The sequence below is a fragment of the Arthrobacter sp. zg-Y179 genome (assembly GCF_020907345.1).
In the GTDB taxonomy this organism is placed as follows: Bacteria; Actinomycetota; Actinomycetes; order Actinomycetales; family Micrococcaceae; genus Arthrobacter_B; species Arthrobacter_B jinronghuae.
On the sequence record NZ_JAJJOB010000012.1, the window covers coordinates 1 to 56,978 of the forward strand.

Genomic DNA, 56,978 nt, shown 5'->3' on the forward strand with positions numbered 1-56,978 from the left:
CTAAATTCGAAACCGGCTAAAAAAACCGTCCCATACCCACGGGGTGGGCGGAAACGGCCTGTTCAACCAATCAAAATAAATTGGTATCAATAAACTTGGCACACTATTGAGTTCTCAAACAACAGACTGCTTCCGGCACCGGCAGGCGATCCTCAAGGGATCTAAGCTCTGCGTCGCTCCGGAGCAACTTTTCCATCTTAGCCACGCTGGCCGGTGGGTGTCAAACCAGCCGTGGATCCTTCCGGCGAACCGGCGGGAAGCTAGTTCCCGGACTCACGGCTGAAGGTTGTAACCCGCGGGATCCGGTCTCCTGGTTCAATGTCCAGAATTGCGTTTCCCTCGATCAGCGCGGGTATTAACTCTAGCACGGTCTTGCGGGGCTGCGTACCCGGTGCAGGCCCGGCCTCTTTCAGGAAGGCCGGGCCGCGCCGGAGATACTTACGGCTTGGGGACCAGGTACAGCACACCAAGCGGAGGAACGGTCAGCGTGGCGGATGCCGGCTGGTCGTTGCAGGCACCTTCAACCGCGTGCACTACGCCCATGTTCCCTACGCCGGAACCGCCGAACTCAGCGGCGTCGGTATTGAGTGCTTCCACCCATTCCCCGGCCCACGGCATTCCCAGCCGGAAGTCCTGGTGCGGGGCGCCGGCAAAGTTAGCCACGCAGACCACCGGATTTCCCTGGTGGTCCCAGCGGATGAACGAAAGGACATTGCGGGCGCCGTCGTTCTCGTTAATCCACTGGAAGCCTGCGGGCTCGTTGTCCCGGGCGGAGAGCGCGGGGGTGTTGCGGTAGATCTCGTTGAGCTGCCGAACCATCAGCTGGACACCCTTATGCTGCGGGGTGTCGGTCAGGTACCAGTCCAGCCCGTACTGCTCCGACCATTCCGCTTCCTGGCCGAATTCGGTCCCCATGAAGATCAGCTGCTTGCCGGGGTGCGCCCACTGGAACGCCAGGTAAGCACGCAGATTGGCCAGCTGCTGCCAGCGGTCACCGGGCATCTTGCGCAGCAGTGAGCCCTTGCCGTGCACCACTTCGTCATGGCTGATGGGCAGCAGGAAGTTCTCCGTGTACGCGTAGACCAGGGAGAAGGTCAGCTGGGCGTGGTGGTAAACGCGGTTGATCGGGTCTTCGGACATGTACTGGAGGGTGTCGTGCATCCAGCCCATGTTCCACTTGAGCCCAAAGCCGAGTCCGCCGCTGCTGGTGGGACGCGTAACGCCGGGGAACGCGGTGGATTCCTCGGCGATCATCACGATGCCCGGCACCCGCTTGTACGCAGTCGCGTTGACTTCCTGCAGGAAGGAGATCGCCTCGAGGTTCTCCCGGCCACCGTGGATGTTGGGGCTCCACTGGCCTTCCGGCCGTGAGTAGTCCAGGTACAGCATGGATGCCACGGCATCCACCCGGAGTCCGTCTACATGGAACTCTTCGAGCCAGTAGATCGCGTTGGCCACAAGGAAGTTGCGTACTTCGCGGCGGCCGAAATCGAAGACAAGCGTTCCCCAGTCCAGCTGCTCGCCGCGGAACGGGTCGCCGTGCTCGTAGAGCGTCTGGCCGTCGAACTTTGCCAGCGCCCAGGGGTCCTTGGGGAAGTGGGCCGGAACCCAGTCCAGAATGACGCCGATGCCGGCCTGGTGCAGCCGGTCCACGAGGTAGCGGAATTCGTCCGGATGCCCGAACCGTGCGGTAGGGGCGAAGTAGGAGGTCACCTGGTAACCCCAGGAGCCGCCGAACGGGTGCTCGGCCACGGGCATCAGTTCCACATGGGTGAAGCCCTGCCACTGCACGTACTCGGCCAGCTGGTCTGCCATTTCCCGGTAGTTCAGTCCCAGGCGCCAGGAACCCAGGTGCACCTCGTACACGCTCATGGGCGAATTGTGCGGATCCCGGGCGGCCCGGGCCTCCATCCATTCGGCATCGCCGAACTCATAGGTGGACTCGACCACGCGTGAACCGGTCAGCGGCGGCACCTCGGTGCCTTTGGCCATGGGGTCGGCCTTTTCCCGCCAGACGCCGTCGCTGCCCAGGATTTCGTACTTGTAACGGGCACCCGGTTCCACGCCGGGCAGGAAGATTTCCCAGACACCGGAGCTGCCGAGGGAACGCATCGCGTTGATGGTGCCGTCCCAGCCGTTGAAATCACCCTTGACCCGAACGGAGCGGGCGTTAGGGGCCCAGACTGCGAAGCTGACGCCGGAGATATCGCCCAGCACGGAATCGTAATGGCGCAGGTTGGCGCCGAGGACGGTCCACAGGTTTTCGTGCCGGCCTTCACCAATCAGGTGCAGGTCAATGTCGCCCAACGACGGGAGGAACCGGTACGGATCGTCGAACAGCTGGGGCTCCTCGCCGTCGTACGTCACCTCCACCCGGTAATCCGGAACGGTGCCCGGCGTCGGAGCCGGAAGGGTTCCAACCCAGATGCCGTTGTACTCGTGCTGGAGCGGCACCCGGCTTTCAGGGGTCACGACCACGACTTCGCGCGCCAGCGGGCGCAGGGTTCGAATGGTAGCGACGGTTCCGGAGTCATCCAGATGTGCGCCGAGGACTGCATGCGGCTGGTAGTAGCGGCCTTCGGAAACGGCCTGCAGCACGTCCTCGTTTACGGGGATCGGATCGGTGGAGACGGGCACTTCGGGCACCTGGGGCTCTACGGCGGCGGATGCGGACCGCGACTTGCGTGGCTTATTCACTGTGCTCTCTTCCTTGCGTGCTGCGTCGTCGGCCTTCATGAGAATGGCCCGGGCGGCGGCAGCGGGCACGCTGATCCAGCGCGGACGGTTTCTCATCTCGTAGACAACTTCGTACAGCGCCTTGTCCAGCCACAGGGCCAGGAACAGCGGGTCACTGCGGTTGATGGTGGTGCCTGTTTCCTTCTCATACCCCCGCAGGAAGGCATCGGCCGCGGCAGCTGCCCACCGGCGTGCCGATTCGCTTCGCTGCTGGACGGCTTCTTTCGACTCTGCTTCGCCTTCCGCACCGTCGATCAGCGCGACGCCGGCGGCGTAGTCGATCGAGCGCAGCATGCCGACGACGTCGCGCAGCGGCGCATCAGGGACACTGCGTTCGGCGGCGGGCCGAAGCGGCTCGCCTTCGAAGTCAAGGACGATCCAGCCCCGATCCGGAACACGCAGGACCTGCCCGAGGTGGTAGTCGGCGTGGATGCGCTGCAGGTTGGGCAGTGTGTGGAGGTTGCCAACCTGCTCCAGCAGGTACTCCACGGCCTCATCGAACGGCCCGACGACGTCGTGTGCTTCCGCCCACGCCCACCGGATCCGGGAGCTGAGGGACTCAAGGAACTCTGTGCGTTCCGCCGCGCTGGGAGGCCTGCTGCCAAAGGCCGCTGCCAGCTGCTGGTGGATGCGGCCGGTGGCGGCACCCAGTTCCTCGGCCTCGGCGGTGAAATCCCGGCCGGCAAGGGCGGCCGAGGACGCGGTCCGCCAGGCGTCTTCGCTGCCGGGGAAGAATTCCCGGAGTACGGACAGGTGCCCGGTCAGCAGTTTCTCTCCGGCCTCGTCCGCCGGGTCCGTCCAGGAGCCGGTCACCCAGCCGTAGGTGGCCGGAACGTCCACCGACCCGACTTCGGTCAGCCGTGCGCTGACCTCGACGTCGGGACTCTCGCCGGCGGCCACCACACGGTAGAACTTCACGATCAGCGGTGCAACAGGTGCCTGCACAATAACGGAGGTGTTGGACTGTTCACCCGTCAGGACCTTGGTGGGCAGCGGCTCCCGGAACGGCTCCCATTCGGCGAAGCCGTCCAGGGCAAAACCGTGTGTGTGCCCGTCCAGGGACGATGCCTGAGACCGCATCAGTTCCAGCCAGGCGGTGACGAAGACCGGGTCGGCGGTCGCGTCGTAAAGCCACCGCTCCCCCAGGTCTTCCTGGTGCGCCCGGCCCAGCAGTGCGGCTTCCAGCTCGGGCGCCGGTGCGGTCCGGTAGCTTACCGGCACGCTGATGACGTCGCGGCGGTCCCCGGAGACGACGGCGATGAGGTGGACTTCCAGCCCGACCTCGCCGGCGGGATCCTCGAGCCGGATCCCGCCGACCCTTTCCAGCAGGACTTCGCGGCCCTTAGCGGGGAACCAGCGTTGTCCAGGGAGCCAGGAGGCCAGGATTTCGGGCAGGGACGGCGTCAACAGGCTCATCTCCGTGCTGCCTCCGAAATCGGAATCATGGGAATGGCTTCGGTCTGGGGCGACGAAGTGTCAGACTTCGCCGACCGCAGGCGCAGCCAGTAGAAGTCGTGGCTGCCCAGGGTCAGCGTCAGGGCGCCGTCTTCTCCGATGGTGGGGAAGAGCGTGCCGCCGAAGGCGTCCCGCAGTCCGCGGTTGGCGAACTCCGGCAGCTTCATCGACGCGGAAATGGGGTGCTGGGAGAGGTTGAAGATACACAGCACTGTTTCACCCACCTCGCCCTCCGGGTTGTTGTCCGGCAGTTCGCGTACAAAGGCCAGGGCTGCTTCGGCGTCGGTCGGCACGTTGCGGTAGGAACCCAGTCCGAAGGCCGGGTGCGCGCGGCGGACCATGATCATCTGCCGGATCCAGTGCAGCAGCGAACTCGAGCTGGCCAGCTGCGCTTCCACGTTGACGTGGTTGTAGTGGTAAACCAGCGACTGCACCACCGGCAGGTACAGCTTGCCGGGATCGGCGGTGGAGAATCCGGCGTTGCGGTCCGGGTTCCACTGCATGGGCGTGCGGGAGGAATCGCGGTCTTCCAGCCAGATGTTGTCCCCCATGCCCAGCTCATCGCCGTAGTACAGGAACGGGCTGCCCGGCAGGGCCAGCAGCATCGCGTGGATCAGCTCGATCTCCGACCGGGAATTGTCCAACAGCGGAGCCAGCCGGCGTCGGATGCCGATGTTGGCCCGCATGCGGGAATCCGGGGCGTACCAGCCGAGCATCGCCTGGCGCTCCTCATTGGTGACCATTTCCAGCGTCAGCTCGTCATGGTTGCGCAGGAAGGTTCCCCACTGGGCGCCGGCCGGAATCTCCGGGGTCTCTTCCATGGTCTGGATGATCGGTGCGGCCTTCTGGTCCCGCAGCGCGTAGAACAGGCGCGGCATGATCGGGAAGTGGAAGCACATGTGGCATTCGTCGCCGGTTTCGTCCCCGAAGTACTCCACCACTTCGTGCGGCATCTGGTTTGCCTCGGCGATGATGACGCGGCCCGGGTAGTTCTCGTCGACCATGGTGCGCAGGTCCTTGAGGAACCGGTGCGTGGCCGGGAGGTTTTCGCAGTTCGTGCCGTCCTCTTCAAAGAGGTACGGGATGGCGTCGGCCCGGAATCCGTCGATGCCCTGGTCCAGCCAGAAGCGGACGACGTCGAAAATCGCCTCGATAACCTTAGGGTTCTCGAAGTTCAGGTCGGGCTGGTGGCTGAAGAACCGGTGCCAGAAGAACTGGCGGCGGACCGGGTCGAAGGTCCAGTTCGATTCCTCGGTGTCCACGAAGATGATCCGGGCGTCTTCGTACTTCTGGTCGGTGTCCGACCAGACGTAGAAGTCCCCGTACGGGCCGTCCGGATCGCTGCGGGACTCCTCGAACCACGGGTGCTTGTCCGAGGTGTGGTTCAGCGGAAGGTCGATGATGACGCGCAGGCCGCGGGCGTGTGCTTCTGCAACCAGGCGCTTGAAGTCGCTGATGGTGCCGAATTCGTCCAGGACATCGTAGTAGTCGGAGATGTCATAGCCGCCGTCACGGAGCGGCGACTTGAAGAACGGCGGCAGCCACAGGCAGTCGATGCCCAGCCACTGCAGATAGTCCAGCTTTTCGATCAGGCCGCTGAAGTCACCTGATCCGTCCCCATTGGCGTCCGCGAAGCCGCGGACGAGTACCTCATAGAAAACGGCCTTGCGGTACCAATGAGGATCATTGGTCAAGCCGGGTGCGTGCAGTTGAAACGGGTTGGGCACTAGGAGTTCCTCCGAACTGACAGGATGTGCGCGGGTTCAAAGTGGGCGTCCAGGCGGACGTAGTTGTGGGCTCCCCAGCGCCAGCTCTGGCCGCTGATCAGGTCATCCACCCAGAAGGTGCCGTCTTCGTTCAGATCCTGCGGGGCGAGGTGAAGCGCATCGAGGTCGAGCGTGACGGTGGATTCGCGGGCGCTGTGGGGGTCCACGTTAACCACAATAATGAGTGTGTCCCGGCTGGACGGATCGCCGGGAAGGGTCTCTTTGTGCTTGGAGTAGACCACGGTGCAGTCGTCGGTGCTGGAGTGCACCGTGAGGTTCTCGAGGTCCCCCAAAGCGGGATGGGTGCGGCGGATTTCGTTCAGCCGGGTGATGTACGGGGCGAGGCTGCGGCCTTCGGCTTCCGCTGCGGCGAAGTCCCGCTGCTTGTACTCGAACTTTTCGTTGTCGATGTACTCCTCGGCCCCGGGCCGGGCGACGTGCTCAAACAGCTCGTAGCCGGCGTAGACACCCCACAGCGGGCTGCCGGTGGCAGCCAGTACGGCGCGGATCTTGAAGGCTCCGGGACCGCCGAACTGCAGGAATTCGGTGAGGATGTCCGGGGTGTTCACGAAGAAGTTGGGCCGGAAGAAGGCCGAAGACTCCCTCGACACCTCGGTGAAGTACTCCTCGATCTCCTCGCGGGTGTTCCGCCAGGTGAAGTAGCTGTAGGACTGCTGGAACCCGGCCTTGGCCAGTGCATGCATCATGGGCGGGCGGGTGAATGCCTCGGCCAGGAAAATCACGCCCGGGTACTCTGCGTTCACCGTGCCGATCAGCCATTCCCAGAACCGCAGCGGCTTGGTGTGCGGGTTGTCCACCCGGAAGATCTGCACGCCGTGGCTGATCCACAGCCGCACGATGCGCAGGATCTCCTGCGAGAGGCCCTCGTAGTCATTGTCGAAGTTCAGGGGGTAGATGTCCTGGTACTTCTTCGGAGGGTTCTCGGCGTAGGCAATCGAACCGTCCACGCGGGTGGTGAACCATTCCGGATGGCTGGTCACCCAGGGGTGGTCCGGGGAGGCCTGGAGTGCGAGGTCGATGGCTACCTCGAGACCCAGTTCCCGGGCGCTGTCCACGAACGCGTCGAAGTCCTCGAACGTCCCCAGATCGGGGTGGATGGCATCGTGGCCGCCCTCGGGGGCGCCGATGGCCCAGGGCGAGCCGGGATCCTGCGGGCCGGCAACCAGTGTGTTGTTCGGCCCCTTGCGGTGCGTGGTGCCGATCGGATGGATGGGGGGCAGGTAAATGACGTCGAACTGCATGTCCGCCACGCGCTGCAGGCTGCGTGCCGCGGTGCGGAACGTCCCCGAGGTCCACTCGCGGGTGGCCGGATCCCACTGGGCCCCTTCGGAGCGGGGGAAGAATTCGTACCAGGCGCCGCGGCCGGCGAGCTCCCGCTCCACCAGAAGGGGGAAGCGGTCCGAGCTGGTGACCAGATCGCGGATCGGATCGCGGTCGAGAATGGCGGTGACGGCTTCGGTTCCGGCGGCGGCAAGGCGTTCCTCGACAGGCAGCCCGGTGTCTGCGAGCGCTGCCGCGGCAGCACGGAAGACCTCGGCGTCGGCGCCGCTGCGCTCGGCGGCAGCGGAGGTGAACAGTTGGTGGCCTTCGGTGAGCATCAGTTCGACGTCGACGCCGGCGGCGATTTTCACCTCGGCGTTGTGGTGCCAGGTGGCGTAGACATCCGCCCAACCCTCCACGGCGAAGCTCCAGTGGCCCGTGCCGACCGGGCGCAGCATGCCCTCCCAGCGGTCAAGGCCCAGGCCCACCGGATGCATCCGGCTGCGGGCTACGACGGTGCCCTCGGGGTCATAAAGGACGGCACTGGCGCCTACCAGGTCATGTCCCTCGCGGAACACGGTTGCCCCTATGACGAGGTCCTCTCCGGGCACGGCTTTGGCGGGGAATCTCCCGTACTCCACTACGGGAGCCACATTGGTGATTGGAATCCGGCCAAACCGGAGATCCTTCGAGGGCAGGTCTTCTGGTGTCAACGCGCTGGATGTGCTCACAGACTAGACGTTATCGAGAATTTGGGCAGAATGCTAAGGCAACGTACTTTTACGGATTCACGGCAGGTCGGCCACGGTTTGGCTGCGTTTTCAAGTCGCCGTGTATTTACACGAACATTTGTACGTCATTTCCGGCTACCCGCAGCGTTAGTGCGCTAGCGTGACCCGGGTGAAGGCAATACGCAGATTTACCGTCCGAACTGTCCTGCCGTCCAGCATCGCCCCTTTGGGCCGACTGGCCTCGAACCTTCGGTGGTCCTGGCACCAGCCGACTCTCAAGTTGTTTGAAAGCATCGATCCCGCGGCCTGGCGCTCCAGCGGCGAAGACCCCGTGAAGCTGCTCGCGACCGTAAGCCGGGACAAGCTCGAGCGCATCGCGCAGGATGAGCATCTGGTCTCTGTAATCGCGGACCTCGGTGCAGACCTGGACAGGTACCTCAATGAACCCCGCTGGTACCAGGGTCTGGGCGACGACGCCCCGGCGTCGATTGCGTACTTCTCGCCCGAGTACGGCATCAGCGCCGTACTCCCCCAGTACTCCGGCGGCCTGGGGATCCTGGCCGGCGACCATTTGAAGGCCGCCTCCGACCTCGGAGTGCCCTTGGTTGCGGTGGGACTGCTCTACAAGGCCGGGTATTTCAAGCAGGCACTTTCCCGGGACGGCTGGCAGCTGGAGACCTATCCCGTGCTGGACCCCAATGCCCTCCCGTTGACCCTGCTCCGCGAGGAAGACGGCACCCCGGCGAAAATCACCCTGCCGCTGCCGGACAACCGCCAGCTTCTGGCACAGATCTGGCGCGCCGACGTCGGGCGCGTACCCCTGCTGCTGCTGGACTCGGACGTCATCGGGAACGACGACGCCGCCCGCGGCATCACGGACCGCCTGTACGGCGGGGGCGGAGACCACCGGCTGCAGCAGGAACTGCTGCTGGGCATGGGCGGCGTGAAAGCCCTGCGGGTACACCAGCGGCTTACCGGCGCCCCTCCCGCAGAGGTCTTCCACAGCAACGAAGGCCATGCCGGCTTCCTGGGCGTAGAGCGCATCCGTGAACTGATGGACCAGGGCATGACCTGGGAGGAAGCGCTGACCGTTTCCCGCGCCTCCACGGTGTTCACCACTCACACCCCGGTCCCGGCCGGCATCGACCGGTTCGAGCAAACCCAGATCCGCCACTTCTTCACCGCGGGCCTGGCGCAGTCGGTCCCCACCGACAAGATCCTGGCCCTGGGAGCTGAAAACTACGAGGGTGGAGACCCGGGCAAATTCAACATGGCAGTCATGGGCCTGCGGCTGGCCCAGCGGGCCAACGGCGTGGCCAAGCTGCACGGCGAAGTTTCCCGGGAAATGTTCTCCGGCCTGTGGCCGGGCTTTGACGTATCCGAAGTGCCCATCACTTCGGTGACCAACGGCGTGCACGTCCCTACCTGGATCGATCCGGAGGTCACGGCACTCGCCAGCGAGAAGTTCGGCGTCGCCACCGTGCATGACCGCGACTGGGGCCGGGCCTACGAGCTTGACGACAAGGACCTGTGGGACCTGCGGCGGAAGCTGCGCAGCAACCTGGTCCATGACGTCCGGCGCCGCGTCAAGCGCGCCTGGCGCCGGCGCGGTGCCTCTGACGCGGAGCTGGCCTGGACGCAGAACGTGCTGGACCCGGACGTGCTGACCATTGGCTTTGCCCGCCGGGTGCCCACCTATAAGCGCCTGACCCTGATGCTGCGGGACCCGGACCGCCTCAAGGCACTGCTGCTGCATCCCACCCACCCCATCCAGGTGGTAGTGGCCGGCAAGTCCCACCCTGCCGATGAGCAGGGCAAGAAAATGATCCAGGACCTGGTGCGCTTCACCGATGACCCTGAGGTCCGGCACCGGATTGTTTTCCTGCCCAACTACGACATTGCGATGGCTCAGACGCTGTTCCCCGGGTGCGACGTGTGGCTGAACAATCCGCTGCGCCCGTTGGAAGCCTCCGGCACCTCCGGCATGAAGTCCGCCATCAACGGCGGCCTGAACCTCTCCATCCTCGACGGATGGTGGGACGAGATGTTCGACGGCAACAACGGTTGGGCCATCCCCTCCGCCAATCCCAGCAAGGGAACGCGGACCCGTGAGGTCTACACCGCGGACCAGCGGGACGACATTGAAGCGGCCGCCCTTTATGACCTGCTCGAGAACTCAGTGGGACCCATGTTCTACGGAACGGAGCCGCCGGCCGCTGCGGGGGCGGCCGGGCCCTCGGATCCGCCTAAGGATTCGCTGCCGCATGAGTGGCTGGAAATGGTCAAGCACACCCTGGCAGACCTGGGGCCCAATGTTTCCGCCTCAAGGATGCTCAAGGACTACGTCAACCGGCTGTACCGGCCGGCCAGTTCTTCCGGACGGTTCATGGCGGCGGACGGCTATACCGCTGCGAAGGAACTCGCCCTGTGGATCACGCGGGTACGTGACGGGTGGTCCACTGTGCAGGTGGAGAACGTGGATTCCGTGGGCGTCAGCGAAAACCCGCAGATCGGCGACGCCCTGACGGTCCAGGCCTATGTTTCCCTCGGCTCCCTTCGGCCGGAGGACGTCAGCGTGGAAGCCGCTTACGGCATGGTGACCGAGAATGACCGGATCAGCGAGCACCGCATCCAAGAGCTTGCGCCGACAGAAGACCTCGGATCGGGGCGCCATCTGTTCACGGGCACCATCCGCATCGAGCAGGCCGGACCGTTCGGCTACACCGTCCGGGTGCTGCCGACGCATTCCGGGCTGGCGTCGAAGGCTGAGCTCGGGTTGGTCGTCAACGCTTAGCGCGCCTTGGTGTCCGCGCCGGCGCGCTAAGCGTTCCGGGGCCGCGCCGGGCGTTCCGGAACGGCGGCAACGAAAATCCCCGCTCGCAGAGCTCGCGGGGATTATTAAAGCCGCCTAACCCGGAACGTCCGGAGCGTATCGTGGCGTTCGCACCTGACGGGGACTCCCGGACGGTTCAGTACCCGCGTCACCGACGCGGGGGTCGTCCGGCCCGTGCGCGGTGCTGGTGTTCCTCAGGCGCGGTAAAGGCTGATCGAGTTGGCAGGAACGAGATCGGTGTTGCCGGCCGGACGGATCTGGCCCCGGTGCTCCCCCGGATCCGAAGCGGTGGAGAAGACGAGTTCGTATCCGGAGGATTCGCCAGGGACAGAACTGTCCTCGAATCCGTTCTCCGTTTCGGAGGCGGCACTGCGGACGGTCGGCGCGTCCGGAAGTCGGACGTCGACGTCGGACAGCGTGCCGTTCAGGACGATCAGCCCGTTCAGGGAACCGTCTCCGGAGCCGATCAGGACCTGCACCACCCGGGTGGCGGGATCGACCCACTGTTCCGGCGTCATGGGTTTGCCTTCCTGATCAAACCAGAGCAGGAAGGACTGCCGCCGGTCGGCCGGGAAGCGGTAGGGCTGGCTGGCAAGATATTCGCGGCGCAGGCGCAGCAGCTCACTCGTGGTCGAGAGCATCCGGCGGGCGGCGTCATCGAGGTCCCAGTGCAGCCAGGAGAGTTCGTTGTCCTGGCAGTACGCATTGTTGTTTCCGCGCTGGCTCCGGCCGATCTCGTCTCCGGCCGTGAGCATGGGCACACCAAGGGACATGGTGAGCGTGGCCATCAGGTTCCGGGCAGTCAGGCTCCGGGCAGCGTTGATCCGCTCATCGTCCGTGGGCCCCTCGATGCCGTGGTTGTAGCTGCGGTTTTCTCCCGTGCCGTCCCGGTTTTCTTCACCATTGGCTTCGTTGTGCTTACGCTCGAACATGGTCAGGTCGGAGAGCGTGAACCCGTCGTGGGCAGTGATGAAGTTGATCGAGGCCAGCGGTGTCCGGCCGGACTCAACGAACAGTTCGGCGGAACCGGCCAATGCCCCCGCCAGCCGCGCCAGGGAACCTCCGTCCCGCCCCGCGGCGACGTCCGCTTGGCCGCGGAGCCAAAAGTCCCTGACGATGTCGCGGAAGTGGTCATTCCAATCGGCCCAGCCCTGCGGGAACCGGCCGGTCTGCCAGCCGTCCGGACCCACGTCCCACGGCTCGGAGATCAGTTTTACGTCCTGGAGGACGGAGTCGGCGGCTACTGCGACGAGAAAAGGGTGCCTCGGATCGAACCGGCCGTCTGCGCCGCGGCAGAGCGTGGGTGCCAGGTCGAAGCGGAAACCGTCCACGTGGTACTCCTGCACCCAGTACCGCAGCGAGTCCAGTGCCAGCTGGATGATCCGGGGTTCACTGAAGTCGAGCGTGTTCCCGCAGCCGGTGGTGTCGACGTATGCGCCGTCCGGACCGTGACGGTAATAGGTTCCATCTCCCAGTCCGCGCCAGCCCAACGTGGGGTGGTCGGCCTTGCCCTCGGCCGTGTGGTTGTACACCACGTCCAGCAGGACTTCGATGCCGGCCTCGTGAAGGGACTTCACCATGCCCTTGAGTTCATCCTGCACTGCCTGGGCGCCGGCTTCGCGGGCAGCCCGGGTGGCGTAGGCGTCATGCGGGGCGAAGAACCCGAGGGTGTTGTAACCCCAGTAATTCGCCAGCCCCAGTTCCTGCAGGTGCAGCTCATCGGCATGGAAATGCACCGGCAGCAGTTCCACCGCAGTGATGCCAAGGTCCTGAAGGTACTGGACCATCACCGGATGCCCCATGCCGGCGTAGGTTCCCCGAAGTTCTTCGGGAATCCCGGGATGCAGCATGGTCTGGCCCCGCACATGGGCTTCATAGATGACGGTGTCCCGCCAAGGGGTATGGGGACGGCGGACGTTGCCCCAGTCAAAGCCCCCGGCGGTGTACACCGAGTAATAGATTTGGTTCCCCTGCACCGGTTCCGCTTCGATGCCGCGCCCGTAGGGGTCCAGCAGCAACTGGAAGCTGCCCGGCTCTGCTGGAAGGGGCCGGCTCCGCGGCCAGAAGCCGTAGCGGTTCCCGGGCCGCAGGCCGAACACCCGGCCGTGGTGGATCCCGAGGACAGTGTCCGTCAGCGGGGCCATCGACCAGTGGCCGGGAGCCGTCTCGTAGTACACATCGACGGCGGGCAGGCCCGGGGCATAAACGGACACGTTGACGGCACCAGGGACGTCAGGCACACCTGAAACGGTGTGCCTGACGCCAAGCGGCAAGGGCCGCGAGTCCCGCTTCGAGGCGTTGCCAGCGGCGGTTCCGCCGATCACGTGTGCCATGTACGCCCTTTGCTGCCGGTGGCCCCGGCCCGGATTAGGAGGAGCGCTGCCGGGAGATTTCGTACAGGGTGATGCCGACGGCCATGGAAGCGTTGAGTGATTCCATGGCGGAGTCGATGGGGATGGAGACAATCTGGTCGCAGTTCTCCCGGACCAGGCGGGACAGGCCCTTGCCCTCGGAACCCACCACGATGCAGATCGGTTCCTTGGCCAGCACGATGGAGGGAAGCGATACATCGCCGTCGCCGTCCAGGCCCAGGACAAAAATGCCCATCTTCTTGAACGTCTTGAGGGTGTTGTTCAGGTTGCCGGCCCGTGCCACGGGGACGCGGACGGCAGCGCCGGCGCTGGTCTTCCATGCCGAGGCAGTGACGCCCACGGCCCGGCGTTCCGGAACGACGACGCCGTGTGCGCTGAAGGCCGAGGCAGACCGGATGATCGCGCCGAGGTTGCGCGGATCGGTGATGCCGTCGAGGGCGACGAAGAGCGGCGCGTTGCGGATGTGGCCCTTCTTCCAGGCCTCAAGGGTCTCCGAGGCAAGGTCGGTGGGGTCCGCGTACTCGTACGGCGGGATCTGCAGGACGAGGCCCTGGTGCACGGCCTCGTTGGTCATGCGGTCCAGCTCGGGCTTGTGCGTTTCCATCACCGGCAGGCCGCGTTCGGCCGCCATCTTCAGGGATTCCCGGACCCGGTCATCCATGTCGATGCGGACGGCAACGTGCAGGGCCTTGGCCGGGATGCCGGCGCGCAGCGCTTCCACTACGGAGTTGCGGCCGGTGACAACTTCCTCAGCCACCTTGCCGCGGACGTTGGTGCCGCTGCGGCCGCCGGCGCGGGCATCGCCGCGCTTGGCGTCGCCGTGCTTGGCGGCGGACCGCTCAGCGAGCTTCTTGTTCTTGAACGCCTTGTGGTACGGGCGCTCTTCAGCCTTGGGTGTGGGGCCCTTGCCCTCGAGGGCCTTGCGGCCGAGCCCGCCGGTACCGCCGCTGGGGCCCTTCTTGGCTTTGCGCATTGCGCCGGGACGTCCATTGTTGGCCATCGGTTACACCTTTACTAGAAGAAAGCATTCCTTTCCAGTTTACGCAGTCCGCGGCCGGGTTGGCGGACACCGCTGCTGGAGTCAGGCCACGCTCCATGTAACGCCGTCGGCGCCGTCCTCCACGGTGATGCCGGCAGCAGCCAGCGAATCGCGGATGGCGTCGGCCCGGGCCCAGTCCTTTGCGGCTCGGGCGGCGTTCCGTTCGGCGAGTCGGTCCTGCACCAGGGCGTCCAGCGCGGCGTCGGCGGGACCTGTCTGTGACGCTGCGTCCTTCGCGTCGTCCAGGCCCAGGACTGAGGTCATGGCCCGCACCTGTCCCAGCGCGCGCTGAACGGTTTCATTGTCACCGGCGGCGAGGGCCGTGTTACCGGCACGCACGGTTTCATGCAGCACTGCCAGGGCCTGGGGAACATTCAGGTCATCGTCCATGGCTGCGGCGAAGGCATCCGGAACCGCGGCGGGCGCGGCGTCGACCTTCGCAGCGGACTTGGCCGCGGCCTTGGCGAGGAAGCCGTCAATACGCTCAACGGCGGACGCAGCCTCCTGCAGGGACGTCGGCCGGTAGTCCAGCACCGAACGGTAGTGGGCCTGGCCCAGGTAATACCGGACCACGCGCGGGCTGGCCTGCTCCAGCATTTGAGTCGGGCTGATGGTGTTGCCGATGGACTTGGACATCTTCTCGCCCTCGAAGGTGACCATGCCGTTGTGCATCCAGAAGTTCGCGAAGCCGTGGCCTGCGGCCTGGGACTGCGCCATCTCGTTCTCGTGGTGCGGGAAGCGCAGGTCCAGCCCGCCGCCGTGGATGTCGAACTCGGTGCCGAGGTATTTGGTGACCATGGCGGAGCATTCCAGGTGCCAGCCCGGGCGCCCGCGGCCCCAGGGGCTGTCCCAGGACGCGCTCTCCGGCTCGCCCTCCTTATGCCCCTTCCACAGCGCGAAATCCCGCGAATCGCGCTTGCCGCGCGGGCCGGCGTCGGGCGCTGCCTGCATGTCGTCGATGTTCTGGCGGGTCAGCGAACCGTACTTCTGCCAGGAGCGCACGTCGAAGTACACGTCGCCGGAAGCGTCGAGGGCAGGGTAAGCGTGTCCGCGCTCGATCAGGGCCGCAATGAGCGCATGCATCTCCGGGATGTGTCCCGTGGCGCGCGGTTCGTAGGTGGGTCGCTGGACGCCGAGGGTGTCGTAGGCCTTGGCGAACTCCTGCTCGAACCGGTAGGCCAGCGCCCACCACGGTTCGTCCGGGACGACGCCGGGAGCCGGCTCGGCGCCCACGGAATCGGCTGCCTTAGCCAGGATCTTGTCGTCAATATCCGTCACATTGCGGACCACGGTGACCTGCAGCCCGCGGTAACGCAGCCAGCGGGTGAGCTGGTCAAAGGCGATGGCGGAGCGGATGTGCCCTACGTGCGGGAGTCCCTGCACGGTGGCGCCGCAGTAGTAGAGGCTGGCCTTGCCTTCGACCAGGGGAACGAAGTCCCGGACCTGCGCTGTTGCGGTGTCATAGAATCTCAAGCTCACTGCTCTAGGCTAGCCGAAACCGCGTGCCCTCAGTCAGCGGCCGCCGCAGCGGCGGCGACGACGGCGGTGGCGACCGCGGCGATCCCCTCACCGCGGCCGGTGAAGCCCAGGTGGTCGGTGGTGGTGGCCGAAACGCTGACCGGCGCGCCGGCGGCGGTGCTCAGGACTGCTTCGGCCTCGGCCCGGCGGGGACTGAACTTGGGCCGGTTGCCGATCAGTTGCACGGCGATGTTGCCGATCTCGAAACCGGCGGCCCGCACAATGCGGGCAGCCTCGCCGAGAAGTACCGTCCCGGCGGCACCGGCGTATTCCGGCCGGTCGGTGCCGAAGTGGGTACCCAGATCCCCCAGCCCTGCAGCCGAGAACAGTGCGTCTGCGGCGGCATGGGCCACCGGGTCGCCGTCGGAATGCCCGGCCAGGCCCCGCTCGCCTTCCCAGTGAAGCCCGGCCACCCAGAGCGGCCGCGGCGCGTCGTCGGGCGCGAAGGCGTGTACATCGACGCCTATTCCGGTGCGTGGCAGAGCCATTTCAGTCCTCCTGGCGGTGGTGCCCGCCGGCCAGGATCGCTTCCGCGAGCACCAGGTCCAGCGGAGTGGTGATTTTCAGGGACAGCTGTGAACCTTCGACCACGTAGACCTCGGTCCCCAGGGATTCCACGAGCATGGCGTCGTCGGTGACGGCCGCTGCCGTGTCCTTGTCGAAGGAGAGGGCCGCCTCGTGTGCCCGGCGGAGCAGGGCAGCGTCGAAGCCCTGCGGGGTCTGCACGGCACGCAGCCGGGAACGGTCCGGCGTCCCGGTGACCAGGCGCCCGGCGACGGCGGGCTCGGCGGACTCCGGCACGGGAGCCGTGTCCTTGACGGTATCCACCACCGGTATGGCAGGAATGACCGCCCGGGCGCCTGCGGCCAGCGCTGCGGCCACGCGGTGGAACACTTCCGGCGGCGTCAGCGCACGGGCTGCATCGTGGACCAGCACCGCGTCCAGGTCTGCCGGCAGCGCCCTCAGCGCAGCCCGCACGGATTCGGGCCGGGTGGCACCGCCGTCGACGGCGGAGACAGTCGCCGGGAACCGGTCACAGATGCTGCGCATCAGGGTGTCGCCGGCCGGCACGGCAACGGCAATGGCTGCGGCGATATCGGCGGCCTGGACGGCACGGAGCGCGTGGACGAGCATGGGCTCCCCGGCAAGCGGGACCTGGGCCTTGGGCATGCCGTAGCCGAGGCGCTGGCCGGATCCTCCGGCTACGACGACGACGCCGATCCGCGGCGGGCGGGAAGGGGTAGTGGACACCGTTCCACCCTAATGCCAGCAGGCGGACGCTTAAACATCGATTGCCGGTCCCGAAGGACCGGCAATCGATGAAATCGGCTTGGCTGCCTAGCTCGCGAGAACCTCGTCGAGCACGGCTGCTGCCTGGTCTTCATCCGTCTTTTCAGCAAGTGCCAGTTCCGAAATCAGGATCTGGCGTGCCTTGGCGAGCATTCGCTTTTCGCCGGCGGACAGCCCGCGGTCATGGTCGCGGCGCCAGAGGTCGCGGACAACTTCCGCTACCTTGACGACGTCGCCCGACGCGAGCTTTTCCAAGTTTGCCTTGTAGCGGCGCGACCAGTTAGTGGGCTCTTCAGTGAGCTCGGCGCGCAGGACGTCAAAGACGTGCTCCAGGCCTTCCTTGCCCACTACATCGCGCACCCCAACGAGGTCGACGTTCTCAGCCGGTACTTCTATGGTCAGATCACCCTGGGCCACCTTAAGCTTGAGATACATTTTCTCTTCGCCCTTGATGGTTCGCATCTTGATCTCTTCGATCTTCGCGGCACCGTGGTGAGGATAAACAACTGTTTCGCCAACCTCAAAAACCATGTGGTCTTTCCCCTTTCCCGGGGCTCAGTTTATCAGAGATGCGACACGCCGAGTAGAGTTTTCGCAGGTCAGGTACTGCATGGGCTCCCGTGTAGGTAGTATTCCGCTTTTCACGGGTACGCCACGAGCATCTCCACCGCACAGCAGGCGCCGTCCCTACCCGCCCAAGAATCCAGTTTTTCGCCGATTTGCCGATAGGCTAGGCAGCAAAGATAGCCTCAGGTCGCTAGACCGCAATACTTCAGGAGTTTGTGCTGTGAGATTCACACCCAAGAACCGGGTCCGGCGCACCGCTGCGGCCGGTGTCATCGCGCTTGCCATGCTGGGAACGGCCGGCTGCAGCGCTGTGAACGAGCAGGCAACCACCATTGAGTACTCGCCTTCGGACGGCATTGCGGAGAACGTCGCCGACCTGCAGCTGCGCAACATCCTCGTGGTCAGCAACGGCTTCGGGGAACCCGGCCGGCTGCTCGGCACCGTAGTCAACGACTCCAACCAGGCACAGCGGTTCTCCCTGGACTTTGGCGGCACGCCCCTGTCCTGGACGCTGCCGGCCGGCGGCAAGGTCGTCTTCGAGGACGAGGACGAGGAAAACGTCACTGTCGCCGAAGTCCAGGAGGAGCCGGGCACCGGCATCGACGCCGAGCTGGTCCTCAACGACGAAACCAAGGACCTGAACATTCCGGTGGTCAACGGTGACCAGGCAGATTACCGTCCGTACCTGCCCACAGGGTCCGAGTACACTCCGCGCCCGGTTGAAACCACCGAGGCCGCGACCTCCGGCGAGGGTCACTAGCCAGACCGCATTACCGATCCCGAAAGGGCCGGCGCTGCTGCGCCGGCCCTTTCGCATATCCTGCCCCGGATCAGGCCTCGAACTTATAGCCCAGTCCGCGTACGGTCACCAGATGCCTGGGTGCGGAGGAATCGGCCTCGATTTTCGCCCGCAGCCGTTTGACGTGCACGTCAAGGGTCTTGGTGTCACCCACATAGTCCGCTCCCCAGACACGTTCGATCAGTTGCCCCCGGGTCAGAACCCGGCCGGAGTTCCGCAGGAGCAGCTCCAGCAGCTCGAACTCCTTCAGCGGGAAGGGCACGCTGGTGCCGTTGACCTGCACCACGTGCCGGTCAACGTCCATGCGCACCGGCCCTGATTCCAGCGCAGCACCGGCGAAGTCCGTTCCTGCACCCTCCCCCCGGCGCCGCAGCACCGCGCGCACCCGTGCCAGCAGCTCCCGCGAGGAATACGGCTTGGTGACATAGTCATCGGCGCCGATCTCGAGGCCGACCACCTTGTCGATTTCCGCATCGCGTGCGGTCAGCATGATGACCGGGACATCCGAACGTTGCCGGATCCGGCGGCAGACCTCCGTGCCGGAGAGCCCGGGCAGCATCAGGTCCAGCAGGATCAGGTCCGCGCCCGACTGTTCAAAGGCCGCGACGGCGTCGGCACCGTTGTCCACGACGTCAACGTCGAATCCTTCCCGCCCCAGCAGGTACGAGAGGGGATCGCTGAAGGACTCCTCATCTTCGACAATCAGAATCCGGGTCAAGCGGTAGCTCCCTGTTTCGATTCGCGGATATCTGCGGCGTCCATTTCGGGCAGCCGCACGGTGAAGGTTGATCCGTGCCCGGGACGTGACCACAGGTCCACCTCGCCGCCGTGGTTGGCAACCACGTGCTTGACGATGCTCAACCCCAGGCCGGTTCCCCCCGTGTGCCTCGAACGGGCGGAATCGATCCGGTAGAACCGCTCAAACACCCGTTCCTGTTCCTCGGGAGCAATACCGGGCCCCTGGTCCGTCACCGCCACCTGGGCCATGCCGTTGCGGGACTGCAGCCCGATCCCCACTCTGCTGCCCTCGGGCGAATAGCGGATGGCATTGTCGATCAGGTTCCGGAAAGCGGTGGTCAGCATGGGGGCGTCGCCGTAGACCGCAGCTTCCGACCTGCCGCCCAGGAGTACCTCGATGTTCTTGCTCTCGGCGTTCAGCCGGTTGGCTTCGACGGCGTCCTCGAGAATCCGGTTCACGTCCACCGGCTTGGCGCGGTCCACGATGTCAGTGCTCTGCAGCCGGGACAGTTCAATGATGTCCTGCACCAGTGCGGTGAGGCGGGCGGATTCCCGGTGCATCCGTTTGGCGAACCGGCGGACCGCTTCTTCATCACCTGCGGCGTCGTCCAGCGCTTCGGAGAGCAGCGAGATGGCCCCCACCGGCGTCTTGAGTTCGTGGGAAACATTCGCAACGAAGTCGTGGCGGACCTCCTCGGTGCGGGTGATCTCCGTCCGGTCATCGGCAAGGATCAGCACATACTCCTCCCCCACTGTCGCCACCCGGACCTGCAGAATGAGCGACCCTTCGCCGAGCGGGCCCCGGGGGAGCTCCAGCCGCGCCTCCTCGATGACGCCGTCGCGGCGTACCCGGCCGCACAGGTCCAGCAGCCGGTCGTTGACGATCGTGTGCCCGCGTACCAGACCGAACGCGTAGGCACCGGGACTTGCCCGGACAACGCCGTCAATGGCATCGGCAACAATGTAGGCGCGCCCGATGACGCCGAGCACCTCGGCGGCACCCTCGGGGACCGTCGGCTCGGAGATGTCGGCCAGCTCCCGCCGCTGGCGCTGGCTGGCCCCGTACGCGAGGACACCGAAGGCACCGACAGCCAGGCCGAGGACGCCGGCCAGCAAGGCCAGCAGTACAGGATTCACTCTCATAGCTTAGGCCGGACGCCGCCACCGGGAAGGAAAGCCGGTGGCTTTGGCCCATTAGTTAAACTAACGTTCATCTAAGGGGCCAGTGTGGTTCACCCCCAGCTGGCATCCTGCAGGAGCGGCCGTAGGCGCAGGAAGTGCCGGGCCGCACCCGTCCCGCAGACCCCATACGATCCACCCGCTTTTGAGAGGACCCTTCAGTGCGCAAGGTTTTCCAGGCCGAGCTTCATCAAATCGGTGAAGAACTGACCCAGATATCCCAGCTGGTAACGGAGGCGATGCGCAAAGCCACGCTCGCCTTTGAAGGCGCCGATATCGAACTCGCGCAGGACGTCATCGCTGCCGACGCGCGGATCGACTTCCTGCAGAATGACCTGGATGAGCGTGCCATCGACGTTCTCGCCCTGCAGGGCCCGGTGGCCAGCGACCTGCGCATGATCGTGGGATCGCTGCGCATGAGCGCCTCGCTGGAACGCATGGGGGATCTGGCCCGGCACATAGCGCAGCTCGCACGCCTGCGGTACCCGGCCAACGTGGTGCCGGACAACATGGTGCAGACCTTCCGCGAGATGGCGCAGCTGGACCTCCGGATCTCCGAACAACTGACCGAGCTGCTGGAGACGCGCAACCTGGAGATGAGCAAGGACATCTACGACGCCAACAGCCGGATCAACGAACTGCACGCCGGGGTTTTCAAGTCCATTGCCTCCCCGGACTGGAACGTTCCCGCCGTCAGCACGGTGGACCTGACCCTCGCCAGCCGCTACTTCGAGCGCTTTGCGGATCACGGCGTTTCCGTCACCCGCAAGGTCAACTACCTCGTTACCGGTGAATGGCATCCCCTGTCCGAGTCGGGGGTGTAGCGGCCGGGACCCAGGTCCGACGAGGCTGAAGCACAAAAGGGCGGTCCCGTGCGGGACCGCCCTTTTTCCTGACCGGGGCTAATGCCCGCGGCGCAGGTGCTACTTCTTTTTGCCTTGGTTCGCCACGGCCTTGATGGAGGCGGCGGCGGCCTCGGGATCGAGGTAGGTGCCGCCGGCCTTGACCGGCTTGAGGTCCTCGTCGAGTTCGTACACCAGCGGGATGCCGGTGGGGATATTCACCGCAGCGATATCGGCGTCGCTGATTCCGTCCAGATGCTTGACCAGCGCACGCAGCGAGTTGCCGTGGGCGGCGATCATCACCGTCTTGCCGGTACGGATGTCCTTGGAGATGTCCGATTCCCAATACGGCAGGAACCGCTCCAGGACGTCCTTGAGGCACTCGGTGCGCGGCAGTTCGTCGGCGGCCAGATCCGCGTAACGGGGATCGTGGGCCTGGGAGAAGTCGCTGTCATCCGGCAGGGGCGGCGGCGGGGTGTCGTAGGAACGGCGCCAGAGCATGAACTGCTCCTCGCCGTATTCGGCCAGGGTCTGGGCCTTGTCCTTGCCCTGCAGAGCACCGTAGTGCCGCTCGTTCAGGCGCCAGCTGCGCTTGACGTCGATCCAGATGCGGTCGGCCGCGCCCAACGCCAGGTTCGCCGTGTTGATGGCCCGCTGGAGCCGGGAGGTGTAGAGGATGTCCGGGAGAACGTTGTTCTCAACCAGCAGCTGCCCGCCGCGGAGGGCTTCCTCACGTCCGAGGTCCGTCAGATCCACGTCCACCCAGCCCGTGAAGAGGTTCTTTTCATTCCATTCACTCTGCCCGTGGCGCAGAAGGATCAGTTTGTAGGTCATATAAGCATGGTATCGGAGTGCGTACCGGGCAGGGAGGGCAACGGCACTTTGGCCGGGCAGATGGGCGGGGGCCGGAATCTACTGAGCAGATAACGGGGGTATCAGGCGGCCATAAGCCCGTTACCTGCTCAGTGGATCAGTCCCGCCCGGTGAATCGTCCGGGTAGCCCTGCACGGGATCCCACCGGGTGGTGCTGCTGTTTCTATTGGGACCCCTTTGCCCACATCCGCACCAATCAGTGGGATCCTCTGTCCGCAAGCGGCGGCTTGGCCCCGCTTCCGGCCCCGCCCCCGGCCCGGGCTCCCGACTCCTGGGTTCCCGGAGCCCCGGCCCCGCCCCCAGGTTCACGGCGTCCATGGCGAACCGGCGCCCGGTGGTTTCCGGGCTTCCCGCGGTCAGGGGCATCCCCTTGCGCCCGCTAGCATTGTGTGGTGCAAAAACCGCTAAAACCCGTAGGAACTGTGACCAGGGGCACTACAAATCCCAACCGGCTCCGACGGGTTGACCGCTGGCTGGCAGGACCGGCGCGGTGGCGTCTGCGGCAGGCCTCCGATCCCTTGATCGTGGATCTGGGCTACGGCGCCGCACCTACCACCGCAGTCGAACTCCACGGCCGCCTTGGGCGGGTGCGGGAGGACGTGGAAGTTATGGGAATTGAAATTGACCCGGCCCGCGTCCTTGCAGCCAAACCGCTGGAACGAAAGGGGCTGACCTTCAGGCAGGGCGGCTTCGAACTGCCTGTGGACGGCCGCCGCCCGGTCATGGTCCGCGCCTTTAACGTCCTGCGCCAATACGCGGAAGAGGACTACGCCCAGCATTGGGCAATGGTCTGCTCGCGGCTGGCACCGGGAGGGATTTTCGTGGACGGCACCTGCGACGAAATCGGCCGGCGTGCCACCTGGGTGGAACTGGACGCCTCCGGTCCGGTTTCGCTGAGCATTTCCCTGCGCTTCGGTGCGTTCGAGCGGCCGTCCGATGTTGCCGAACGCCTACCCAAAGCGCTGATCCACCGCAATGTTCCCGGAGAGCGGGTACACGCTTTCCTCCAGGCCATGGACCGCGCGTGGGAGGAAGCCGCACCGATGGCCTCCTACGGCAACCGGCACCGTTGGCTGGCGATGTGCAGCGCACTAAAGGCCGGCGGGGTCCCGCTGTTGACCGGGCCGTCCCGGTGGCGGCTGGGCGAAATAACCGTGGCCTGGGACGCCGTCCGCCCCTCGTAGCCTCGCGGCACTCTCAGCCCCGCAGCCCTCTCAGCCCCGCAGCCCTCTCAGCCCTCGCAGCCCTCGCAGCCGGAACGGCTTAGCCGAACGCCCGGTTAACGTAATCCGCCCCGGACGGCCCTGCGAAGGGCGGTCCGGGGCGGACTGAAAATCAGCGTTTTGCGCGGTGGTTACCAGGGGCCGTACGGGCCCTGGTTGCTGTTGCCGCGGCCGCGGGAGCTGCCGATGGCAGGCTTCACATCCGCCAGGTACACGCAGGCGGCAATCACGGCGGCCAGCTGGAACAGAAGCAGGCCCAGCGAAGACCCCAGTACAGAGAGCACGCCGACGGCGGTGGCTCCCCCGGTGAGGGCCAGCCAGAATCCCTTGGTCCGCTTGTAGGCACGCTCAAAATCGGCGGGCTTGCGGCGGGCGCAGTCCAGCAGCGCCCACAGCTCAATGCCCAGCGCCACGACGCCGAGCGCGAGGTAGAGGTAGTACTGAATGATCATCATTAGGGCCACAGCGCTAGCCTACCGTGTAAGTGCCTGCTCTAGGTCCCTCCAGAGGTCTTCAACATTCTCGATTCCGACGGAAAGCCTCAGCAGTCCCTCCGGAACGGTGTGCGGCTCCCCGGGCTGGCGGCGCCGTCGTTCGATCAGCGACTCCACACCGCCAAGCGAGGTAGCCGGCAGCCACAGTTCCACGGCCTCGGTGACCTTCTCCGCCGCAGCGGCCCCGCCGGCAACCTCGATGCACAGAATTGATCCGAATCCCTTCATCTGCGCTGCGGCCCGGCGGTGCCCCGGGTCCTCGGGCAGGCCCGGATAACGCACGTGATCCACCTGCGGGAGCTCCTGCAGCCGGCGGGCAAGTTCGCCGGCGGTGGCCTGCGAGCGCTCAACCCGGAGGGCCAGGGTGCGCAGGCCGCGCAGGGCCAGCCACACTTCGAACGGACCGGCCACCGCACCGTGCAGCGAGCGGTATCGGAGGAGCCGGTCCCGCAGTTCGGGGTCCGATGTCACGGCCGCACCCAGGACGACGTCGGAATGCCCGGCCAGGTATTTCGTCACCGAGTGGACGACGACGTCGGCACCCAGTTCCAGGGGCCGCGTCACCAGCGGTGTGGAGAAGGTGTTGTCCGCAACCACCAGCGCCCCGGCGGCGTGCGCTGCCTCGGCCAGCGCGGCGATGTCCGCCACCTCCAGCATGGGATTGGTGGGGCTCTCCACCCAGAGCAGCGAGGCGCCGTCGAGCTGCGCTATGACCTCCTGGGTTTCGGCGATATCCACGGTGCGCACGGAGAACCGGCCGTTCGCTGCCTCCTCCGCGGCCAGCAGCAGGGACCCCTGGTAGCTGTGCCGCGGCATCACCACCACTCCGCCGGCGGGAACCAAGGACAGGGCGGCCATCACGGACGCCAGCCCGGAGCCGAAGACCAATGCGGGAAGGTCAGCTCCTTCCAGCTCGGCAAGCGCCTGTTCGAAGGGATCCCAGGTGGGGTTGGAGTAGCGGCCGTAGCCGCGCTCCCCCGGCACGGGAGTACCCGTGCCGAAATAGGTGGAGGACAGCACGATGGGCGGATTCACCGGGGCATCGTGCTCGCGGGGAGGGCGGCCCGCGGAGACAACGAGGGTATCGGGGGAAACGGCGTGCCCATGCGGCGGGATGTGGCTCATAAGGACCAGCCTAGACCGCCGGACGCCCTCGCCGGCCGATGCCGGCGAAGGGTGCCCGTGACCGCTCGTCCGCAGCACCGGCCTCCCAGCCGGACTAGGTAGGCTAGGTGGGTGAGCAATTCTAATCTCCCCGAAACCCGCGGCCTGTTCATTGCCATGGAAGGCGGAGACGGTGCCGGGAAATCCACCCAGGCGCAGCGGCTCGCCGCCGCACTGCAGGAGACCGGCCGTACGGTCCTGCGCACCCGCGAACCCGGCGGCACCCCCGTAGGCGAACAGCTGCGCGCACTGGTCCTTGAGCACGGCAACGGCGAAATCGATGCACGCACCGAGGCGCTGATCTTCGCTGCCTCCCGTGCCGCGCACGTACAACAGGTCATCGAGCCGGCGCTCGCCGCCGGAACCGTGGTGGTCTGCGACCGATACGTCGACAGTTCCATTGCCTATCAGGGAGCCGGCCGGCAGCTGGGCACGGAAGCTGTCCGAACACTGAATGAGTGGGCCACCGGGGGCTTGGAACCGAACCTCACCGTCCTGCTCGACGTCGATCCCGAACGCGGCCGGGACCGCCGGACCGCCGGCGATGCCGCCGAGGACCGGCTCGAGTCCGAACCGGATGCCTTCCACCTGCAGATCCGCCTGGCGTTCCTTGAGGCCGCACTGGCAGCTCCGGGCCGGTATCTGGTGCTCGACGCCGGCCGTCCGGTGGATGAGTTGGCCGAAACCATCCTGCGGCGCGTGGAAGAGCTGCTGCCGTGAGCGTGTGGGATGACCTGCAGGGGCAGGACCCGGTAGTCGCCCAGCTGCGCCGCGGTGCCGCAGACGCCCGGCCCAACCACGCCTGGCTGTTCACCGGCCCGCCCGGTTCCGGCCGCTCCAATGCGGCCCGTGCCTTCGCGGCCGCACTGGTCTGCGAACAGCAGGACCCGGAGCTGCGGGGCTGCGGCGAGTGCAAGGCCTGCCGGACCGTGCTGGCCGGCTCACACGCCGACGTCACCTCCGTCACCACGGAGAAGGTCACCATCAGCATCGATGAGGCCCGCGAACTGGTCCGGAAGGCCCAGGACAAGCCGTCCACCGGCCGCTGGCGCGTCATCATCGTGGAGGACGCGGACCGGATGCAGGAGCGCAGCACCAACGTGCTGCTCAAAGCCATTGAAGAGCCGCCGCCGCGGACCATCTGGCTGCTCTGCGCACCGAGCCCCGGCGATGTCCTGGTCACCATCCGGTCCAGGTGCCGTCCGGTGGGGCTGCGGCTGCCGCCGGTCGAGGATGTAGCGGAACTGCTGATCCGGCGGGACAACATCGACCCGGATGTAGCGCTCCACGCGGCACGGGCAGCGCAGAGCCACATCGGCGTCGCCAAGCGCCTGGCCACAGACGAGGGCGCGCGGCAGCGCCGCGAAAGCATCGTGCGGCTGCCGCTGTCGCTGCGGAATGTCTCCGGAGCCATGAAGGCCGCCGCGGACCTCGTGGCCCTGGCCGAAGCGGAAGCCACCAGTTCCTTTGAACAGCGGGACGCTGCGGAGAAGGAAGCGTTGCTCGCCTCCCTGGGCGCGCCCGCCACCGGAACCCTGCCGCCGTCGCTGCGCAGCCAGGTGAAGCGCCTCGAGGAAGACCAGGTGCGCCGGGCCAAGCGCTCCAAGAACGACTACTTCGACCGGGCGCTGACGGACCTGCTTTCCTTTTACCGGGACGTGCTGATGATCCAGCTGGGCGGTGCCGGCCCCCTCGTGAACGAGGGACTCCGCCGGGAGCTGGATGAGTTCGCCGCGTACGGCTCTCCGGAACAGACACTGATGCGTATGGAGGAGATCAACACCGTGCGCCGCCGGCTGGTCACCACGAACGTGGCACCGCTGCTGGCCATCGAAGCAATGGCCCTGAGCCTGCTGTAATGTCCAGTTATCCACCGCATTCCGCCAGCCCGGCTGGTCCGCGCACCTAGCCGCTCCAGGAGTAAGAATGACCACCGCCACTGCCCGCCGTCGTTTCCCTCGGCTGGCCGCCGCCGCCGCCTCGATGGTGCTGCTGGCGGCTTCCACCGCCTGTACGGGGGACTCCGAACCGGGCGCCGAAGGCACCGGCGGCGGGGACTCCGCGACCACCGCACCGTCAGACGTGATCGGCGACGTGCCCGAGGACCTGCAGGAGTTCTACAGCCAGGCCGTCACCTGGTCGGAGTGCGAAAAGACGTTCCGCTGCGCCACCATTACGGTCCCCATGAACTATGCAGACCCGGACGCGGGGACGGTGGAATTGTCCGCCATCCTGGCTGACGCCGACGGGGAAGCCAGAGGCACCATCCTGATCAACCCGGGCGGTCCGGGCGGGTCCGGTTACGACGTGGTCAGCCAGTCATTGGAAAACGTCACGAGTGACCGGTTGCGGGAGAACTTCAACATCCTCGGGTTCGATCCGCGCGGCGTCGGCCGGTCCACCCCGGTGAAGTGCCTGAGCGACAAGGAAATGGACGAGGCCCGCGCCGAATACATCGACCCGGGCACGCCGGAAGGCCTCACCGCCTCGCGGTTGAGCGCCAAGGAATTCGCCGATGCGTGCGCAGAAGAGACCGGCGAGCTGCTTGGGTTTGTCGACACGGCCAGCGCTGCCCGGGACATGGACATTCTCCGGGCCATTGCCGGGGACGAAAAGCTGAACTACCTCGGCTTCTCCTACGGCACCTACCTCGGCGCCACCTATGCCGAACTCTTCCCCGACAAGACAGGGCGGCTGGTGCTCGACGGCGCCCTGGACCCCGCGTCCACCAACGAGGAAGTCACGCTCGGCCAGGCGGCCGCGTTTGAAAAGGCCATCCGAGCCTACGTCGAGGACTGCCTGACCGGCAGCAACTGCCCGCTTGAAGGCAGCGTCGACGAGGGCATCGCAACAATCCGGGAGCTGCTGGCCTCCGTTGAGGCGAGTCCGATGACCGCGACCGACGGGCGGGTCGTCACCATCTCCACCTTTGTCAGCGGTTTCATTCTCCCGCTGTACGACGACGGCAACTGGCCGGTGCTCTCGCAGGCCCTGGATACTGCACTGCAGGGCGATCCGACCTATATGCTCCGTCTGGCCGACATCAGTGCCGACCGTGCGGAAGACGGCACGTACCGGTCCAACACCACCGTGGCATTCAACGCAGTCAACTGCCTGGACTACCCGATGAACAGCGATGATGCGCAGATGGCCGCCGACGCCCTCGAACTTCAGGCGGCTTCCCCCACCATCGGCAAGTATCTGGCCTACGGCGGGATCACCTGCGAAGCCTGGCCGCACGGACCGGTGAATGAACCGCACGCCATTAAGGCCGCCGGCGCGGCGGACCTCCTGGTGATCGGAACCACCGGCGATCCCGCCACCCCCTATGAATGGTCCGAGGCGCTGGCTGCACAGCTGGAATCCGCGGTACTGGTCACGTGGGAAGGGGAAGGCCACACGGCGTACGGGCGCGGGAGCCAGTGCATCGAAGACACAGTGGACGACTACTTCGTGGATGGAACCGTGCCGAAGGACGACTTGGTCTGCTGATCCGCAGGGGCCGGACGGACCCTGCGGGACGTGCTGCCGCTCACCGAACCGCCCCGGCATCCACGGCCATTTTGACCCGCACCCCCGGGACGTATAAAGTAGTTCCTTGTGGATTCTGCCCGGTAACGGACAGCTGAAGCCCGCCTCCTTAGCTCAGTTGGTAGAGCGTCTCACTCGTAATGAGAAGGTCGCCAGTTCGATTCTGGCAGGAGGCTCAGTTCCCCAGAAAGCCCCCGGCATCTTGTGCCGGGGGCTTTCTGCTTTTCCGTCCACGGCATCGACGCGACGGTCCCCTGGAGATCTTCGGCATCAGCCGCGCAGGTCCAGTTGCGGAAACGCTGCGCAGAAATTCCGGCTTCCTTGCGGATGACTTTAGGGTTTCCTGTTGGCCGCACCCCTATCCTCGGGACATGAAACCGCACCGGCAGGACGCCGGCGGTACTAGGGGGATAACCATGGACGCAGCATTGACGGGGCTCACTACCCGCCGCTACACGCTGGTCCAGCGCGATAACTTCATTGCCCCGCTCTGTGCCGAGTGCAACCGCCGGATGATCCCGAACTGGGTGGAGGACCGGGGCCGGTGGATCATCAACGGCTTCCGTTACCCCGGTGTCCGGTGCAGCACGCACGAACGCCGCGTCCTTCCCGAGTATTTCGGGCTGTCCCAGCCCGCTCCCGTCCCGAACGTGCGGCGGGACGCCGCAACGCCTGCCCGGCGCCCCAAAGCCGGCAGCCGGTTCCTGGGGTTGGGTGCCAAACGCGCACAGCGCAGCGCCTAGCCGCCGGTCCCTTGATACGCCCGGCCGTCCCGGGCAACAGACCAGAAACCCTCGTCGTTTTCCCCAAGAAACGGCGGGGGTTTCTGCTGTCCGGGGTACGAGGAAAGATGTGCTCAGCGTAATGGGACGTGGAACAGTCCAGCTCAGCGGAGAAGGGGCAACAGGTAACGGGTGGGGCCAACCCGGTTAGGAAGCGGGTTTGTCGCTTTCCGGGGGTAGTGCCCTGCCTGCCAGCAGCGCCTTGATGCGGTCCTCGGCATCCGGCAAGGCGGCGGCACTGGCGGCCACATTGGCCTCTTCCACTGCGCGCAGCACCTCGTGGCGCTGGATCTTGACCCCGCGGGGGGCATCGATACCGATGCGTACGCCGTCGCCGCGTGAATCCAAAACGGTAATGACAATGTCATCCCCGATCAGGATCTGCTCCCCGGACTTGCGTGTTAGCACCAGCATCCGCCCACTCTACCCCAAGCCCGGGCCGTTCCCGCCGAAGCCGGGGAACGGTTCAGCCCGCGGGTTTGCCGGGATCTGAAACTCAGAGCACCGGAGTCGGCGAGGGTTCGCCGTCGAGCCACCCGATGGGCAGGCCCAGCGCGTTCACGGACTGCGGCGTGCCGGTGGTGTCGATGCCTTCGACGGCGGCGGCATCCACCGCGGCTGCGGACCGCACCGCCCCGACCCAGGCTGCGGTGTCCTCCGGTTTACGGCCGGCGTCGACCGCCACCCAGACCTGATCGGCCGCCAACGCGGAGATCAACGTGGAATGCCGGCCCATTTCGGTACCGGACCGTCCCAGCCCGTAGGCCAGGAAGATGCTGTGTCCGGCCATAACGCCGGCTGCACGTGCGGTTGCCACCGCACGCCGGTCCGCTGCCCGGCCGACGCCGTCGGTCTCCAGCACGCCGGCCACGCGGACGGCCGCGGCACCCGCACCGGAGAAGTCGGCCATGGAGCGGCACACCTCCAGCGCGTCGTCGCCCAGGCCGATCACCATCACCAGGTCGCCGGCCCCGCCGAGCGGAGCAGGAGCCATCGGCACGGCATTGCGCTGGACCGGCTCCGCGGCCTGGTTCATCCAGCCGGAACCTACCGGGCTGGGCGGCGCCTGGCTTCCCGCATTCGGCTGCTGCGCTTCCAGCAGGCCGGGGGTAAAGGCGGCCGGAGCCGGAGCGTGTGCAGGGGTACCGGTGCTTGCCGCGAGGGTATCCATCAGTTCGGCGAACGCATGGGACCCCGTGGAAACGGACGGAGCGGACTGCGGGGCCGGGGCCGGGGCCACCGGAACGGACGGAATGATGGTGGCTGCGGGGTGCAGGTTGGATTCGGCCCGCTCCGCCTCTTCGAGCAGCGCGGAAATACCTGCCCGGGCGGAGTCCGTCCGGCTCGGCAGGTCCGGTTCCACCGGCGCCCGGCGCCGGCCGCTGGGCGGCAGCTCCACGGTCACCTCGTAGTGCTGGCGGGACAGGAACCCGCCGATCCCGCCCACGGTTACCTTTTCCGCCGCAATTATCCGTGCCCGCGGGCCATGTTCGGCCAGCACCTGGGCTTTTAGAGCGTCAAGCGACGGCCCCTCAAGCTGAAATCGTCTCACTTCCGCGCACCACCCCTACAGTCTCGATACCGACATTACCCGCTGTTGCTTCCTGGTAGGACAGTACCGGCAGGCCGCCGGTCTGTGCCGACACCAGCCGCCGGATGGCAGGGCGGAGGGCCGGCGCGCAGACCAGCACCGCGTTGAATCCGGCATTCTCCGCGCCCGCCACTGCAGTCTTCAGCGATGCCAGCACGGTATCGAGCCTCGCCGGGTCAAGCAGGATCTGGCTGCCCTGGTCCGAGGGACGCAGCGCTTCGAGCATGGACTGCTCCAGCGCCGGATCGATCATGATCACCCGCAGGACGCCGTCGGCAATGTACTGCGCGGCCAGCGCCGGCCCCAGTGCCGTCCGTGCCGTCTCGATGAGCCCCTCCGGGTCCGCGGAAACCTTGGCCCGCAGCAGCAGGGACTCGTAGATCCTCGGCAGGTCGTTGATGGGTATCTGCTCGGCGAGCAGGCCCTGGAGCACCCGCTGCACTTCGGCAAGGGACAGCACGTTGGGGATCAGTTCCTCGACGGCTGACGGGTTGACCAGCTTGACCCCCTCGGTCAGCACCCGGACGTCTTCGCGGGTGAGCAGCCGGGCGGCATTGGCGGTGATGACCGCGGAGAGGTGCGTGACCAGCACCGACACACGGTCGATCACGGTTGCCCCGGACATTTCGGCCGCGTGCTGCATTTCCGCCGGAACCCACTTGCCGGCCAGGCCGAATACGGGTTCCACGGTGGCGGTGCCCGGCAGTCCCTCCAGATAGTCCCCCAGGGCCAGGATCTTGCCCGCAGGGGCGTCGCCGCGGCCGGCTTCCACACCGGCGATCCGGATGACGTAGGTGGACAACGGCAGGTCGACGCTGTCGCGCGTGCGTACCGGGGGCACCACAATGCCCAGCTCCATGGCGATCTTGCGGCGCAGTGCCCGCACCCGTGCCAGGAGATCGTCGGACCCTCCCGTGACTATGTCCACCAGATCAGGTGCCAGCAGGATTTCCAGCGCATGGACGCGCATCTGCTCAATCAGGTCCTCAGTGGTCTCGGACGTGGCGGGCGCGTCCAGCGCCGCCTGCGCGGAGTCTTTCTCAGCCTGGTCGGTGGTTTCCTTTCCCTTGATTTTCCAGGAAATAAAAATCAGCAGGGCGCCGACGGCGATGAAGTAGAGGACCGGCATGCCGGGGATCAGTGCCATCACGATGGCCGCGGCGCCCGCAATCATCAGGGCGTTCCGGGACTGGCCCAGCTGCGCGCCGGCCGTGGTGCCCATGTCCGCCTCGGCATTGGACCGGGTAACGATCATGCCGGTGGAAACGGCCATCAGCAGGGCCGGGATCTGGGTGACAAGTCCGTCACCGATGGTCAGCAGGCTGTAGGTGCTCACCGCTTCGCCGGCGGACATGCCCCGCTGGATCATGCCGATGGCGATGCCGCCGATGAGGTTGATGATGATAATGATCAGGCCGGCAATCGCGTCACCCTTGACGAACTTTGACGCGCCGTCCATGGCACCGTAGAAGTCCGCTTCCGCGGAGACCTCGGCCCGGCGTTCCCGGGCCTGGGTGTCGGTGATCAAACCGGCGTTGAGGTCCGCGTCGATGGCCATCTGCTTGCCCGGCATGGCGTCCAGGGTGAACCGTGCCCCGACTTCGGCCACGCGTTCGGCACCCTTGGTGACCACCACGAACTGGATGACTACCAGGATCAGGAAGATCACCGCACCGATGATCAGCGAACCTCCCACGGCTACGTGTCCGAACGCTTCGATCACTTGACCGGCGTACCCCTCCCCCAGCACCAGCCGGGTGGAGGCCACGTTCAAGCCCAGCCGGAACAGGGTGGCGACCAGGAGCAGGGAGGGGAACACCGAGAAGTCCAGCGGCTTGCGTACGAACATGGTGGTCAGCAGGATCACCAGTGCCAGCAGGATGTTGATGATGATCAGCACGTCCAGCAGCCCGGCGGGGATGGGGACCACCAGCAGCAGGATGATGCCGATGACCCCGACGGGGACGGCGAGTTTCAGGAGGTTGCGGTTGCGGTTCACGACGCGGCCTTACGGTGTTGTGGGGTGGTGACGGGTTCGGGCGGTGCGGCTGCCATGGTGTGCATGCCCCGGGCGGCGCCGCGCCGCTTCAGGGCCATAACGAAGGCCAGGACTCGGGCCACGGCGTTGTAGAGTTCCGCGGGAATTTCCGCGTTCAGTTCGCAGACGCTGTGCAGGGCACGGGCCAGCGGAATGTCGGAGACCATGGGGACGCCCTGCTTTTCGGCCTCTTCACGGATCCGGGTGGCAATGTTGTCCGCCCCCTTCGCCACGACCCGCGGCGCGGACTTGCCCGGCTCGTATTTCAGGGCGACGGCCACGTGGGTGGGGTTCACGAGGACGACGTCGGCGTCCGCCACGGCGGCGATCATCCGGTTCCGGCTCATGGCCAACTGCCGGGACCGGCGCTGCGACTTGACCAGCGGATCGCCGTCGCTGTTCTTGTTTTCGTCCTTGACTTCCTTCTTGGTCATGCGGGTTCGTTTCCGGTTGCGCTTCATAACCACGAAGATGTCCGCCGCAGCGAGGATCAGGCCCGCGGCGACGGCTGCCTGCAGCAGGAGGGCAGTACCCCCTCCCGCAGCTTCCAGGATGGCGGAGATCGGCAGGCCGCCCGCGGACATCAGCACCGGCATAAGTTGCTGGATCACCGCATACAGGACCAGTCCCACCACGGCGGTCTTGAGCAGGGATTTCGCGCCGTTCCACAGGGCCTGGGTGCCGAAGACACGTTTGACGCCGGTAAAGAGGTTGAACTGTTCGAACTTGCCCTTGAACTTCTTCACGTGGATACCGCCCTGGACGGCGGCGGTCATCAGGACGGCGGCGGCAACGACGCCCAGCAGCGGACCGAGGATGAAGGCCAGCGTGCCCAGGCCCTCGTTCATCTGGATCAGGGCGAACTCGGGATCGGGGTTCGCAATGGTGGTGGCGACGCCGGCCAGGATCTCGCCGGCAGCTTCGGTGCCCCGGGAGATGGTCAACGGCATCATCAGGGCGGCCGCGCCTACGCCCACCCAGGCGGTGAGGTCCTCGGACCGGGATAGCTGGCCCTTCGAACGGACCTCTTTCATCCGTTTGTCGGTGGCCTGCTCGGTCCGCTCCCCTGAGGGCTGTTCCGGCATCTATCCCACCCCTGTCAACGCGCGCTCGATGGTGGAGACCAGCCCGGAGACGATGCGGGGCAGGGCCAGGAAGACGACTGAAGCGAGGGACAGCGTCAGCAGGATCTTCAGCGGGAAGCCGAGGGCGAAGGCATTCAGGGCCGGGGCCACGCGGGTGAGCAGGCCCAGCCCGGCGTCGGCCAGGAACAGGACAACCAGCAGCGGTCCGGCAATCTGCACCGAGGCCAGGAACATCTGCGATACGGCGGAGGTCAGGGCAGACACCGGTTCGGACAGGTCCAGCCCCCCGGTCAGCGGCAGCGCGGTGAAGCTGCGCAGCAGCCCGCCGATGATCAACTGGTAGCCGTCCGAAGCAAAGAGCAGCGCCAGGGCGGTGATCTGGAAGATGCGCGTGAACTGGGCGCCGTTGACCATGGACTGCGGATCGAAGGCCTGGGCCAGCTGGAAGCCGCCGAAGGTATCGATCAGGTTGCCGGCGGACTGCACGGCGGAGAAAACGACCATCACCAGGAATCCCAGCACGGCACCCACCAGCAGCTCCATCACGATGGCCATGAAGAACGCGCCGGTGCTCAGGGAGTTGTACCCCTCGCTGACCTGCGGGGCGATGGCCAGACCCAGCCCGAGCCCGAGCATGGCTTTGATCCGCGCCGGAAACGCGTTGTAGGAGAACGGCGGCGCGATGATCAGGAAGGCCACCATCCGTACCGAGGCCAGCAGGAACGCCTCGATCCAGTCCTGGTCAAGGGTGATGTTCATCTAGCCGCCGCCGAGCAGGGACGGGATCCTCTGGAACATCTCGTGGGTGAAGGACACGATTTCCGAAATCATCCAGTGTCCGCACACGAGCAGGGCGAGGGCCACGGCAAGGGCCTTGGGCACGAACGAAAGCGTGACTTCCTGGATCTGGGTGATGGACTGCAGCAGCGAAATGGCAAACCCCACCACGAGCGCGGTGATCAGCACCGGGGCCGAAAGCTTGGCCGCCACCCAGAGTCCCTGCATGGCGATGTCCAGGACCGCATTTGTATCCACTAGGTGCCGCCCTGGTAACTGTTGACCAAGGACGTAATGATCAGTCCCCAGCCGTCCACGAGGATGAACAGCAGGATCTTGAACGGCAGCGAGATCATTACCGGCGGGAGCATCATCATGCCCATGGACATCAGCGCTGCGGACACCACCAGGTCAATGACGAGGAAGGGCACGAAAATCACAAACCCGATGATGAACGCGGCCCGCAGCTCCGAAATCATGAACGCCGGGATCAAGGTGGTCAGCGGAACTGACTCGGGGCTTTCGGGGTTCTCCTGCCCGGCAGCGCGGGTCATCAGTGCGATGTCCTCTTCGCGGGTGTGGGCGAGCATGAACTGCTGCAACGGCCCGGTCCCGCTGTCCAGGGCGGCGTCGAAGTTGAGTTCCCCGTTGAGGTAGGGCTGCACGGCGATCGTGTTAATTTCGCTGATCACGGGCGCCATGATGAACAGTGAGAGGAACAGCGCCAGCCCGGCCAGAACCTGGTTGGGCGGGATCGAAGGCAGCGACAGGGCGTTGCGGGTCATGGCCAGCACCACGAAGATTTTCGTGAAGGAGCTGAGCATCAGCAGCAGCGACGGCGCCACCGAAAGCAGGGTGATGCCGATGAGCGTGGTCACCGCCGTGGAGGGCCCGCCGTCCTGGCCGTTGATATCGATGCTCAGCCCGCCGCCGTCGTCCGGCTCCGTGGGAGCAGTGGGATCCGTGGGCGCACCCGGGGCAGCGGGATCGAATGTGGTGGCGTGCCCGGCTGCAGCTCCCAGCAGGAGCAGGGCAGCCACGGCGAAGAACAGGGCTGCGGCCAGGGTAAGCGCGTGGCGTGCCCTGCGCACGTCGACGGCGGCGCTCATAGTTTGCGTCCCCGGCGCAGTACTGCGCCGGCCTGGCGCCAGGTTTCGGGGGCAAGGATGGATCCGGCCAGCGCCGATTTGGCGGGCACCGGGTGTGCTGAGGGAAGGGCATGTGCCCCGCGCGCGGCGCGGCGCGGCGGCAGGCCTGAGTAAGGGTCGGCGGCAGGTCCGCCCTCCGGGTAGGAACCGGCGGAATGCTGGGCGGCTTCCAGCGAGGCGGCGAACCCGGTTGCGGGCACCGGTTCGGATTCCGGGGGAACCTCTGTGGTGTGCAGCAGGTTTACCGAACCTTCGGCCACCCCGAGCAGGAGGCGCTGTCCGCCGGTTTCCACCACGACCAGCGAGGCCTTGGGGGTCAACGGCTGGCGGCTGACCACACGCACGGCGGGTTGGTTCGCACCGGCAGAACCGAGTGTGCGGCTAAAGCGACGCTGCAGGAACCACAGGAGTCCGAGCACGGCGCCCAGTGCAACCAGGACACGGAGTCCCAGAAACAGGGTTTCCACTAATTGAGCCCCTCGACCACGTCCAGGATTTTGGTGATCCGCACGGCGTAGTCCTGGTCAATGACCACAACTTCGCCGTTTGCGATGAGCCGGCCGTTCAGCAGGATGTCTGCGGGGGCACCGGCGGACCGGTCCAGCTCCACCACCCGGCCGGGTTCAAGGTTCAAGACGTCGCGGACGGACATGCGGGTGTGCCCGATTTCCACGGTCAGCGCCATCTCGATGTTGTTGATGCGGCCCATCTTGCCGACGATCGAGGGGTCGGTGTGGCCGCCGGAGGTGCCGGGGGTGTCCCGCAGGCGGATGGCGAACCACCCGGCGGTGCCCTCCGGGGAGCGCAGTTCGAAGACAACGCTGTCCGGATCGGCAAAGAGGGCGGCGGCGTCCTCGGTGCGGGCCTCGCCGAGCACGCCGACGCCCAGGGTGGCACTTGCTGCTTCGAGCGAGGGACGCAGTACGTCCGCGGCCGAAACGAGCGCGGAGTCGGTGCCTGCGACGTCGGCCAGCGGCGAAGAACTGTCCAGGACCAGCGCCAGGTCAGCCGATTCGGTGCCCACGAAGGACGCGGTGACCGCCGTCGCGGTGTGCGACGCCGGTACGCCTGCCCCGTTATGCGGGATTGGTTCCAGGACAAGGGGGGTGGGCAGGCCGCGCACCAGGGCGGAAACGGCGTCGGCGTGCAGGCTGTGGGGGCTGGACATAGGTTACTTCTCCTCGATACTGACGATGCTGCCGGCAAGGCGTGACCCGCTGGCTCCTACTGCTGCCTGGGCCAGCGTCTGTCCGTCAACGGTGACGTTCAGCGGGCGGTGGCGGGGGTGGCCCAGATTCAGGACGTCCCCTACGGCAAGGTTCAAGACCATGGCGGGCTTCACCGTGATGGGTTCCAGCTGCAGGCACACCTTCACGGGCACGTGCGCAAGCTGCAGCTGGACAAGTTCGGCCGGCGTGGCGTTGCTGGACTGGGCGCCCAGCGGGTCCAGCTGCGGCAACAGGGCGGCGGCCGGGATGGCCACGGTGGCCGGAGCGGTGGTTTCACCGACCACCATCTCGAAAGTGGCCACGATCATGGGGTCGCCGGAGGCCGCTGCCTGGGCGAACTGCGAGTTGTACTGGACCGAGGACAGCGTCAACGGGGCCGAGAGCAGGTGGCCGAGGGAGTAGTGCAGGTCCTCCACGGCGTCGTCCATGATCTTGCCCAGCAGTGCCTGCTCGATATGCGTGAATTTGCGCTCCGGCGCGGTCTGGAAGCCGGTGCCGCCGAGCATGTGCCCCACCCAGGACAGTGCTGCGGCCATGGGGAACTGGATGACGGCCTTGGCGGAGGTGGTGGAGATGTTGAAAAGCACCATGCCGGTGTTGTCCGGCAGCGCGGCCGCGTACTCGTCGTAGCTCAGCACCTGCACATCTTCCGAGGTGACCTGCGAAAGCACCCGCACCTTTGCGGTCAGCTGCGTGCCCCACTGGCGGGCGAAGGTATCGAAGGCCATTTCCAGGACACGTGCGTGCTCACGGGCCAGCGTAGTGGGCCGGCTGAAGTCATAGACCTCTACGGGCTTTGTTTTCGCGGGCATGCTTAAGGAAGGTGAATCTTGGACCATCACACCCCGCACTATCGGCACTTGGACCGGCCGCGTAAGAAAAGCCGTTAGGTGCCTGCCGCGGCGTTACGCTCGGCCACGATTTCGGGGATGAGCGCGCGGACGTCTTCGCTTTGTCCGGACAGGACCACTATGTCCACCCGCCGGTTCTGGGCGAGTTCGGCGGCGTCCCTGCCGGGGGTCAGTGGGCGGGATTCGCCGTAACCCACTGCCTTGATGTGGTCCTGCTTCACTCCCCCGCCGGAGACGAGGTAACGCAGCACGTTCACCGAACGGGACGAGGACAGTTCCCAGTCCAACGCGTTGTCGGCGTACTGGCGGACCTGGGCAGTGTGGCCTTCCACCGAGACCTGGTAGGTGGTCGGCGCGAGTGCGGGACCCACGGTGTCCAGCACCTGGACGGCCTCGCCGGTGAGGTCGGCCAGGTCCGGGGCGAAGAACATTTCCGAGCTGACCAGCCGGATGGTCAGGCCGCGCTCATCCATTTCGAAGCGCACGGCGTCTTCCAGGCCCTTTTCCTGCAGGCCCGCGTAAATGGCGTCCTGGAGCGCCGTGAGATCGTCGACTTCCTTGGCGGCCAGGGCGGCGTCGGGCTCAACGGTCTCTTCGCTGTCCACCTTGTCCGGCGGCACGATGATGCCGACGGCGGTGTCCACCGTGTTGCTCTCCTCGGCGCCGAAACCGGTGGCCAGGGATTCCTTGAGCTGCTCGAACTTCTTCGCGTCCACAGTGGACATGGCGAACAGGACAATGAACATACACATCAGCACGGTGACCATGTCCATGTAGGAGGCCATCCAGCGTTCGTCCGGGTGATCGTCCTCCTCGTGCTGTTTCGGACGCCGGCCCTTGGCGCTCACGCTGCGTCCTGGACCTTGTCTGCGGCGTCGGCTTTATCGGCTTTATCTGCCTTGTCCGCTTTTCCGCCCAATGTGTGGGCCGGGACCATCGCGCGCAGCCGTTCCCCGAGCAGGCGCGGCTGGCTGCCGGCCTGCAGGGCCAGGACACCTTCCATCAGGAGGTTCATTTCATCCGCTTCGAGCTCTGCCAGCCGCTTGAGCCGGGTGCTGATGGGCAGCCAGATGAAGTTGGCCGAAAGCAGGCCCCACAGGGTGGCCACAAAGGCAGTGGCGATCATGGGTCCCAGGTGGTCCGGGGTGGAGAGGTTCTCCAGGACGTGGGTCAGCGAAACAACGGTGCCGATGATGCCGATGGTGGGACCGTAACCGCCCAAGCTGTTGAAGAACTTCACCGCAATCTTGTCGGTGGCGGTCTTGGTGGCGATCTCGTCTTCGAGCAGCATGCGCAGCTCCTCGCCGTCGGTCCCGTCGGCGATGTTCTGCAGGGCCGTGCGCAGGAACGGGTCCTCGACCTCCGCGGCGTCCTGCTCAAGGGACAGGAGGCCTTCGCTGCGGGCCTTTTCCGCCAGCAGGACCACGCGGTCAATGGTCTCCTGCGGCCGGGGGGTCTTGCCCATGAAGGCCCGGGGCAGGGACTTGAAGGACAGGATGAAGTCCTTGAAGGTTCCGCCCGCCAGGCCCACGGCAATGGTGGCACCGAATACGAGGATCATTGGCGCCGGCAGCAGGAGCGCGGACACATGGGCACCTTCGAGGGTGATCATGGCGTAAAGCGACCCGAAGGCGAGGACTAAGCCGATAATTGTTGCTGGATCCATTAGTCGTTCCTAGGGCGAAGGGGCACTGCATTGCTGGGGGAAGCTTTCTCCGGGGCTGCCGGGAAAGCGTCGGGCACGAGCCCCAGGGGGCGCCCGGGAACGCGCGGAGGGATGTCGCGGGCCATGGAAATCACCTGCGCCCGGTAGGTCGCAATGCGGTCGATAACTTCCTGCAGGCTCTCCGTCACGATGTATTTCGCGCCGTCGACCATCACCAGGGTGGTGTCGGGGTTGGAGTGGATCCGCTCGATCAGATCAGGGTTGATCGCGAACTGAGCATCGTTGAGACGCGTAAGAACAATCATTGCCCTGTCCTGGCTGGTTCCACAGGACTCCGATAGGCCCTCACCCCTACTTTCGGCCGTTGCGGCCCCGTCGTTAGGAACGGACGGTACCGAACGTTGCATCCCGGGGGCGCAGGACGGCAAAACGGCCCCGCCGGCAGCTGCCGCAGACGGGACCGTTCAGTGCAGCGGAGGCTAGCGCTTGAGGTTGGTTAGTTCCTGCAGCACTTCGTCCGAGGTGGTGATGATTCGGGCGTTGGCCTGGAAGCCGCGCTGGGCGACGATCAGGTTGGTGAATTCCTGGGACAGGTCCACGTTGGACATTTCCAGCATGCCGCTGCCGATGCTGCCGGCGCCGGCCTCGCCGGGACCGGCGATGACGGGGTTGCCGGAGTTCACCGTAGCGGTGTAGCTGGAGTTTCCGGTCTTCTCCAGGCCGGCCGAGTTGGTGAAGGTGGCGACGGCGATGCGGGCCAGGGCCTGCTTTGCACCGTTGGTGAAGGAACCGATCACCGTGCCGTCCTTGCCGATGGAGAAGGACTCCAGTGTGCCCGCACTGCGGCCGTTGGCGGTGACGGAGGCCGTGCTGACGCCGGCATAGCTGGAGAGCCCGGTGAGGTTCACGGCCACGCCGCCCACGGTGATGGTGTCCTCGTTGGCGTCGGCCTGGGCGCCGTCGGCAAAGGCCAGATCCACCGTTTCCGCGTCCGTCGCGCTAACGCTCCAGCCGCCTGCGGTACGGGTGAAGGTCAGGGGAACCACTGACGGGTTGCCGTTGGCATCGTAGACGTCCATGTCGCGCACAACAGTGCCGCCTTCCGGGGTCTCCGAGGGCAGGTTTCCGGTCATGGTTGCCGCGTTGGTAGCCGCTGCCGGGACGATGGCGCCGTCGGGCAGGGCAATGTTGCCCACTGCACCACCGGTGTTCAGGGTTCCGTCAGCGTTGGCAGTCCAGCCCTGGACGATGCCGCCGTCCGTTGAGACCAGGCGGCCCTCGCCGTCCACGTTGAACGCACCGGCGCGGGTGTAGGTGGAGGTGGTGCCCTGGCGGGTGATGAAGTAACCCTCGCCGTTGATCATCAGGTCCTCGGCCCGGCCGGTGGCCTGCGCCGAACCCTGCGTGAAGTTGGTGGTGATGCCGGAAACCAGGACGCCGAGGCCCACCTGTGCCGGGTTGCCGCCGCCGTTGTTGGCGCCGGGCGCGGTGGCGCCCTGGGTCAGCTGGGACAGGGTGTCCTGGAACTGGACGGCGGTGGCCTTGTAGCCCGTGGTGTTGACGTTGGCGATGTTGTTGCCGGTGACGTCGAGCATGGTCTGGTGCGAGCGGAGTCCGGAGATACCGGAGTAAAGGGAGCGAAGCATTGGTGGCGCCTTTCAGCTTTGGTGGTGCCGGGAGGGAGGGTTATGCGGTTGCTGCGGGTGCTTTGGGTGCGTCGGCGGCTTGATCTGCGGCCCCGTCGACGACGCCGGAGATTCGGTCCAGCAGGACGTCCTCGCCGTTGATGTTGACGGTCGGGACGCCGGCGGCGTAGGAGACCGATTTGGCGGTTCCGGTGACGGCCACGCCGTCGTCGTTGGTATAGGTGACGGTCTGGCCGATGAGCGCAGCGGCGGCAATACGCATCTGCAGGGAGAAATTCTCTTCGTCCATCTTCGCCATGGAGGTGAGCTGTTCCATGGATGCCAGCTCGGTGGTCTGCGAGATCATCTGGTTGGTGTCCATGGGCGAGCTGGGGTCCTGGTTGCGCAGCTGGGTGACCAGCAGGTGCATAAAGACCTCGCTGTCCATGGTCTGCTTGGGCTCTCGGACTGCGGTTCCGCCGGCGGTAATGCCGCTTGCAGCCGCTACTCCTTCTACGGGCACGGGGTCTCCTCTTCTAGGCCAGGAAGTCGATGGTTGATGCCGACGCGGGGAATCCCGGCCGGTAAGTGCGTGGGGCCGGGTCCGCCGGCATCCGCTCGGGATTGGCCGGCTTCTGCGTTGCAGAACCCGGTTCCGTTCCGTGCCCGCGGCGGTCAGCACCCTCGCCCGGGGCATCCTGGGCGGAGAGCGAAAGGTTGGCGTTCATGCCCGAGCCGGCAAGGTCCCGGCGCAGGTCCGTCATGAGGGTCCGCAGCGCTTCGCGGCCGGCCTCGGACGGAGCGAAGAGCTCGATCCGGACGCCTTCTGCGCCCACGTGGGCCCTGACGGTGACCGGTCCAAGGTTGTCCGGGGTGATGCTCAGCGTCATCGTGTGCTCCCCCTGCGCGGCCGTTGCAAGGGAAAACAGCGGCTGGGACACCTGCGGCAGCAGCGGGGTTGCTACGGGTGCGGCCGCCGGTGCCGCCGGCAGCACGGTCGCTCCGGAGACAGCCGCCTGGGGCTGCAGCGGGGACAGTGTCATAACCGGCCCGACGGCCGGGGTTTCCGCTGCGCCCGTGGAAACCGGTACGGCGGAAGCGGCAGTGTCGGCGGTTGGCGCGGAGGGCATTCCGGCGGCGAATGCCGCCGCGTTTGCGGTTCCTGCACCGGACACCGGCACGGAGCCGGGAACCGCTGTATTGCTTGGCGTCCCGATCGGCGTGTTCGACGCCGCTGCGGCGGCGCCCGTTGCCGCGGCGGCACCTGCTTGAGCTGTGCCTGCGGCGACGGCGTTCCCCGGCGCTGCTGCCGGGGCGGCCGTGGCTGCGGTGCCCGGCAAAGGACTTTCTCCGGGCACCGCGTTTGCCTCACCGGAGATGGGGACGGCGGACGCCTTCGGGACACCGGCACCTGCCGCGTTCCGCGGAACTGCTGTAGCTGCCGCCCCGGTAACGACGACGGCCGTGCCGGCAGCAGCGGCGGCCGTGAAACTGCCCGGGGTGGGGGCGGGGGCTGCGGCGGCCGTGCCCATCGCAGTCGATGTGGCATCCCCGGCTGGAACGCCGTCAACACCTGCCGCATCGTTGGATCCGCCACCGGTTGGGGCTGCTGCCGGGAGGGTGGCACCCGCAAAGCCGGCAAAAGCCGTTGCCGGCGAGGGAGCCAGGGGCTGCGCCGATGATCCGGGCACGGGCAGGACGGGTGCAGGCTGCAGCGGGGAAACCGCGGCGCCCTCGCCGGCCTGGGACGCGACGGCAGAGTCTGCAGGGGCTGTCGCGGCGGGTCGGTCGGCCTTTTGCTCCGACGCGGCAGCAGATTTTCCGGCATCGGGGCCGGAGTCGGGTCGGTTCGAGGCGGCTCGGTTCGAGGCCGCTCGGTTCGAGGCGGCAAGGGCATCCTCAAACGTGGACCCGAACTGGTCCGCACCAACGCCGGCGGGGGCGGACCCCAGGGCAGCGGTCCGGGGAGAGGCGGCGGGGGCGGCCGTGCGCGGCATGCCGGCGGAGACGCTCATGCTGCCGATCCCATCATGGCCGCCTGCGCAGCGCGGGCGGAAGCCACCAGGTCGGAAATTCCGGCGGCACTGGCAGCGCCGGCGCTACCAGCGGCACCGGCGGATTCCGTCGGCAGGATGCGGCGGATGGTGGTGAGGTTGGCATCGGTTTCCCACGCGTCGCGGATGGCGATGGTCTGGCCCGGCTGCGGCGCGTCCACTGCCTTTCCGTTGCCCAGGTAAATGGCAACGTGTCCGCCGTCGTGGCTGAAGAGCAGGTCCCCGGGCTGTGCGTCGGCCATGGAAGCAACCTCGGTCCCCGAGTTCATCTGGTCCCAAGTGACCCGCGGAAGGTTGAAGCCCAGATCCTTGTAGACGTTCTGCACGAAGGAAGAACAATCCAGGCCCTGCGCCGGATCGTTGCCGCCCCAGACGTAGGGCAGGCCAAGGTATTTCTGGACGGCGTCGAGCACCTTGCCGTGCGCGGCCGTGCCGCCGGAGGTGGCAGTGTCCGTGCCCACCGACGCCGCGGAAGTCAGCGAGGACAGGGTGGAAGCGAACTCCGCATCGGACCCGGCCGTCGAGGCCGTGGAAGTGGTGGCGGCCGCCTTTGCGGCTGTTGTTCCGGAGAGCTGGCTCAGCGTGCTTCGGATTTCGTCGATCCGCCCCAGGGCGTCCGTCATGCTCATTATTGGGCTTCCTTCTGCCGGCGGTGCCAGGCGGAGCCGGCGAGTTCGTCCAGGATGGTTTGTTCGGTGCGCAGGTCCTCGGCGGCTTCGGCCTCGGCGAACTTGCCTTCAAGCTTTTCCAGGCCCACGGAGCGGGCACGTGCGGAGGAAAATTCGGCGCGGGCCGCTTCCACTTCCGCTGCATGGCGCGTGCCCAGCGCGTTCAAATCGGCGAGCATGCTGCGCGAGGAGGCACGGGCGGCCGCAATCGCGTTCATGGTCGCCGCATCCACAGCATTGCTGTGCGAGGTTTCGAGGGCGTTGTAGGCCTCGGCACGGGCTTCGCGTGTTTCCCGCATACGGACGTTGGCCGCAGCGAGTTCGCCTGCCGCGCGGTCCTGCTGCAGCTGGCGCAGCCGAAGCAGGCCGGCAAGGGGGAAGGCTCGGGACATCAGGACACCCCCAGCATCCGGGTGAGAGTGTGCAGCTGCGCCCAAGCGGTCTCTGCCGGGGTCTGTTCGTCCATGCGCTGCTGCAGGAAGGCGTTGATGGCGTCCTGGTTGTCTACTGCCGCGTCCACCAGGGGATTGGATCCGCGTTGGTAGGCGCCGACGTCGAGCAGGTCCTGCGCAGCCTTCCGTGCAGCCATGACCCGGCGCAGCGTTGACGCAGCATCGCTGCGTTCGCGCGGGTTTACCCGGGAGGCAACGCGGGAAATGGAAGCAAGTGCGTCGATTGACGGGAAGTGGCCGGAGACGGCCAGCTTGCGGTCCAGGACCACGTGTCCGTCGAGGATGGAGCGCGCACTGTCGGCGATGGGCTCGTTGTGGTCATCGCCGTCCACGAGCACGGTGTACATACCGGTGACGGAACCGCGTTCGCCGGTGCCGGCGCGCTCGAGCAGCTGCGCGAGCAGGGAGAAGGTGGAGGGCGGGTAGCCGCGGGTGGCCGGCGGTTCGCCAACGGACAATCCGATTTCACGCTGGGCCATGGCCACGCGGGTCAGGGAATCCATCATCAGCATGACGTCGGCACCGCTGTCGCGGAAGGATTCGGCAATCCGGGTGGCCACAAACGCGGCACGCAGGCGCATAAGCGCCGGTTCGTCCGACGTCGAGACCACCACGATGGACCGTGCCAGGCCCTCGGCGCCCAGGTCGTCTTCGAGGAACTCGCGGACTTCACGGCCGCGCTCCCCTACCAGGGCGATCACGGACACTTCCGCATCGGTGCCGCGGGCAATCATGGACAGCAGCGAGGACTTGCCGACGCCGGAGCCTGCGAACAGGCCCATGCGCTGGCCGCGCCCCACGGTGGTGAGGGTGTCCATTGCACGGACGCCGAGCTGCAGCGGGGTATTGATCCGGGTGCGCAGCATGGCGGACGGGGTTTCGTGGTCCAGCCGGACAAAGGCCTCAACCTGCAGCGGACCTTTGCCGTCGATGGGGCGGCCAAGGCCGTCCAGCACCCGGCCGAACAGGCCGGTGCCGGTGGGGACCAGCAGCGGTGTGCCCTTGGAGCGTGCCGGAGTTCCGGCGGTCAGGCCGGTGAGCCGGCCGAAGGGCATGCAGCGGATGCCCTCGCGGGTGGCTGCCACCACTTCGGCGTCCACCTCGGACCCGGGATGTCCGATGGACACCAGCTCGCCCACGCCGCAGTCGAGCCCGGCGATTTCAATGCTCAGGCCCAGGACGGAGGACACCCGGCCAATGCGCTGCGGTGCGGCGGAGCGCAGGGCTGCCGTGAAACGGTCGGCGCGGGGGCGCCACGTGGTGGTGGTCATGAGTCCTCCCCCAGCAGTGCCCTGCGGGCACGCTCGACGGCGGAACTCAGCGAGGCGTCCAGGTAGCCGTCCGGGAACTCGGTGACGGCGTCGCCCCGCTGCAGGCCGGCGTCGCCCACGAACTCCACCCGGGCGCGGCGGAGCGTGTCTTCATCCAGGGATGCGAGGTCCACCGGATGCATGCGGACGCGCTGCACCAGGTCAGTGTCCACACCTTCCAAGGCCCGGGCCAGCGCCGAGCGGGCGGACGTGTCGCCGGAAGCGAGTTCCCGGCCCAGCAGCGCTTCGGCCAGATCGACTGCAGCGGCGGCCAGGGCGTCCTGGACGTCGGTGAGCAGGGCGACGGTGCGGCCTTCGAGGCTGAAGACGGCGGAATTAAGGGCGGAAAGGCTCCGGTTGATACGTTCCTGGCCGCGGCGCATTTCGTCGTCGTACTGCTCCCGCAGGGTACGCCGCAGCAGGTCGGTGTCCGCCGCAGCGGCCCGAAGGCCGGCGGCGTAGCCGGCTGCATGGCCGCGGGCTTCCACCTGGGCGTTGAGCTGTGCTTCGTCCGTGGCGCCGAGTGAGGTGTAGACCAGGCGGGAGAACGTCTGCTCGTCAGTAGACATATTCTTCCTCGTCCGCGTGGTGCACCTCGATGATGCCCTGGGCTTCCATTTCACGGATGGCCCGGACAATGTTGGCGCGTGCCTCTTCCACCTGCGAGAGGCGGGCGGGACCGGAAACCTTGATTTCGTCGTCGAGCAGTTCGCGGTTGCGTTCGGAGACGTTGGTGCGGATCGCGTCCAGCACCGCCTCGGAGGCGCCCTTCATGGCGAGGGCCAGGGTGCCGACGTCGATGCCGCGCAGCACCAGCTGCACGTCCCGGCGTTCGAGCTTGACCAGGTCGGCGAAGGTAAGCATCCGGGAGCGGACTTCTTCCGCCAACTCCGGATCGCGTTCTTCGAGCGCTTCGAGCAGTGCACGTTCGGTGACTGCGTCGGAGCGGTTGATGATGTCCACCAGAGGCTGCACGCCGCCGATGGCGTCGGTTGCCTCGCGGGCGGCGCCCAGCGCCGAGGCACGTGCCCGCAGCGTTTCGGCGACCACGCGCACGGCTTCCGGGGTGGCGCGGGCCATGGTGGCTATGGCCTGCGCGACGTCGGTGCGCAGCTCCGGGTTTAGGCCGGTCATTACTGCGGAGGCGCGCTGGGGACGCATGTGCGCCAGGACCAGGGCAATGGTCTGCGGCAGTTCACCGTCCAACAGTGAAATCACCTGGTTGGGCTCGGCGGTTTCGAGGAATTCGAAGGACTTGCCCGCCATCGATGAGGCCAGGCGTTCCATCACGCCGGAGGCGCGCTCCACACCGAAGGACGCTTCGAGCAGTCCCATGGCGACGTCGCGGCCGCCATGGGCGCGGCGGCGGCCCTCAATGGTCATCTCATAGAACTCGTTGATGGCGTCCTCGGCCACGGCAGAGTCAACCCGTCGAAGCCGGACAATCTCGGCCGCGATGGCCTGTGCCTCGGCCTCGGTGAACTGCTGCATAACCACCGCGGCCCGGGAGGTTTCCAGCTGCATCAAAATGATGGCAGCCTTCTGGGTGCCGGTCAGCTCGCCCGATCCCGGATTTTGCAGGGCGGCGCTCAGGGCAAGGGAGGACCCGTTCGCGGCGGCGGCAAAGGGCAGTCCGGCCGGGGCAGTGGCAACGTCGGTCATGCTCGGGTGTCCTCCATGAGGTTGCGCAGGTAGTCAGCGGTGCGTACCGGGTCCTGTGCTGCCAGGGCATCAAGTTCGGCCCGCTTGCGGTCCTGGTCCACGGCAGCAGCAACAATCTGCATGGAGGCGGTGTCCGTGGAGACGAGCGGCGCGGGTTCGCTCAGCATGGTGAGGCCCGCGGCCGGTGCCAGCGGATCCAGCTCCGGCAGTTCACCAATGTCGATGGCTTCCCGGTTCTGCCGGCGGGAGCGCATGGCGTAGGCGACCAGGGCCAGGATGACCAGCAGGACGATGCCGGCCACGATGATTCCCATCTGGAGCATCTGGGCGCGGCGTTCGGCTTCTTCTTCTGCCTGCGCGCCGGCCAGGGCGTCCTGCGCACTGGTGGCGCCGTCCGCGTTGAAGGAGACCATTTCGACCGTGATCTCGTCTCCGCGTTCGGCATTGATGCCGGCTGCGGTGGCGACCAGTGCTTCCAGGTCTGCCACGTTCAATCCGGCGGCCGCATTGGTATTCAGTGCCACGGAGATCGTCTGGCGGTTCAGGGAACCGGCCGGGATGTCCCGGGTTTCGGTCACCTTGTTCACCGCGTTGTTCTTGGTGCTCGTTTCGGAGCGGAAGGCGCCGTCGTCGCTTCCTCCGTTGGGCACGGCAATGTTGTCCGGGCCCAGGATGCCTGCGGCGCTGCCGTTGGCACCGCCGGTGTATTCCTCGGTGCTGGTGGCTTCATTCAGTGCCGGCGTGTCCTGCGGGGCGGTGAAGGATTCCTCCACCCGGTTGGCGGATTCATAATTCATGTCCGCGGCCACGGCTACCGTGGCGTTGCCGGGGCCCACTACGCGGTCCAGCATGGTCTGCACGGAAGCGGTGACCCGCTCCTCGTAATCGGTCGCCTGTTTGTCGGCCGAACCGGTAGTGCCGGTGCCGACCGCGGAAAGCACTGTGCCGGTGGCATCGATAACGGCCACGTCGGTGGACTGCATACCGTCAACCGAGGCTGAGGTCAGGTGCACAATGGCGGAGACCTGGTCCGAGCTGAGCGAGGTCCCGTTCTGCGTTTCCACGAACACGGAGGCGGTGGGATCGGCCTTTTCCGAGACAAACACGGTGTCTTCGGGGATGGCCAGCTGCACGGAGGCGTTCTTCACGCCGTCGATTGCACCTACGGTCTTGGCAATCTCGCCTTCCAGCGCCCGCTTGTAGGTTACCGACTGCTGGAACTCCGAGGAGGTGACTCCCATTTCATCCAGCAGCGAGTAGCCGCCGCTGGATTCGGACGGCAGGCCGGCACCGGCGGCCTTGAGCCGCTGGTCGTACACGTGTTCCTCCGGCACCATGATGGTGCCGCCGCCGTTGGCAACCTCGTAGGGAACACCGTCTGTCTTGAGCTGTTCCACGATGCTGTTGGCGTCCGTGGCCTCGAGGCCGGAGAACAGCGGGGTGTAGGCCGGCTTGGTCAGCCAGGAGGCAAGCAGCGCAATGCCGAGGGCCACCACGGCAATACCGATAATGGCGATGGTTTTCTGCGCCAGGGTGAACTGGCCTACCGTCTTGCCCAGCCGGCCGGTCATCGCGCTCATGGGTCCGGGCATCAGGCCTGCATCCGCATGATCTCGTTGAACGCGTCAACGCCCTTATTCCGCACTCCGGCGACAAGTTCCAGGGTGACGGAGGCCCGGGTGGACGCGATGGTGGCTGCATGGATGTCATCCAGGTCGCCGGTCACGGCCTGCACGGCGAGTGTCTTGGACGTGGCCTGCAGTTCAGTGACGTTGTCCACGGCTCCGGTGAGCTGCGTGGCAAAGGAGGAACCGTCGGTGGAGACGGCAGGCTTTACGGCTTCCACGTATCCCGTCGGCGTGGTGCTGCTGACTGCGGCGATGGCGGGAACGGGCATTAGGAGCGTCCAATCTGCAGTGCTGCTTCGTATGTGCTCTTGGCACGGTCAACCACGGCGGCATTTGCTTCGTAGCCGCGCTGGGCAAGGATCAGGTTGCCCATTTGTTCCGACAGGTCAATGTCCGGGTAACGGACATAGCCCTCGGCGTCGGCGAGGGCGTGGTCCGGCTGGTAGACCATCCGGCCTTCGGCGTCGCCGTACTCCACGCCTGTGACGTGGACTCCGGTGCCTTCCCGGCCTTCCTGGGCGACGACGTAGCGGGCCTGGAAAGCAGCACCGTCGGTGCTGGAGACATTGTTGGCGTTGGCCAGGTTGTCGGAAACTGCGTCCAGCCACTTGCGGTGCGTGGTCAGTCCGGTTGCGGCAATGCCGATGGCATCGAAAGTCATTAGTTGGTCCTCAATGCCGTGCGGAGGGAATTGGCTTCTCCGCCAACGGCTTGGGTGGCGAACTGGTAGCGCAGCACAGTGTCGATATTGGACAGTGTTTCGGTGTCCAGGTTGACGTTGCTGCCGTCCAGGCGGGTGGGTTCAAGAGAACGCGAGGTGGTGGCGGCGACTGCTCCATTGCCGGCTTTTACCGACTTAGCGAGGGCGTCCTCGAAAGAAACGCGCTGGGCCTGGTAGCCGGGGGTATTCACATTCGCAATATTGTTTGCGATGGTCCGCTGACGAAGGGCAAGACCGTCCAGGGCGCTTTGCAGCGCAATGGAGGAGACGGAATCGAACACAGTGAAACCCAGTTCTCGCTAAAGGGACAGTGCGGCCGATCCGTGGCCTCTTTCATGAGCTATCCGTGCTCATTAATGGTTATCGGCCGAATTAACGAGTATGTAAGCGGTAATCACGTAATTTTTTTGGTTTTTTGCAGGTATGCGGTATAGAAAAACTAAGCAGTCTTCCGATTTCTCTGCTTTTAGCCGTCAACTTCGAGATAAACGGCCGACGCCGCCGGGCCGGGCACACTGCGAATCAGCAGGGACTGCTTCCGGTTGGTCCGCGACTCACTGCGCAGCTGGGCGTATGCCCGGGTCTGCGCCTTGGACAGCATCCGGGCACGGGTAACGAGCTCCTCGGGGAGCGGTCCGAGGTCCGCCGGAGGTTCCCAGTCGGCCGCCACTTCGCGGGCCTGTTCCGTGAGGGACTGTCCTTCGAGGAAGGACTCCAGGTTGTCTTCGAGCTGCGTGAGGACGAATTCCCAGAGCGCGATGTTGGCCAGTTCCTCGGGGCCGCGGTAGGGTTCTGCCGATTCAGCCGACACCGAGAACCCCTCCCGGTGTACCGGCGGCTGCGGGCGTTGCGCCGGCGACGGGGAGCTGGGCCGCTGCTTCATGCCAGGCCTGGCGGATCGGTTCGAGCAGGTCGATGCATTCCCGGGTCAGCTTTGCGTCCCGGCCGATGTTCGCGTTCATCAGGGTGGAAAGCGAGTACGTGTACAGGGCGTGCAGGTTTTCCCCGCCCTCCCACACGTCCGTCTTCAGCGTGCCCATCAGCTCTGTGATGATGGCCTGGGCATGGAGCAGGTTCTCCGAGGCCACCGGCCACTCGGCGTTCTGCTGCGCGGTTTCGGCCCGGGCAAGGTCCAGCAGCAACCGGTCGTAGAGCATGGTCAGGAGCCGGGCAGGCGAGGCCGAGAGCACGGCATTGCGTGCATATTCGGCCCGTTTGGCTGCCATTGAGTAGTTCACGGTCACTTCTTACTGGAGGAGGCGGTGAGGGAGTCGATCTGGCCGGTGAGCCAGTCCATCTGGCTGTTGAGCGAGCCCAGCTTGACTTCAAGGTTGGTCCAGACGAGCTTCAGCGTGGATTCCCGTGACGCCAGCCGGCGGTCCCACTCCTCGACCTGGCTGTTGAGGGACCGGACCGTGGATTCCTGGCTCTGGATCCGCTTGGTAATGGAGCCGTCGTACTTATCCGAGGCTGTTTTACCTGCGGCCTCAACGCGGCCGGCAATTGCCTGCAGCGAAGCCTGCGTCTTTTCCGGATCCGCGGCGAGGGCCGTGGCGAACTTCTCGGCGTCAAATTCCACGGTGCCGAACTTAGTGAGGGTAATACCGATGTCCGACGTCGAGCGTCCGTCCAGCGAGCCCGTTGCGGCGCCCATAATGGCCTGCTTCAGGGAACGGGTGGCCGAGTCGCCCGTAAACACTCCCCCAACGGTCTTGGTGACGCCGTCGGAGGTATCAATCGAGACGGCAGAGTTGCGGTCAATGTAGCCGAAGACGTCTGTCAGGCCGGCCACCAGAGAGGCTGCGACGTCGGAGATCGCCTTGGTGTCCCGGCTGACGGCTACGGTGACGGGATCAACGGAGACGGCGGACACGGTGATGTCCACTCCGGGCATGAGATCCGCGAAGGTGTTGGTGGCGGAGGTGATCTTCGTTTCGGCACCGGCCACACCCGCCCAGAGGGTGACTTCGGCGTCGGCTCCGGCGCGGATGGCACCCAGATCCGTGCCGTTCTGGGAGACGGTAAAGGCTCCGGCCGAGCCCGTGGCGGAGGCACTGAACTGCATGCGGTACTGGGCGACGCCGTCCACGCTGCCGGCGGCGATTTTGACGGCGGTGACGCCCAGGTTGGCCTTGTTGACGGTGCTGATGACTTCATCCAGGCTCTTGCCTGCCGTGTCCAGCTCGGTGATGGTTCCATTGGCGGAGATGGAGAGCGCGTCGCCGTTGGGCCACGCGGCCATGGCACCGGAAAGGGAAACCTGCGCGGTGGCCAGCTTATTGACGGTGATATCCAGCGATCCAGCGGCGGCCCCGTCCTTGACGGCTGCGGTTACGGTGGTGGACCCGGTAACGGCGGCGTAGCGGTCCGTGCCGCCGGCTTTGGCGATCTTGCCGGCCGCCTCGGTCAGGGAAGCGATCTTGGTGTTGAGGTTCTGCAGCGCCGTGACGAACAGCTTGTTGGACTCGACCTTTTGCTTGAGCATCGCCTGCGGACGCGCTTCGATCTTCATCAGGTCCGCGATCATGGCTGTGGTGTCGATGCCGCTGATCAGCCCGTCAATGCCTAGCGCCATGAGAATGCTCCTTGAGAAGTCCTGCTGGAAGGTCCTGCCGGTGAAGCCGGTGACAAACAGAAGGCAGGGAATGGGCTGGCGGCGGGAAGCGTGAGGTCCAAGTCATGTTTCCCCGCCGCCAGCGGCCATTCACCTGCCGGTTCTGCGGTTACTGCTGATGAATCTGGTCAGTCGCTGCTACTACTGCAGGAGCGACATAACGCCGGAGTTCATCTGGTTGGCCTGGGCCAGCATCGCGGTGGCGGCCTGGGAGAGGATCTGGGACTTGGTGAAGTTACCCATTTCCGCTGCCATGTCCGTGTCGCGGATGCGGGAGTTGGCCGAGGAGAGGTTCTCCACGGACACCGCGATGGAGCGTGCGGTGGATTCCAGGCGGTTCTGCTGAGCACCAAGGTCGGCACGGGCGCCCGAGACGGCAACGATATTCTCGTCCAGGGTCTCGATTGCTGCCGAAGAGGCTGCCTGGTCAACTGCAGTGTCGCCAGTGGCGATCTTGATATCGGTTACAGCTTTAGCCACTGCCTCAATATCTGTCAGCGTGATGGAGATCTCATTGCTGCTGACCGCCGCAGGAGTAGTGTCGCCGGGAGCAGCAGCCGCAGTACCGTCTGCACCGACCTGGATCTTCAGCGCGGCTCCGGAGGCTTCCGTCGTGAGAAGCTGGATGCCGTTGAAGTTGGTGCTCTTGGCGATACGCCCGAGTTCTTCACCCAGGGCCGTGATTTCCTTCTGGATGGCCCCGCGCGATTCTGCATTGTTCGTATCGTTGGCGCCCTGGACGGTCAGGTCGCGAACGCGGTTGAGGATGTTGTGGACCTCGGTCAGGGCGCCTTCAGCGGTCTGGATGAGGCTGATGCCGTCCTGGGCGTTGCGGCCGGCCTGCGTCAGACCGGAAACCTGGTTCTTCAGGCCTTCGGAGATAGCCAGGCCTGCAGCGTCGTCAGCCGCACGGTTGATGCGCATACCGCTGGAGAGGCGCTCCACCGACTTGGCCTGGTTCGTCTGGTTCAGGTTCAGGTTACGCATGGCGTTGAGCGATGAAACGTTGGTGTTGATTGTGAAACCCATGATGTATTCCTCCGTGAGTGGGCTGTACTAACAGGCCCTTCCGTGGGCCTGCAACCATAGCTATCGGCGGAGCACCGACGGGTGTTAGAAGTTCTGGAAAAGAATTTGAAAAAGTTTTAGTCCCGGCGCAGAAACCTAGGACGCCGCCGGATTAAAAGTCGCCGGACGGCCCGGAACCCCGGTAAGCCCGGGAACAAAGGCCTGCGCACCGGGAAAGGCCGGGGCGAGATGGTGCCGGGTGATGCCTCCGGCGGTGCGTTCCCCCACTGAGGTGAGATAGGCGTTGCGGCGTGCCGGCGCAATCCGGGACTGGAGTTCCGGTGCGGCAGCGGCATCGGAGTAATGCGTGCCCAGGCCGTCACGGAGGAGGCGGACCGCTTCGGCTCGCTGCTGGGACACTGCCGAGTGGGTGCTGCCGAGCTCTTCGGCAATTTCCTTGACCGTGCGGTCGTGGAAGTAAATCTCTTCCACTACATACCGCATCTTCTCCGGCAGGGCTGCGACGGCAGCATGCAGGTACTTCAGGCGTTCGGAAGCCAGGAGGGAACCCTCGGGCGACGGCATGTCTGCGATCAGGAAATCCGTCACGGATTCGTCCAGGCTGGACACCGTGCGGGAAGCATCCGATAGCGCATCTTCGGCCACCGTGCGGTCCACGCCCAAGGCGGAAGCAATCTCATCCACGTTGGGGGTGCGGCCCAGGGCGCCGGTGAGGGTTTCCTTGACCGAAAGGGTTTCCTTGATTCGGCGGCGGGCCGAACGCGTGGCCCAGTCATTGGAACGCATTTCATCCGCAAAGGCGCCGACAATGCGGCGGCGGGCATAAGCTCCGAAGGGAACACCCAGCTCCGGATCGAACGAGTCTGCAGACGTTATAAGGGCAATGGATCCAGCCGAGGCCAGATCGTCACGCGACAGGTGCGTGGCCTTGGCACAGACTTCGGATACGAGATAACCAACCAATGGCAGATTTTCCACAACCATTGCATTACGTTCGGCGCGATTCAATTTGGACCCCCAAGCCCTTGTTCCCCAACTGTCCCCCAATACTGCGACCAGTTGCGCGCCTGCTTGGTGGTCAGTGGCTGAGTCCGCTGGTGGATCCACGCTGAAGCGCTTTAGCTGAAACATACCACTTACATTGAAGATGAACCGGCCGATAGTGTTTTGTGGCGGACGTATTGGAATGCGGACGCCAAATCCAAGACTTTTGCCGCAGGTTGGGGCCTGAAATCAGACGTCTTATTCCGTTTTAGAGACATTCAGTGCACCACCTAGGAGATGAGCCAAGCATGGGTACCCAGAAACTCTCGGCACTTCTTTGGGAAGAGCGTGAGTTGTTGGAACTTCTTGTGTTCAAGCTCGAAGAAGAACAACTGCTGCTTACTTCCGGGAAAACCAAATGGCTGACGCACGCCACGCGCGAGGTTGAACAGGTCCTCGAGCGCCTCCGGGGTGCAGACCTGGGCAGGGCCGTTGCCGTTGCCGGCCTGGCCACCGAATGGGGCACCTCCGAAAACGCCACGCTGCGTGAACTGGTTGCGGCTGCCCCTCCGGGGCCATGGACGGAAATCTTCAACGCGCACCTGCAGGCCATGACCGAGCTGACCGTGAAGATCCGCGAGCTGCGCGATATCAACGAACAGTTCCTGCGTACTGCGGCACGCTCGGCCCAGGAAACCCTGGCGGGGCTAAGCCCGGAAGCGAATACCTACACGGCGTCCGGCACCTCGGCCGTCCCCACCTCAGCCGCCCGGCTGGTTGACCAGAGCATTTAAGGTTAAGGACTCCTAGAGAATGAGCACCTTCAGCGGCCTGAACACCGCGTACACGGGCCTCACCGCCGCCCGCAAGGGCCTCGACGTCGTCGGCCAGAACGTGGCGAACGCGAACGTGGCCGGCTACACGCGGCAGCGCCTGAATACTTCCGCGGTTCCCTCCCTCGCCCCCGCCGGCCGCTTCGCCGCCCCTACAGGTGTGGGCCAGGGCGTTTCGGTGGATTCCATTGCCCGGCTGGGCAGCCAGCAGCTGGACACCAGGGTACGCAGCACCGCAGCCGTCGCCGGGTATTCCGCCGTCCGCGCCAACGCGCTGATCGAGCTGGAGGACGGGTTCAGGGAGCCGGGTAAGAACGGGCTCTCCACGGCACTGCAGAACTTTTCCGCGGCCTGGGACGGCCTTTCCCATAATCCGTCTGACAACACTGCCGCTGCAGTGCTGCTCAGCGCGGCCAGCAGCGCCGCAGGGCAGATCGCCAGCGGCTACAACGCGGTCCGGGACCAGTGGAACAGCACCCGCAGCGGGCTCAATGACATGGTCACGGAGCTGAATTCCAGCGCAAAGCAGCTGGCCAGCCTTAACGGCGCCATCCGTTCCACGCTTGCCTCCGGCTCGTCGGCGAACGAGCTCGTTGACCAGCGCAACGCCCTGGCCACCACCATCGCCGCGCTTAGCGGCGGCACGGTGCGGGAGTCCTCCGACGGCATGGTGGATGTCCTCATCGACGGGAATGCACTGGTCTCCGGCACGAATGCCCGTTCCCTCCAGGTCACCGGCGGAAAGACCATGGACGATGCGCAGGAGCCCGTGGTCGGCTGGACTGACCGGCCCGGCTCGGCAGGCATTGGCAAGGGCGAAATTGCCGGCGCCTCTTCGCTCCTTGCCTCGGCCGGCAACGGCGGGGTCTTTGCCCAGGCCGCGGCTTCCTACAACGAGGTTGCCGCCTCACTGGCTTCCAGCGTCAACGAACTGCACCGACAAGGCGCAACCACAGCCGGAAAAACCGGCGAAGATTTCTTCAGCGTGGGCACCCCTGCCGCAACCACCCTGGCGGCCTTGCCGACCGATGCCTCCGGCATTGCCTCGGGCCGGCCGGGCTCGGGAACACTTGACGGCGGTATCGCCGACCAGATTGCCCAGCTGGGTTCCAAGGCCGGGTCCGCGGATAAGGTCTGGAGCGCCTTCGTCACGGCCACCGCATCGCAGAGCCGCGCCGAACTGCAGCAGGCCACGCTGGCCGACGTCGCGTCCTCCTCCGCGGTGGATCTTCAGCTTTCCAACGCCTCGGTGGACCTGGACGAAGAAAACGTGAACCTGCTGATGTACCAGCACGCCTACCAGGGTGCCTCCCGCGTCATGAGCGCAATTGACGAAATGCTTGACACCCTCATTAACCGCACCGGAATTGTTGGAAGGTAACCCGTGATCAGCCGCACCACGAACCAGACTATGGCCCGCACGGCCCAGCAGAACCTGCAGGTCAGCATGTCCCGGATGGCCAAGCTGCAGGAGCAGGTCGCCTCCTCCGCCGCCATCGCCCGCCCCTCCGACGACCCCACGGGGACGGCCAATGCGCTGAAGGTAAGGTCGGAAATCCGGGCCAACGTGCAGTACACGTCCAACGTGAGCGACGCCGAGGGCTGGCTTACCGTCACCGACAATGCGCTGACCAACACCACTGACATCCTGCGGCGGGTGAAGGACCTCACGCTCAATGCTGCCAACGGCACGCTTTCGCCGACCGACCGCAAGGCCATCGCCACCGAACTCTCCGGACTGAAGACGGACCTGCTGCGCGAGGCGAACACCACCCACCTTGGCCGCACGGTGTTTGCAGG

General features: G+C 65.9%; 55 protein-coding genes and 1 tRNA gene (1 of these 56 running past the window's edge). 12 read left to right on the forward strand and 44 right to left on the reverse strand.

The window, feature by feature from the left end:
• Window positions 1-438: 438 nt before the first annotated feature.
• From glgB to LOC56_RS13920, 3 genes are read right to left on the reverse strand one after another with little or no spacing between them, the layout of a single operon-like run.
• Window positions 439-4,152 carry a 1,4-alpha-glucan branching protein GlgB gene (gene glgB / locus LOC56_RS13910; protein ID WP_229952882.1) on the reverse strand — a complete coding sequence of 1,238 codons (3,714 nt, stop codon included), beginning with the start codon at window positions 4,150-4,152 and terminating at the stop codon, window positions 439-441.
• On the reverse strand, window positions 4,149-5,918 hold the full coding sequence (gene treS, locus LOC56_RS13915) for a maltose alpha-D-glucosyltransferase (RefSeq protein WP_229952883.1): 1,770 nt from the start codon (window positions 5,916-5,918) through the stop codon (window positions 4,149-4,151). Before treS ends, glgB begins: the two co-directional genes overlap by 4 nt.
• The gene (locus LOC56_RS13920) at window positions 5,918-7,969 is read right to left on the reverse strand and encodes an alpha-1,4-glucan--maltose-1-phosphate maltosyltransferase (RefSeq protein WP_229952884.1); all 2,052 of its coding nucleotides are present in this window, start codon (window positions 7,967-7,969) and stop codon (window positions 5,918-5,920) included. Before LOC56_RS13920 ends, treS begins: the two co-directional genes overlap by 1 nt.
• Before the next feature lie 169 nt (window positions 7,970-8,138).
• Between LOC56_RS13920 and glgP the strand changes: the two genes are divergently transcribed.
• Entirely contained in the window at window positions 8,139-10,763 is a 2,625-nt protein-coding gene (gene glgP, locus LOC56_RS13925; protein ID WP_229952885.1) for an alpha-glucan family phosphorylase, read from the forward strand.
• A 233-nt stretch (window positions 10,764-10,996) separates the two neighbouring features.
• Here the strand turns inward: glgP and glgX are convergent, their stop codons facing one another.
• The 6 genes from glgX to LOC56_RS13955 form a co-directional block, all read right to left on the reverse strand.
• The gene (glgX, locus tag LOC56_RS13930; RefSeq protein WP_229952886.1) at window positions 10,997-13,135 is read right to left on the reverse strand and encodes a glycogen debranching protein GlgX; all 2,139 of its coding nucleotides are present in this window, start codon (window positions 13,133-13,135) and stop codon (window positions 10,997-10,999) included.
• A gap of 34 nt (window positions 13,136-13,169) precedes the next feature.
• Window positions 13,170-14,174 (reverse strand): 23S rRNA (guanosine(2251)-2'-O)-methyltransferase RlmB, encoded by a 1,005-nt coding sequence (gene rlmB, locus LOC56_RS13935; protein ID WP_229952887.1) that lies wholly within the window; start codon window positions 14,172-14,174, stop codon window positions 13,170-13,172.
• An 81-nt stretch (window positions 14,175-14,255) separates the two neighbouring features.
• Window positions 14,256-15,692, reverse strand: coding sequence for a cysteine--tRNA ligase (gene cysS, locus LOC56_RS13940; protein WP_229952888.1), 1,437 nt, complete (start codon window positions 15,690-15,692; stop codon window positions 14,256-14,258).
• Between the two features lie 29 nt (window positions 15,693-15,721).
• A complete protein-coding gene (gene ispF / locus LOC56_RS13945) occupies window positions 15,722-16,219 on the reverse strand; it encodes a 2-C-methyl-D-erythritol 2,4-cyclodiphosphate synthase (RefSeq protein ID WP_229952889.1) in 498 nt (165 codons plus the stop codon).
• Window position 16,220: 1 nt separating this feature from the next.
• A complete protein-coding gene (gene ispD, locus LOC56_RS13950; protein ID WP_229952890.1) occupies window positions 16,221-16,982 on the reverse strand; it encodes a 2-C-methyl-D-erythritol 4-phosphate cytidylyltransferase in 762 nt (253 codons plus the stop codon).
• Between the two features lie 87 nt (window positions 16,983-17,069).
• On the reverse strand, window positions 17,070-17,552 hold the full coding sequence (locus LOC56_RS13955; protein ID WP_066300159.1) for a CarD family transcriptional regulator: 483 nt from the start codon (window positions 17,550-17,552) through the stop codon (window positions 17,070-17,072).
• A gap of 256 nt (window positions 17,553-17,808) precedes the next feature.
• Here LOC56_RS13955 and LOC56_RS13960 point away from each other — a divergent pair, with 256 nt between their 5' ends.
• Window positions 17,809-18,348, forward strand: coding sequence for a hypothetical protein (locus tag LOC56_RS13960; RefSeq protein WP_229952891.1), 540 nt, complete (start codon window positions 17,809-17,811; stop codon window positions 18,346-18,348).
• Between the two features lie 70 nt (window positions 18,349-18,418).
• Here the strand turns inward: LOC56_RS13960 and LOC56_RS13965 are convergent, their stop codons facing one another.
• The gene (locus LOC56_RS13965; protein WP_229952892.1) at window positions 18,419-19,105 is read right to left on the reverse strand and encodes a response regulator transcription factor; all 687 of its coding nucleotides are present in this window, start codon (window positions 19,103-19,105) and stop codon (window positions 18,419-18,421) included.
• Entirely contained in the window at window positions 19,102-20,262 is a 1,161-nt protein-coding gene (locus LOC56_RS13970) for a sensor histidine kinase (protein ID WP_229952893.1), read from the reverse strand. Before LOC56_RS13970 ends, LOC56_RS13965 begins: the two co-directional genes overlap by 4 nt.
• Before the next feature lie 203 nt (window positions 20,263-20,465).
• Between LOC56_RS13970 and phoU the strand changes: the two genes are divergently transcribed.
• Entirely contained in the window at window positions 20,466-21,128 is a 663-nt protein-coding gene (gene phoU, locus LOC56_RS13975) for a phosphate signaling complex protein PhoU (protein ID WP_229952894.1), read from the forward strand.
• A 99-nt stretch (window positions 21,129-21,227) separates the two neighbouring features.
• Here the strand turns inward: phoU and LOC56_RS13980 are convergent, their stop codons facing one another.
• Window positions 21,228-21,980 carry a phosphoglyceromutase gene (locus tag LOC56_RS13980; protein WP_229952895.1) on the reverse strand — a complete coding sequence of 251 codons (753 nt, stop codon included), beginning with the start codon at window positions 21,978-21,980 and terminating at the stop codon, window positions 21,228-21,230.
• 461 nt (window positions 21,981-22,441) lie between these two features.
• Between LOC56_RS13980 and LOC56_RS13985 the strand changes: the two genes are divergently transcribed.
• Window positions 22,442-23,203: a class I SAM-dependent methyltransferase gene (locus LOC56_RS13985; RefSeq protein WP_229952896.1), complete on the forward strand. Its 762-nt coding sequence runs from the start codon at window positions 22,442-22,444 to the stop codon at window positions 23,201-23,203.
• Window positions 23,204-23,373: 170 nt separating this feature from the next.
• Here LOC56_RS13985 and LOC56_RS13990 read toward each other — a convergent pair whose 3' ends face one another.
• Window positions 23,374-23,697 (reverse strand): DUF2516 family protein, encoded by a 324-nt coding sequence (locus tag LOC56_RS13990; RefSeq protein WP_229952942.1) that lies wholly within the window; start codon window positions 23,695-23,697, stop codon window positions 23,374-23,376.
• A gap of 18 nt (window positions 23,698-23,715) precedes the next feature.
• On the reverse strand, window positions 23,716-24,861 hold the full coding sequence (locus tag LOC56_RS13995; protein ID WP_229952897.1) for a trans-sulfuration enzyme family protein: 1,146 nt from the start codon (window positions 24,859-24,861) through the stop codon (window positions 23,716-23,718).
• A gap of 111 nt (window positions 24,862-24,972) precedes the next feature.
• On the opposite strand from LOC56_RS13995, the gene tmk reads away from it, so the two are divergent.
• The 5 genes from tmk (at window position 24,973) to LOC56_RS14020 (ending at window position 29,174) form a co-directional block, all read left to right on the forward strand.
• The gene (tmk, locus tag LOC56_RS14000) at window positions 24,973-25,620 is read left to right on the forward strand and encodes a dTMP kinase (RefSeq protein WP_331460954.1); all 648 of its coding nucleotides are present in this window, start codon (window positions 24,973-24,975) and stop codon (window positions 25,618-25,620) included.
• Window positions 25,617-26,759 (forward strand): DNA polymerase III subunit delta', encoded by a 1,143-nt coding sequence (locus LOC56_RS14005; protein ID WP_229952898.1) that lies wholly within the window; start codon window positions 25,617-25,619, stop codon window positions 26,757-26,759. Before tmk ends, LOC56_RS14005 begins: the two co-directional genes overlap by 4 nt.
• 67 nt (window positions 26,760-26,826) lie before the next feature.
• Window positions 26,827-28,392 (forward strand): alpha/beta hydrolase, encoded by a 1,566-nt coding sequence (locus tag LOC56_RS14010; RefSeq protein WP_229952899.1) that lies wholly within the window; start codon window positions 26,827-26,829, stop codon window positions 28,390-28,392.
• 142 nt (window positions 28,393-28,534) lie between these two features.
• Window positions 28,535-28,607, forward strand: a tRNA-Thr gene (locus LOC56_RS14015).
• Window positions 28,608-28,847: 240 nt separating this feature from the next.
• Complete coding sequence (locus LOC56_RS14020) at window positions 28,848-29,174, forward strand: hypothetical protein (protein WP_229952900.1); 327 nt, start codon at window positions 28,848-28,850, stop codon at window positions 29,172-29,174.
• Between the two features lie 186 nt (window positions 29,175-29,360).
• Here LOC56_RS14020 and csrA read toward each other — a convergent pair whose 3' ends face one another.
• The 30 genes from csrA to LOC56_RS14170 form a co-directional block, all read right to left on the reverse strand.
• Window positions 29,361-29,627 carry a carbon storage regulator CsrA gene (csrA, locus tag LOC56_RS14025; RefSeq protein ID WP_229952901.1) on the reverse strand — a complete coding sequence of 89 codons (267 nt, stop codon included), beginning with the start codon at window positions 29,625-29,627 and terminating at the stop codon, window positions 29,361-29,363.
• A gap of 82 nt (window positions 29,628-29,709) precedes the next feature.
• Complete coding sequence (locus LOC56_RS14030) at window positions 29,710-30,765, reverse strand: hypothetical protein (RefSeq protein WP_229952902.1); 1,056 nt, start codon at window positions 30,763-30,765, stop codon at window positions 29,710-29,712.
• Entirely contained in the window at window positions 30,746-32,803 is a 2,058-nt protein-coding gene (locus LOC56_RS14035) for a flagellar biosynthesis protein FlhA (RefSeq protein ID WP_229952903.1), read from the reverse strand. Before LOC56_RS14035 ends, LOC56_RS14030 begins: the two co-directional genes overlap by 20 nt.
• Window positions 32,800-33,927: an EscU/YscU/HrcU family type III secretion system export apparatus switch protein gene (locus tag LOC56_RS14040; protein WP_229952904.1), complete on the reverse strand. Its 1,128-nt coding sequence runs from the start codon at window positions 33,925-33,927 to the stop codon at window positions 32,800-32,802. Before LOC56_RS14040 ends, LOC56_RS14035 begins: the two co-directional genes overlap by 4 nt.
• Window positions 33,928-34,686: a flagellar biosynthetic protein FliR gene (locus tag LOC56_RS14045; RefSeq protein ID WP_229952905.1), complete on the reverse strand. Its 759-nt coding sequence runs from the start codon at window positions 34,684-34,686 to the stop codon at window positions 33,928-33,930. It lies immediately after the preceding gene.
• On the reverse strand, window positions 34,687-34,962 hold the full coding sequence (gene fliQ, locus LOC56_RS14050; RefSeq protein ID WP_227923818.1) for a flagellar biosynthesis protein FliQ: 276 nt from the start codon (window positions 34,960-34,962) through the stop codon (window positions 34,687-34,689).
• Window positions 34,962-35,813, reverse strand: a complete 852-nt coding sequence (gene fliP, locus LOC56_RS14055) for a flagellar type III secretion system pore protein FliP (protein ID WP_229952906.1) — start codon at window positions 35,811-35,813, stop codon at window positions 34,962-34,964. Before fliP ends, fliQ begins: the two co-directional genes overlap by 1 nt.
• Complete coding sequence (gene fliO, locus LOC56_RS14060; RefSeq protein ID WP_229952907.1) at window positions 35,810-36,319, reverse strand: flagellar biosynthetic protein FliO; 510 nt, start codon at window positions 36,317-36,319, stop codon at window positions 35,810-35,812. The genes fliP and fliO overlap by 4 nt, the downstream gene beginning before the upstream one ends.
• On the reverse strand, window positions 36,319-37,020 hold the full coding sequence (gene fliN, locus LOC56_RS14065) for a flagellar motor switch protein FliN (protein ID WP_229952908.1): 702 nt from the start codon (window positions 37,018-37,020) through the stop codon (window positions 36,319-36,321). The genes fliO and fliN overlap by 1 nt, the downstream gene beginning before the upstream one ends.
• Window positions 37,021-37,023: 3 nt before the next feature.
• Complete coding sequence (locus LOC56_RS14070) at window positions 37,024-37,893, reverse strand: flagellar motor switch protein FliM (RefSeq protein ID WP_229952909.1); 870 nt, start codon at window positions 37,891-37,893, stop codon at window positions 37,024-37,026.
• A gap of 74 nt (window positions 37,894-37,967) precedes the next feature.
• Window positions 37,968-38,780, reverse strand: coding sequence for an OmpA/MotB family protein (locus LOC56_RS14075; protein ID WP_229952910.1), 813 nt, complete (start codon window positions 38,778-38,780; stop codon window positions 37,968-37,970).
• Window positions 38,777-39,598 (reverse strand): motility protein A, encoded by an 822-nt coding sequence (locus LOC56_RS14080; RefSeq protein WP_227923830.1) that lies wholly within the window; start codon window positions 39,596-39,598, stop codon window positions 38,777-38,779. Before LOC56_RS14080 ends, LOC56_RS14075 begins: the two co-directional genes overlap by 4 nt.
• Window positions 39,598-39,903, reverse strand: coding sequence for a flagellar FlbD family protein (locus tag LOC56_RS14085; protein WP_229952911.1), 306 nt, complete (start codon window positions 39,901-39,903; stop codon window positions 39,598-39,600). Before LOC56_RS14085 ends, LOC56_RS14080 begins: the two co-directional genes overlap by 1 nt.
• Before the next feature lie 174 nt (window positions 39,904-40,077).
• Window positions 40,078-41,244 carry a flagellar hook protein FlgE gene (locus tag LOC56_RS14090; protein ID WP_229952912.1) on the reverse strand — a complete coding sequence of 389 codons (1,167 nt, stop codon included), beginning with the start codon at window positions 41,242-41,244 and terminating at the stop codon, window positions 40,078-40,080.
• A gap of 40 nt (window positions 41,245-41,284) precedes the next feature.
• Window positions 41,285-41,746: a flagellar hook assembly protein FlgD gene (locus tag LOC56_RS14095; RefSeq protein ID WP_229952913.1), complete on the reverse strand. Its 462-nt coding sequence runs from the start codon at window positions 41,744-41,746 to the stop codon at window positions 41,285-41,287.
• 13 nt (window positions 41,747-41,759) lie between these two features.
• Complete coding sequence (locus tag LOC56_RS14100; RefSeq protein ID WP_229952914.1) at window positions 41,760-43,238, reverse strand: flagellar hook-length control protein FliK; 1,479 nt, start codon at window positions 43,236-43,238, stop codon at window positions 41,760-41,762.
• Window positions 43,235-43,906 (reverse strand): C40 family peptidase, encoded by a 672-nt coding sequence (locus tag LOC56_RS14105; protein WP_229952915.1) that lies wholly within the window; start codon window positions 43,904-43,906, stop codon window positions 43,235-43,237. Before LOC56_RS14105 ends, LOC56_RS14100 begins: the two co-directional genes overlap by 4 nt.
• Entirely contained in the window at window positions 43,906-44,337 is a 432-nt protein-coding gene (locus LOC56_RS14110) for a flagellar FliJ family protein (RefSeq protein ID WP_229952916.1), read from the reverse strand. Before LOC56_RS14110 ends, LOC56_RS14105 begins: the two co-directional genes overlap by 1 nt.
• A complete protein-coding gene (locus tag LOC56_RS14115; protein WP_229952917.1) occupies window positions 44,337-45,668 on the reverse strand; it encodes a FliI/YscN family ATPase in 1,332 nt (443 codons plus the stop codon). Before LOC56_RS14115 ends, LOC56_RS14110 begins: the two co-directional genes overlap by 1 nt.
• A complete protein-coding gene (locus tag LOC56_RS14120) occupies window positions 45,665-46,276 on the reverse strand; it encodes a FliH/SctL family protein (RefSeq protein WP_229952918.1) in 612 nt (203 codons plus the stop codon). The genes LOC56_RS14115 and LOC56_RS14120 overlap by 4 nt, the downstream gene beginning before the upstream one ends.
• On the reverse strand, window positions 46,266-47,369 hold the full coding sequence (gene fliG, locus LOC56_RS14125) for a flagellar motor switch protein FliG (protein WP_269438000.1): 1,104 nt from the start codon (window positions 47,367-47,369) through the stop codon (window positions 46,266-46,268). The genes LOC56_RS14120 and fliG overlap by 11 nt, the downstream gene beginning before the upstream one ends.
• On the reverse strand, window positions 47,366-48,949 hold the full coding sequence (gene fliF, locus LOC56_RS14130; protein WP_331460955.1) for a flagellar basal-body MS-ring/collar protein FliF: 1,584 nt from the start codon (window positions 48,947-48,949) through the stop codon (window positions 47,366-47,368). The genes fliG and fliF overlap by 4 nt, the downstream gene beginning before the upstream one ends.
• An 11-nt stretch (window positions 48,950-48,960) precedes the next feature.
• A complete protein-coding gene (gene fliE, locus LOC56_RS14135) occupies window positions 48,961-49,266 on the reverse strand; it encodes a flagellar hook-basal body complex protein FliE (protein WP_229952920.1) in 306 nt (101 codons plus the stop codon).
• Entirely contained in the window at window positions 49,266-49,658 is a 393-nt protein-coding gene (gene flgC, locus LOC56_RS14140) for a flagellar basal body rod protein FlgC (protein WP_229952921.1), read from the reverse strand. The genes fliE and flgC overlap by 1 nt, the downstream gene beginning before the upstream one ends.
• Window positions 49,658-49,999, reverse strand: coding sequence for a flagellar basal body rod protein FlgB (locus LOC56_RS14145; protein WP_229952922.1), 342 nt, complete (start codon window positions 49,997-49,999; stop codon window positions 49,658-49,660). Before LOC56_RS14145 ends, flgC begins: the two co-directional genes overlap by 1 nt.
• 185 nt (window positions 50,000-50,184) lie before the next feature.
• Window positions 50,185-50,529, reverse strand: coding sequence for a hypothetical protein (locus LOC56_RS14150; protein WP_229952923.1), 345 nt, complete (start codon window positions 50,527-50,529; stop codon window positions 50,185-50,187).
• Complete coding sequence (fliS, locus tag LOC56_RS14155; protein ID WP_229952924.1) at window positions 50,519-50,956, reverse strand: flagellar export chaperone FliS; 438 nt, start codon at window positions 50,954-50,956, stop codon at window positions 50,519-50,521. Before fliS ends, LOC56_RS14150 begins: the two co-directional genes overlap by 11 nt.
• 2 nt (window positions 50,957-50,958) lie before the next feature.
• Window positions 50,959-52,293, reverse strand: a complete 1,335-nt coding sequence (gene fliD / locus LOC56_RS14160; RefSeq protein ID WP_229952925.1) for a flagellar filament capping protein FliD — start codon at window positions 52,291-52,293, stop codon at window positions 50,959-50,961.
• Between the two features lie 180 nt (window positions 52,294-52,473).
• Window positions 52,474-53,361 (reverse strand): flagellin N-terminal helical domain-containing protein, encoded by an 888-nt coding sequence (locus LOC56_RS14165; protein ID WP_229952926.1) that lies wholly within the window; start codon window positions 53,359-53,361, stop codon window positions 52,474-52,476.
• Window positions 53,362-53,496: 135 nt separating this feature from the next.
• Window positions 53,497-54,345 carry a sigma-70 family RNA polymerase sigma factor gene (locus LOC56_RS14170; protein ID WP_229952927.1) on the reverse strand — a complete coding sequence of 283 codons (849 nt, stop codon included), beginning with the start codon at window positions 54,343-54,345 and terminating at the stop codon, window positions 53,497-53,499.
• Between the two features lie 308 nt (window positions 54,346-54,653).
• On the opposite strand from LOC56_RS14170, the gene LOC56_RS14175 reads away from it, so the two are divergent.
• The 3 genes in view from LOC56_RS14175 to flgL are tightly spaced (at most 19 nt apart) and all read left to right on the forward strand, a layout consistent with a single transcriptional unit that may run on beyond the window.
• Window positions 54,654-55,139: a flagellar protein FlgN gene (locus tag LOC56_RS14175; RefSeq protein WP_229952928.1), complete on the forward strand. Its 486-nt coding sequence runs from the start codon at window positions 54,654-54,656 to the stop codon at window positions 55,137-55,139.
• A 19-nt stretch (window positions 55,140-55,158) separates the two neighbouring features.
• Window positions 55,159-56,559, forward strand: a complete 1,401-nt coding sequence (gene flgK / locus LOC56_RS14180; protein ID WP_229952929.1) for a flagellar hook-associated protein FlgK — start codon at window positions 55,159-55,161, stop codon at window positions 56,557-56,559.
• A 3-nt stretch (window positions 56,560-56,562) separates the two neighbouring features.
• Window positions 56,563-56,978 carry the 5' portion of a flagellar hook-associated protein FlgL gene (flgL, locus tag LOC56_RS16325; protein WP_229952930.1) on the forward strand. It continues 472 nt past the right edge of the window, so 416 of the gene's 888 nt are visible here — the first part of the coding sequence; its start codon is at window positions 56,563-56,565; its stop codon lies beyond the right edge, outside the window.

Excerpts from the sequence above, each read along its gene's own strand:
- glgB (WP_229952882.1), bottom strand. The coding sequence starts at position 4,152 with ATGAGCCTGTTGACGCCGTCCCTGCCCGAAATCCTGGCCTCCTGGCTC.
- glgX (WP_229952886.1), bottom strand. The coding sequence starts at position 13,135 with ATGGCACACGTGATCGGCGGAACCGCCGCTGGCAACGCCTCGAAGCGG.
- rlmB (WP_229952887.1), bottom strand. The coding sequence starts at position 14,174 with ATGGCCAACAATGGACGTCCCGGCGCAATGCGCAAAGCCAAGAAGGGC.
- ispF (WP_229952889.1), bottom strand. The coding sequence starts at position 16,219 with ATGGCTCTGCCACGCACCGGAATAGGCGTCGATGTACACGCCTTCGCG.
- LOC56_RS13955 (WP_066300159.1), bottom strand. The coding sequence starts at position 17,552 with ATGGTTTTTGAGGTTGGCGAAACAGTTGTTTATCCTCACCACGGTGCC.
- LOC56_RS13980 (WP_229952895.1), bottom strand. The coding sequence starts at position 21,980 with ATGACCTACAAACTGATCCTTCTGCGCCACGGGCAGAGTGAATGGAAT.
- LOC56_RS13990 (WP_229952942.1), bottom strand. The coding sequence starts at position 23,697 with ATGATGATCATTCAGTACTACCTCTACCTCGCGCTCGGCGTCGTGGCG.
- LOC56_RS13995 (WP_229952897.1), bottom strand. The coding sequence starts at position 24,861 with ATGAGCCACATCCCGCCGCATGGGCACGCCGTTTCCCCCGATACCCTC.
- LOC56_RS14010 (WP_229952899.1), top strand. The coding sequence starts at position 26,827 with ATGACCACCGCCACTGCCCGCCGTCGTTTCCCTCGGCTGGCCGCCGCC.
- LOC56_RS14020 (WP_229952900.1), top strand. The coding sequence starts at position 28,848 with ATGGACGCAGCATTGACGGGGCTCACTACCCGCCGCTACACGCTGGTC.
- csrA (WP_229952901.1), bottom strand. The coding sequence starts at position 29,627 with ATGCTGGTGCTAACACGCAAGTCCGGGGAGCAGATCCTGATCGGGGAT.
- LOC56_RS14040 (WP_229952904.1), bottom strand. The coding sequence starts at position 33,927 with ATGCCGGAACAGCCCTCAGGGGAGCGGACCGAGCAGGCCACCGACAAA.
- LOC56_RS14045 (WP_229952905.1), bottom strand. The coding sequence starts at position 34,686 with ATGAACATCACCCTTGACCAGGACTGGATCGAGGCGTTCCTGCTGGCC.
- fliP (WP_229952906.1), bottom strand. The coding sequence starts at position 35,813 with ATGAGCGCCGCCGTCGACGTGCGCAGGGCACGCCACGCGCTTACCCTG.
- fliN (WP_229952908.1), bottom strand. The coding sequence starts at position 37,020 with ATGTCCAGCCCCCACAGCCTGCACGCCGACGCCGTTTCCGCCCTGGTG.
- LOC56_RS14070 (WP_229952909.1), bottom strand. The coding sequence starts at position 37,893 with ATGCCCGCGAAAACAAAGCCCGTAGAGGTCTATGACTTCAGCCGGCCC.
- LOC56_RS14080 (WP_227923830.1), bottom strand. The coding sequence starts at position 39,598 with ATGGATCCAGCAACAATTATCGGCTTAGTCCTCGCCTTCGGGTCGCTT.
- LOC56_RS14085 (WP_229952911.1), bottom strand. The coding sequence starts at position 39,903 with ATGATTGTTCTTACGCGTCTCAACGATGCTCAGTTCGCGATCAACCCT.
- LOC56_RS14090 (WP_229952912.1), bottom strand. The coding sequence starts at position 41,244 with ATGCTTCGCTCCCTTTACTCCGGTATCTCCGGACTCCGCTCGCACCAG.
- LOC56_RS14100 (WP_229952914.1), bottom strand. The coding sequence starts at position 43,238 with ATGAGCGTCTCCGCCGGCATGCCGCGCACGGCCGCCCCCGCCGCCTCT.
- LOC56_RS14105 (WP_229952915.1), bottom strand. The coding sequence starts at position 43,906 with ATGAGCATGACGGACGCCCTGGGGCGGATCGACGAAATCCGAAGCACG.
- LOC56_RS14110 (WP_229952916.1), bottom strand. The coding sequence starts at position 44,337 with ATGTCCCGAGCCTTCCCCCTTGCCGGCCTGCTTCGGCTGCGCCAGCTG.
- LOC56_RS14115 (WP_229952917.1), bottom strand. The coding sequence starts at position 45,668 with ATGACCACCACCACGTGGCGCCCCCGCGCCGACCGTTTCACGGCAGCC.
- LOC56_RS14120 (WP_229952918.1), bottom strand. The coding sequence starts at position 46,276 with ATGTCTACTGACGAGCAGACGTTCTCCCGCCTGGTCTACACCTCACTC.
- fliG (WP_269438000.1), bottom strand. The coding sequence starts at position 47,369 with ATGACCGACGTTGCCACTGCCCCGGCCGGACTGCCCTTTGCCGCCGCC.
- fliF (WP_331460955.1), bottom strand. The coding sequence starts at position 48,949 with ATGAGCGCGATGACCGGCCGGCTGGGCAAGACGGTAGGCCAGTTCACC.
- fliE (WP_229952920.1), bottom strand. The coding sequence starts at position 49,266 with ATGCCCGTTCCCGCCATCGCCGCAGTCAGCAGCACCACGCCGACGGGA.
- flgC (WP_229952921.1), bottom strand. The coding sequence starts at position 49,658 with ATGACTTTCGATGCCATCGGCATTGCCGCAACCGGACTGACCACGCAC.
- fliD (WP_229952925.1), bottom strand. The coding sequence starts at position 52,293 with ATGGCGCTAGGCATTGACGGGCTGATCAGCGGCATCGACACCACAGCC.
- LOC56_RS14165 (WP_229952926.1), bottom strand. The coding sequence starts at position 53,361 with ATGGGTTTCACAATCAACACCAACGTTTCATCGCTCAACGCCATGCGT.
- LOC56_RS14170 (WP_229952927.1), bottom strand. The coding sequence starts at position 54,345 with ATGGTTGTGGAAAATCTGCCATTGGTTGGTTATCTCGTATCCGAAGTC.
- LOC56_RS14175 (WP_229952928.1), top strand. The coding sequence starts at position 54,654 with ATGGGTACCCAGAAACTCTCGGCACTTCTTTGGGAAGAGCGTGAGTTG.
- flgK (WP_229952929.1), top strand. The coding sequence starts at position 55,159 with ATGAGCACCTTCAGCGGCCTGAACACCGCGTACACGGGCCTCACCGCC.